The organism is Nodosilinea sp. P-1105, from assembly GCF_012911975.1.
Taxonomy (GTDB): domain Bacteria; phylum Cyanobacteriota; class Cyanobacteriia; order Phormidesmidales; family Phormidesmidaceae; genus Nodosilinea.
The window spans coordinates 1-57,671 of sequence record NZ_SMDQ01000025.1; the positions used below are offsets into that span (position 1 = coordinate 1).

At 54.1% G+C, this 57,671-nt stretch carries 48 protein-coding genes and 1 tRNA gene (1 of these 49 running past the window's edge); 38 read left to right on the plus strand and 11 right to left on the minus strand.

From position 1 onward, the window contains the following. Positions 1–224 precede the first annotated feature (224 nt). Together E1H13_RS12315 and E1H13_RS12320 are read left to right on the plus strand one after the other, a co-directional pair. Positions 225–473 carry a hypothetical protein gene (locus E1H13_RS12315; RefSeq protein WP_169613718.1) on the plus strand — a complete coding sequence of 83 codons (249 nt, stop codon included), beginning with the start codon at positions 225–227 and terminating at the stop codon, positions 471–473. Positions 474–624: 151 nt separating this feature from the next. Further along, positions 625–801, plus strand: coding sequence for a hypothetical protein (locus tag E1H13_RS12320; protein WP_169613719.1), 177 nt, complete (start codon positions 625–627; stop codon positions 799–801). A gap of 374 nt (positions 802–1,175) precedes the next feature. Here E1H13_RS12320 and E1H13_RS12325 read toward each other — a convergent pair whose 3' ends face one another. Further along, a complete protein-coding gene (locus E1H13_RS12325; protein ID WP_169613720.1) occupies positions 1,176–1,391 on the minus strand; it encodes a hypothetical protein in 216 nt (71 codons plus the stop codon). Positions 1,392–1,707: 316 nt separating this feature from the next. Then, a complete protein-coding gene (locus E1H13_RS12330; protein WP_169613721.1) occupies positions 1,708–5,580 on the minus strand; it encodes a hypothetical protein in 3,873 nt (1,290 codons plus the stop codon). Between the two features lie 258 nt (positions 5,581–5,838). Between E1H13_RS12330 and phnD the strand changes: the two genes are divergently transcribed. The 4 genes from phnD to phnE (E1H13_RS12350) all read left to right on the plus strand — a co-directional run bounded on the left by phnD (position 5,839) and on the right by phnE (E1H13_RS12350) (position 9,459). Next, positions 5,839–6,894 carry a phosphate/phosphite/phosphonate ABC transporter substrate-binding protein gene (gene phnD, locus E1H13_RS12335; RefSeq protein ID WP_240966607.1) on the plus strand — a complete coding sequence of 352 codons (1,056 nt, stop codon included), beginning with the start codon at positions 5,839–5,841 and terminating at the stop codon, positions 6,892–6,894. A gap of 137 nt (positions 6,895–7,031) precedes the next feature. Continuing rightward, positions 7,032–7,844, plus strand: coding sequence for a phosphonate ABC transporter ATP-binding protein (gene phnC / locus E1H13_RS12340; RefSeq protein WP_169613770.1), 813 nt, complete (start codon positions 7,032–7,034; stop codon positions 7,842–7,844). After that, positions 7,841–8,647: a phosphonate ABC transporter, permease protein PhnE gene (phnE, locus tag E1H13_RS12345; RefSeq protein ID WP_169613722.1), complete on the plus strand. Its 807-nt coding sequence runs from the start codon at positions 7,841–7,843 to the stop codon at positions 8,645–8,647. The genes phnC and phnE (E1H13_RS12345) overlap by 4 nt, the downstream gene beginning before the upstream one ends. Further along, positions 8,647–9,459, plus strand: coding sequence for a phosphonate ABC transporter, permease protein PhnE (gene phnE / locus E1H13_RS12350; protein WP_169613723.1), 813 nt, complete (start codon positions 8,647–8,649; stop codon positions 9,457–9,459). The genes phnE (E1H13_RS12345) and phnE (E1H13_RS12350) overlap by 1 nt, the downstream gene beginning before the upstream one ends. An 8-nt stretch (positions 9,460–9,467) precedes the next feature. Here the strand turns inward: phnE (E1H13_RS12350) and E1H13_RS12355 are convergent, their stop codons facing one another. Together E1H13_RS12355 and ychF are read right to left on the minus strand one after the other, a co-directional pair. After that, the gene (locus tag E1H13_RS12355; protein WP_169613724.1) at positions 9,468–10,334 is read right to left on the minus strand and encodes a GDSL-type esterase/lipase family protein; all 867 of its coding nucleotides are present in this window, start codon (positions 10,332–10,334) and stop codon (positions 9,468–9,470) included. A 146-nt stretch (positions 10,335–10,480) separates the two neighbouring features. Beyond that, complete coding sequence (gene ychF / locus E1H13_RS12360; protein WP_169613725.1) at positions 10,481–11,572, minus strand: redox-regulated ATPase YchF; 1,092 nt, start codon at positions 11,570–11,572, stop codon at positions 10,481–10,483. A 204-nt stretch (positions 11,573–11,776) separates the two neighbouring features. Between ychF and E1H13_RS12365 the strand changes: the two genes are divergently transcribed. Beyond that, a complete protein-coding gene (locus E1H13_RS12365) occupies positions 11,777–12,373 on the plus strand; it encodes a hypothetical protein (RefSeq protein ID WP_169613726.1) in 597 nt (198 codons plus the stop codon). 208 nt (positions 12,374–12,581) lie between these two features. Beyond that, positions 12,582–13,109, plus strand: coding sequence for a thylakoid membrane photosystem I accumulation factor (locus E1H13_RS12370; RefSeq protein WP_169613727.1), 528 nt, complete (start codon positions 12,582–12,584; stop codon positions 13,107–13,109). Positions 13,110–13,229: 120 nt separating this feature from the next. Here the strand turns inward: E1H13_RS12370 and E1H13_RS12375 are convergent, their stop codons facing one another. Next, positions 13,230–14,042: an inositol monophosphatase family protein gene (locus E1H13_RS12375; protein ID WP_169613728.1), complete on the minus strand. Its 813-nt coding sequence runs from the start codon at positions 14,040–14,042 to the stop codon at positions 13,230–13,232. Between the two features lie 113 nt (positions 14,043–14,155). Between E1H13_RS12375 and E1H13_RS12380 the strand changes: the two genes are divergently transcribed. Beyond that, positions 14,156–14,229: transfer RNA gene (locus tag E1H13_RS12380), tRNA-Arg, on the plus strand. A gap of 123 nt (positions 14,230–14,352) precedes the next feature. Continuing rightward, positions 14,353–15,441 carry a hypothetical protein gene (locus tag E1H13_RS12385; RefSeq protein WP_169613729.1) on the plus strand — a complete coding sequence of 363 codons (1,089 nt, stop codon included), beginning with the start codon at positions 14,353–14,355 and terminating at the stop codon, positions 15,439–15,441. Here the strand turns inward: E1H13_RS12385 and E1H13_RS12390 are convergent. Continuing rightward, positions 15,434–15,757, minus strand: coding sequence for a hypothetical protein (locus E1H13_RS12390; protein ID WP_169613730.1), 324 nt, complete (start codon positions 15,755–15,757; stop codon positions 15,434–15,436). The genes E1H13_RS12385 and E1H13_RS12390 overlap by 8 nt on opposite strands. 770 nt (positions 15,758–16,527) lie before the next feature. Here E1H13_RS12390 and E1H13_RS27255 point away from each other — a divergent pair. Next, a complete protein-coding gene (locus E1H13_RS27255) occupies positions 16,528–16,995 on the plus strand; it encodes a hypothetical protein (protein ID WP_240966608.1) in 468 nt (155 codons plus the stop codon). Beyond that, a complete protein-coding gene (locus E1H13_RS12400; RefSeq protein WP_169613731.1) occupies positions 16,992–17,663 on the plus strand; it encodes a hypothetical protein in 672 nt (223 codons plus the stop codon). The genes E1H13_RS27255 and E1H13_RS12400 overlap by 4 nt, the downstream gene beginning before the upstream one ends. An 86-nt stretch (positions 17,664–17,749) precedes the next feature. Here the strand turns inward: E1H13_RS12400 and E1H13_RS12405 are convergent, their stop codons facing one another. Further along, on the minus strand, positions 17,750–17,986 hold the full coding sequence (locus E1H13_RS12405; RefSeq protein ID WP_169613732.1) for a helix-turn-helix transcriptional regulator: 237 nt from the start codon (positions 17,984–17,986) through the stop codon (positions 17,750–17,752). Between the two features lie 130 nt (positions 17,987–18,116). Here E1H13_RS12405 and E1H13_RS12410 point away from each other — a divergent pair, with 130 nt between their 5' ends. The 4 genes from E1H13_RS12410 to brxC all read left to right on the plus strand — a co-directional run bounded on the left by E1H13_RS12410 (position 18,117) and on the right by brxC (position 23,833). Next, a complete protein-coding gene (locus E1H13_RS12410; RefSeq protein ID WP_169613733.1) occupies positions 18,117–18,419 on the plus strand; it encodes a hypothetical protein in 303 nt (100 codons plus the stop codon). Between the two features lie 302 nt (positions 18,420–18,721). Continuing rightward, positions 18,722–19,546 (plus strand): hypothetical protein, encoded by an 825-nt coding sequence (locus tag E1H13_RS12415; protein ID WP_169613734.1) that lies wholly within the window; start codon positions 18,722–18,724, stop codon positions 19,544–19,546. Between the two features lie 277 nt (positions 19,547–19,823). Beyond that, a complete protein-coding gene (locus tag E1H13_RS12420) occupies positions 19,824–20,363 on the plus strand; it encodes a BREX protein BrxB domain-containing protein (protein ID WP_169613735.1) in 540 nt (179 codons plus the stop codon). Between the two features lie 17 nt (positions 20,364–20,380). Further along, positions 20,381–23,833, plus strand: a complete 3,453-nt coding sequence (brxC, locus tag E1H13_RS12425) for a BREX system P-loop protein BrxC (RefSeq protein ID WP_169613736.1) — start codon at positions 20,381–20,383, stop codon at positions 23,831–23,833. A 29-nt stretch (positions 23,834–23,862) separates the two neighbouring features. On the opposite strand, the gene E1H13_RS28295 is transcribed toward brxC, so the two are convergent. Then, entirely contained in the window at positions 23,863–24,291 is a 429-nt protein-coding gene (locus E1H13_RS28295) for a hypothetical protein (RefSeq protein WP_206070414.1), read from the minus strand. A gap of 3 nt (positions 24,292–24,294) precedes the next feature. On the opposite strand from E1H13_RS28295, the gene E1H13_RS12430 reads away from it, so the two are divergent. The 10 genes from E1H13_RS12430 to E1H13_RS12475 all read left to right on the plus strand — a co-directional run bounded on the left by E1H13_RS12430 (position 24,295) and on the right by E1H13_RS12475 (position 42,016). Next, complete coding sequence (locus E1H13_RS12430; RefSeq protein ID WP_206070417.1) at positions 24,295–27,288, plus strand: DNA methyltransferase; 2,994 nt, start codon at positions 24,295–24,297, stop codon at positions 27,286–27,288. Continuing rightward, a complete protein-coding gene (locus E1H13_RS12435) occupies positions 27,285–28,610 on the plus strand; it encodes an AAA family ATPase (protein ID WP_169613738.1) in 1,326 nt (441 codons plus the stop codon). Before E1H13_RS12430 ends, E1H13_RS12435 begins: the two co-directional genes overlap by 4 nt. Next, positions 28,610–29,311, plus strand: coding sequence for a TIGR02646 family protein (locus E1H13_RS12440; protein ID WP_169613739.1), 702 nt, complete (start codon positions 28,610–28,612; stop codon positions 29,309–29,311). The genes E1H13_RS12435 and E1H13_RS12440 overlap by 1 nt, the downstream gene beginning before the upstream one ends. Before the next feature lie 204 nt (positions 29,312–29,515). Continuing rightward, positions 29,516–30,142 carry a hypothetical protein gene (locus E1H13_RS12445; protein WP_169613740.1) on the plus strand — a complete coding sequence of 209 codons (627 nt, stop codon included), beginning with the start codon at positions 29,516–29,518 and terminating at the stop codon, positions 30,140–30,142. A 30-nt stretch (positions 30,143–30,172) separates the two neighbouring features. Further along, a complete protein-coding gene (locus tag E1H13_RS12450; protein WP_169613741.1) occupies positions 30,173–30,919 on the plus strand; it encodes a DUF4058 family protein in 747 nt (248 codons plus the stop codon). Positions 30,920–30,957: 38 nt separating this feature from the next. Beyond that, a complete protein-coding gene (pglZ, locus tag E1H13_RS12455) occupies positions 30,958–33,264 on the plus strand; it encodes a BREX-1 system phosphatase PglZ type B (RefSeq protein ID WP_169613742.1) in 2,307 nt (768 codons plus the stop codon). A gap of 9 nt (positions 33,265–33,273) precedes the next feature. After that, the gene (gene brxL, locus E1H13_RS12460) at positions 33,274–35,325 is read left to right on the plus strand and encodes a protease Lon-related BREX system protein BrxL (protein WP_169613743.1); all 2,052 of its coding nucleotides are present in this window, start codon (positions 33,274–33,276) and stop codon (positions 35,323–35,325) included. Between the two features lie 89 nt (positions 35,326–35,414). Next, positions 35,415–39,248 (plus strand): topoisomerase C-terminal repeat-containing protein, encoded by a 3,834-nt coding sequence (locus E1H13_RS12465; RefSeq protein WP_169613744.1) that lies wholly within the window; start codon positions 35,415–35,417, stop codon positions 39,246–39,248. A gap of 14 nt (positions 39,249–39,262) precedes the next feature. Further along, positions 39,263–41,098 carry a hypothetical protein gene (locus E1H13_RS12470; RefSeq protein WP_169613745.1) on the plus strand — a complete coding sequence of 612 codons (1,836 nt, stop codon included), beginning with the start codon at positions 39,263–39,265 and terminating at the stop codon, positions 41,096–41,098. A 285-nt stretch (positions 41,099–41,383) separates the two neighbouring features. Further along, on the plus strand, positions 41,384–42,016 hold the full coding sequence (locus E1H13_RS12475) for a hypothetical protein (RefSeq protein ID WP_169613746.1): 633 nt from the start codon (positions 41,384–41,386) through the stop codon (positions 42,014–42,016). A gap of 10 nt (positions 42,017–42,026) precedes the next feature. Here the strand turns inward: E1H13_RS12475 and E1H13_RS12480 are convergent, their stop codons facing one another. The 3 genes from E1H13_RS12480 to E1H13_RS12490 all read right to left on the minus strand — a co-directional run bounded on the left by E1H13_RS12480 (position 42,027) and on the right by E1H13_RS12490 (position 44,209). Next, positions 42,027–42,530, minus strand: a complete 504-nt coding sequence (locus E1H13_RS12480) for a hypothetical protein (protein ID WP_169613747.1) — start codon at positions 42,528–42,530, stop codon at positions 42,027–42,029. A gap of 476 nt (positions 42,531–43,006) precedes the next feature. Continuing rightward, positions 43,007–43,492, minus strand: coding sequence for a hypothetical protein (locus E1H13_RS12485; protein WP_169613748.1), 486 nt, complete (start codon positions 43,490–43,492; stop codon positions 43,007–43,009). Positions 43,493–43,780: 288 nt separating this feature from the next. Next, positions 43,781–44,209: a hypothetical protein gene (locus E1H13_RS12490; RefSeq protein WP_169613749.1), complete on the minus strand. Its 429-nt coding sequence runs from the start codon at positions 44,207–44,209 to the stop codon at positions 43,781–43,783. Between the two features lie 525 nt (positions 44,210–44,734). On the opposite strand from E1H13_RS12490, the gene E1H13_RS12495 reads away from it, so the two are divergent. The 12 genes in view from E1H13_RS12495 to E1H13_RS12550 are tightly spaced (at most 41 nt apart) and all read left to right on the plus strand, a layout consistent with a single transcriptional unit that may run on beyond the window. Further along, positions 44,735–45,169: a hypothetical protein gene (locus E1H13_RS12495; RefSeq protein ID WP_169613750.1), complete on the plus strand. Its 435-nt coding sequence runs from the start codon at positions 44,735–44,737 to the stop codon at positions 45,167–45,169. 1 nt (position 45,170) lies between these two features. Further along, the gene (locus E1H13_RS12500) at positions 45,171–45,479 is read left to right on the plus strand and encodes a hypothetical protein (protein WP_169613751.1); all 309 of its coding nucleotides are present in this window, start codon (positions 45,171–45,173) and stop codon (positions 45,477–45,479) included. Next, entirely contained in the window at positions 45,472–48,279 is a 2,808-nt protein-coding gene (locus E1H13_RS12505; protein ID WP_169613752.1) for a hypothetical protein, read from the plus strand. The genes E1H13_RS12500 and E1H13_RS12505 overlap by 8 nt, the downstream gene beginning before the upstream one ends. Beyond that, on the plus strand, positions 48,276–49,085 hold the full coding sequence (locus E1H13_RS12510; RefSeq protein ID WP_169613753.1) for a hypothetical protein: 810 nt from the start codon (positions 48,276–48,278) through the stop codon (positions 49,083–49,085). The genes E1H13_RS12505 and E1H13_RS12510 overlap by 4 nt, the downstream gene beginning before the upstream one ends. Positions 49,086–49,087: 2 nt before the next feature. Further along, complete coding sequence (locus E1H13_RS12515; protein WP_169613754.1) at positions 49,088–50,206, plus strand: hypothetical protein; 1,119 nt, start codon at positions 49,088–49,090, stop codon at positions 50,204–50,206. A 3-nt stretch (positions 50,207–50,209) separates the two neighbouring features. Continuing rightward, positions 50,210–50,956 carry a hypothetical protein gene (locus tag E1H13_RS12520; RefSeq protein ID WP_169613755.1) on the plus strand — a complete coding sequence of 249 codons (747 nt, stop codon included), beginning with the start codon at positions 50,210–50,212 and terminating at the stop codon, positions 50,954–50,956. After that, a complete protein-coding gene (locus tag E1H13_RS12525; protein ID WP_169613756.1) occupies positions 50,953–52,539 on the plus strand; it encodes a TrbI/VirB10 family protein in 1,587 nt (528 codons plus the stop codon). Before E1H13_RS12520 ends, E1H13_RS12525 begins: the two co-directional genes overlap by 4 nt. A gap of 11 nt (positions 52,540–52,550) precedes the next feature. Beyond that, the gene (locus tag E1H13_RS12530) at positions 52,551–53,267 is read left to right on the plus strand and encodes a hypothetical protein (RefSeq protein ID WP_169613757.1); all 717 of its coding nucleotides are present in this window, start codon (positions 52,551–52,553) and stop codon (positions 53,265–53,267) included. Positions 53,268–53,271: 4 nt separating this feature from the next. Further along, on the plus strand, positions 53,272–55,122 hold the full coding sequence (locus tag E1H13_RS12535) for a hypothetical protein (RefSeq protein ID WP_169613758.1): 1,851 nt from the start codon (positions 53,272–53,274) through the stop codon (positions 55,120–55,122). A gap of 41 nt (positions 55,123–55,163) precedes the next feature. After that, positions 55,164–55,649 carry a hypothetical protein gene (locus tag E1H13_RS12540; RefSeq protein ID WP_206070419.1) on the plus strand — a complete coding sequence of 162 codons (486 nt, stop codon included), beginning with the start codon at positions 55,164–55,166 and terminating at the stop codon, positions 55,647–55,649. Beyond that, entirely contained in the window at positions 55,646–57,379 is a 1,734-nt protein-coding gene (locus E1H13_RS12545; protein WP_169613760.1) for a type IV secretory system conjugative DNA transfer family protein, read from the plus strand. The genes E1H13_RS12540 and E1H13_RS12545 overlap by 4 nt, the downstream gene beginning before the upstream one ends. Beyond that, positions 57,376–57,671, plus strand: the 5' portion of a protein-coding gene (locus E1H13_RS12550; protein ID WP_169613761.1) for a hypothetical protein. 40 nt of this gene lie beyond the right edge of the window; 296 of the gene's 336 nt are visible here — the first part of the coding sequence; it begins with the start codon at positions 57,376–57,378; its stop codon lies beyond the right edge, outside the window. Before E1H13_RS12545 ends, E1H13_RS12550 begins: the two co-directional genes overlap by 4 nt.

Below are 57,671 nucleotides of genomic sequence, written 5' to 3' on the forward strand. Positions count from 1 at the left end.
CACCCCTTCCTAGCGTTTCTTTCTCTCTCCACTTCTCGCCCTCAGAGCCTCTTTCCCATGTCTAGGTCGGAAGAGCCGCTTTTTTCACGGCGACTTGGTTTCACAGTTTCCCATTTTGCGGAGGGTTTCGCACCCTGCGTAGAGATTCTTGTGGCAAAAGATCCCAGGGTTTTTCAAAAAACCTGGGATCTGGATCCTCCCAGCCCCTTATTCATCACATCACCATGTCAAACGTCATCCCCCATAGCGAATTCTACGAGCAGCTCCCCTCTGGCGACCTGCCTGGCCCAGCGCCCGCCGACCCCCGTGAGCCCGTGCGGGTCATACTACTCGGCACCGCCAGCGGCATGGAACTCATTATCGCCCACCTGCACCACATCGGCTTTGCCGAACCCCGCGCCTGGAGCAAACTACAGCTCGCCCCCACCACCAGGCAGCCCATGCGCATTCTCACCAAGTGGATTCGTCGCTGAGCCTACACACGCCCTCTACAGGTTGATCAGTCCCACCCCTCCCTCAGTCCCCACTCAGAACCAGTGGCCGACGGCACAATCGACGCCACCTCCACATCGGGCACCGTGGCCACCAGGTTTGCAGCGGCTGGAATAGGAAGATTTCGCGGGCATGGTCTCTGGCGGCGCTCCAGGTATTCGCCAGTGCCCGAATCCCCTCGGCGCGGGTGCGACCGTCTTCGATGATGCTGGCGTCGTCGCCCTGGCCCAGGCGGGCGGACGGGATACCAGCCAGCTACCGGCAGCTCTGGAAAGTGCCAAGCAACAATTACTGGAGGCTCTGAGTTAAACAGGGAGTAATCGGTCCTTCATTCGTCGTCAAAAGCCCAAGAACCCTGGAATCTGTACTGGTGTTCCAGGCTCTAGGCACCATCCGCCCAAAATAAAAATGTCTGACCCCAAAAAGCCCCCTGGAGTCAGACATATTTACCTGTGAGGATACGTTCTTGACAGCGATGAACTATGGCCCAAATGCCCCCAAGTGAACCATAGAACCCGTGCTGCCTCTCTCCTCCAGAATTAATCCTATTGTCGCCGGGGATAGGGGCAGCGACGTCGAGGTATCTACTGAATTCAGCCAAACAGCGGACAGATTAATCAGGTGGTAATTCCGTAAAATTACCGGTGTGACATGACTAATTCTCGGTGAACTGAACCGATGCTCTAAAAGATGGTGAGATCCCACTCGGCGTCGGTGAACCCCTCGGGACCGACCAGGTCAGCCCGGATGGTTAGGTAGCGATTGCAATAGATCGAAGACTGCTTAAAGCGGGGGTTAGGCTTCCCCATCTGAGCATCTTGTTCGGCGTAGGCTTCCAGGTATTCTGGGGCGATCGCCAGAGGCTGTAGCTGGGGCGACTGGGATGGATAAAGGGACATAGGCGTTTGAGTAGAGCAGGATAATTTTCTCTCCCCAACCATAATCGGCTTTTACCCAAGGCTGGCTCAGCTTTTGAAAGGTTTAATCTCTACGACCGTCTGCCCGCTACACACCGGCAAAATCTTACGCCCTTCTGCCTTTAGGTGACTTTATGAAACTTTCTACCAAGTGGTGGGCAATTCCCACCCTACGAGAGCTGCTGCCTTCATCCTTCTGCCTGCTTCGCACGGACTGCGCCCTACATCCTTCTGCCTGCTTCGCACGGACTGCGCCCTACATCCTTCTGCCTTCATCCTTCTGCCTTCAGCTCTGCCCTTACTGCCACTGGTCTAAGTCTTGGCTCCAGGTTTGGGTCAGCTGTAACCACTGGTCGCGGCGACGCTCAAAGTCGGCGGCGATCCAAATCAGGGCGATGCCAACTAGAATACCGACTATCCACTTAATCAACGGATAGGTGGCATTCAACAGAATCAATTGATGCAGGGCGTTGAGGGTAAACACCAGGGTGCCAGTGTAGAGAAAGGCTCGGATGCGCAGCCACAGTCCTGCCCCGATAGCCCCTAACCCCATCACCCCCACAGACAGTCCTCCCCAACCGGAGGAAAACAGAGCAGTCAGTAAAATCAGGGCAGTGGCCAGCACCCTCAGCCAGTGGCGGCTGGAACGCCCCTGTGCCGTTTGCAAGGTCGGTTCTACCTGGGCAACATAGAGCAGGGCCAACCCCAGGGGCAACACTTGGGCAAGGCTGTCGTCGATCCCCCGGCTGTCAAGCCAGAGCCAAATGGCCCCCACAGCGCAAACGACCGATAGATAAGACACCCGCAGGCGATGACTATGCCAGGCCACCCAGCCATAGAACCCCACCAACACCCAGAGGGTGGGGATGTGGCCTAAGCCCCCCGTAAGCCCAGCGATCGCCAAGGGAGTACCGACCGCCATCACGCGCCAGGGTTTTTGAGGCCAACCCTGGTTGGCCCAGGGCAGCCAATAGAGGGGTACGGCTACCCCGCAAGCCACCACTCCCCACCAGGGGTCTAGCACCGCCAGGGACGGAAACATCAGACGCACTAGGGTAAACCAGCCCACCAGCTCAGCCAGTCCGGCATACACCCAGGCCTGCTGCAACCCCGCAGCAGGAGTTAGGCGTCCTTGGGCCAGGGCGTAGAGCATCAGCAGGGTGGCGATCGCCACCGCCAGCCATCCCAGGCTAACGCCGCCAAACCCAGTCAGCACCCCAGCGGCCAACAGCAGCAAGCTGCCCACCAGCCAGTGCATATGGGCCGCCCAAATCAGCTCTAGGGGGGGCAATCCCAGGAGAGCCAGCCTGCGGGCTGACACCCGATACACCGCCATAATCAATGCGGCGACCCCTGCCAGCACAATCAGTCCATCCGCTGCGGCTCCTCCAGGGGCGCGCAGCATGGGGTACAGTACCAGCTCAAACCAACCTACCGATAGCCCCCCCAGGGCTAGCCAGCGCCACAGCGGTTGGGGTCGCCGCCGGCCCAGGTCTAGCAACAGCAGGGAGGCCACCACCACCAGCCAGCCAGTCCAGGGGGTACTGGTATAGAGCCGTAGGAGTAGGGCCAGCCCCCCGTAACCCAGGGTCAACCGCTCACAGGCCAAGCCCAGGTCAGGCCGCCGCCGCTGGAGTTGGATACTCAAGAGTAAGGCGCTTGCTCCTAGCCCCAGGGTGGGTACCGCCAGCGCCACCGCTGTGGTGTGGTGCCAGGCTAACCCTTCCGCCAGCAGTAATTGGATACCCCAGCCAGCCAGGTAAACTGCCACGGGGCGAATCTGCCCCCCATAGCGCCCCCCCAGCACCAGCAACCAGGCCCCCAGAGATAGCACCACCATCGGCAGCGGCGATCGCCAGCCCCCGTAGGTGCCGCCAACCACAATTGTCATGGCCCATAGCCAGCCCAGAGTCAACCCATGGCCCCAGTGGTCACTGGCCCGGCGGTAGTCATCCGCCAAAGAGCCCGCTGGCCCAACCCTAGAGAGCATCCGCCAGGCTAACCACAGGGCCGCTATCAACCCGACCATCACCAGGCTCCAGTCGGCTCCATGGCGCGGAAAGCCCGGTAGCCAGTCGGCCACAAAGCTAATGACGGCTCCCAGAGCCATCCCCAGGGTGAGGGCTGGAATCCGTCGTTGACGGTAGTAAACACTGTTGACCCCAGTCAAGCCAGTGGCGGCGACCAGCCCCCCAAGGCGAGTCCAGGGTAGACCCAGGGTAAGGGGTAGGGCCAGGCCAGTGGCCAACAGGCTCAGGGGATAGTGGCCCAGCAGGGTGAAGACCACTGGAATCACCAATCCCAGCCAGCTGAGGTCTGACTGCCAGCCCCGCTCGATCAAGTGCGCCCCGAGCAGGGTATAGGCCAGAGCCGATAGCCCTAGACCGTACCACCAGGCCCCTTTCCCCCATAACCTGGGTAAGGCCCGGCTCAGCCCCAGGGCCAGCACCGCCAGGGCCACCATCACCATCATCCAGCGCTCTAGGGGAAGCCGGGGCCAGCGCTGGTCCAGGGCCACGATCACCGTCAGCAACCCCAGGCCATAGGTGGTGAGAATCCGCCCCAGGGCCAGGGGGGAACGGCGTAGGGTGGCCACCAGAGCGGTGATGGTAGACGCGATCAGGTTGATCACCAGCACGGGGCCATTGGCCAGGCTAATCAGCGTCAGTAGGGCGTTAGTTCCGAGAGCCATACCGTCACTGAAGCGTCCTAAGGTTGGCTGCCCCCGCCGCAGATATCGATCGGCCACCGCTACCGCAAGGATCACATAGGGAAATAGGGATAAGCCCAGTAGTACCTCGTGGCTACCGGTGATGTTGAAGAGGGTCGCCAGCGATCGCAGCCAACCCTGGCGTATGGCGTAGGGCACCAGTTGCCAGCCCACAAAGGCCAACTGCACGGCAATGCTGTAGGCCACCAGCAGGTCTCGTCGTTTGCCCCATTGCCCCAGGGCTTGCAGCCGTAGGCCTAAGCCCAGTAGGCTGATCGCAAAGGCTTGGGGATAATTGGTCGCCCCAATCGCCAAGAGCCACCCCCCCAGCAGCAGCCCCCGACCAATGGCGATCGCCCAGCGATCGCTAGTCCGGGCCATGGTTTGGAGGTTAGCCTCTGTGGCTAGATCGGTGGAAGTGCTGGAGGAATCCAGGGCCAGTTGTCGCTGACCCAGGTAAACCCAGGTGGCACCATAGAGCCCAAAGGCCAGGCTAAACTGTCCCAGTTGGTTGGCGTTGGTGATCGCCAAGGCCCTGACCAGCAACAACCCCAGGGCAAAAATCACCGTCAGCTGAGACCAACGCCCCGACTGAGAACGCTGCCTCTGACCATAGATCGTAATCGCCGCGCTACCCAGGGCACCGCCATAGACCGCCGCTATGGACATCCAGCTTAAGCCCCAGCCGCTCTGTAAGTAGGCCAGCCCCAGCAGGTTGATCTGGTCATGGCCAGGGCTTTGCCGCTGGCGGAACACTTGCAACGCCACCCAGGTGAGCAATCCAGCCGCCATAGTGCCGATCAACCAGCCACCGCCAGCAGACCATACCCCCAACCCATCCATGGCCCAAAAGTTTAAGGGCAAGAGCAGCAGGGTAATCATCTGCAAGGTTTTGGCCGTCAGTTGTAGTTGAGAGTTGCGACCGCACCAGAGCCCGGCCCCCCAAAACAAGAGGGTATAGGCCAACAGCACCAGGTACTGGCCAATGGCATTAAACCGAACCCACTGGGTCGCGGCTAGCACCGCTGAAGACAGCACCACCAAAAATACCCCCAACCCCAGTAACCACACCACACTCAGTTCGCTCATCAGGCGGCGGGTCCAGCGGTTAACTGGAGACGGGGGAGCCGGGGTTGATTCGGCGGCAGCTGGGGCCGGGGTGGGTGCAGTGAATGGGGCCGATGATGGGGCCGATGATCGAGGGGGCAGGCGAAGCTGGGGCCGGGGCGATCGCGGTCGGGACGTATCGGGAGGGAGAAAGTCGGTAATCGGCGGGGTCGACGATGCCGCCGCCGCTGGCAGTACCACGGCACAGGTGAGGTGGTCTTGGCTCAGCCTGCGCACTTGAGCATCACTGATTAACCCCAAGGCCAGCCAAGCATCGAGCCCTGCTAACAATTCGGGCTGATCAGAGGACAGATCGAGCTGTAATCGAATTAGGGACTCTCGATCGTCAGCCATAGTCTGCCTGTTAGGGAATCTTTCAAATTATGAGACCTGAAGCCGATCCTGGACCCGCCGGGCTGAAATTCTTAACTTGACTCGACGGGATAGATATACCAAGTCCAGATCTGGACTTGGATTTGGTTTAGATCGACGCATTTGGGTCCAAGACTATATTTGCCTTAAAGCAGAATTAAGGTGAAATTGACCTCAGCTTAAATCGAGGCCGGTAGGGTTGTGAAGAAATCGTAATGACTCTCTACCCAAGCTGGAACGATGTTTAAGTTCAGTTGGCGCAAGCTATCTCTCTATGTTTCTTTGCTGGCGATTACGACCTTTGCCGTAGCCTGTGCCTCAGACGGGCCAGACATGGCGGCAGGTGATGCCACGGCCAATGGCGATGCCCCCGCCGCCGAGGTGGAATGCAGCCGTCCCGACACCATGGACGAGCGCTTCTGTGATGAAGATGGCGACCTGATTGCCGACCCGCCTACGGATCCCTCAGAGTTCGTGAACCCTGACACCCTGGTGTTCGCCTACACCCCGGTGGAAGACCCGGCGGTTTACGAAGATGTGTGGGCCGAGTTCATCGAGCACATGGAAGACGTCACCGGCAAAAACGTAGAGTTCTTTGCCGTGGATTCCAACGCGGCTCAGTATGAAGCTTTGCGGGCAGGGCGACTCCATGTGGCTGGGGTGAACACGGGCGGTGTGCCCTACGCCGTCAACCTGGCAGGCTTCCGTCCCTTCGCCATCATGGCGGCAGAAGACGGCAGCTTTGGCTATGAGATGGAAATCATCACCCAGGTCGATAGCGATATCGACAGCCTAGAAGACCTCGAAGGGCGCCAACTGGCCTTCACGTCTCCCACCTCCAACTCTGGCTTCCAGGCTCCTTCAGCCCTGCTGGAAGGCGAGACCGGACTGATTGCCGATCAAGACTTTGAAACCGCCTTCTCCGGTGCCCACGACAACTCCATCCTGGGGGTGCAGAACGGGGACTATGAAGCGGCTGCGATCGCAAACTCAGTCAAAAACCGGATGTGTGCCCGGGGTGCTGCCGACTGCGATGCCCTTAAAGTGGTCTACACCTCTGAGACCTTCCCTACCACCGGCTACGGCTACGTCTACAACCTTGACCCGGAGCTAGCTGAACTGGTTAAAGAAGCCTTCTTTACCTTTGACTGGAGCGGCACCGGCCTAGAGGAAGAGTTCGGCGGTGATGAAGAGGAGCCTGGGGAAGCCCAGTTCATGGAAATCACCTACGAAGAATACTGGCAGGTGATTCGCGAAATCAACGACATCCAGGGCGTTGAATACACCCTGAACTAGCCTCCTCCAGGAGTATGGGCAGCCCTAACTTAGGGCTGCCCATTGTTTTTGTATCGGTTCTATTAGCGGGTTTTGTGCCTAACGAGTTTCGGCCCACTGCCTTTGGTTACGCCCTTGCTGTCACCCCACTGTGTCCCATGCTCCGTATTCAGTCCCTCACCAAACGTTATCCCACTGGGGATATTGCCCTGCAATCGGTCAACCTAGACGTGCCTGACGGTCAGGTTATGGCCCTGATTGGCCCGTCTGGCGCGGGTAAAAGTACCCTAATTCGCTGCATCAACCGTTTGGTTGAGCCCACCAGCGGCCAAATTTACCTGAACGAATTAGAGCTAACTCGTCTGGGGTCGGCCCAACTGCGGCGAGCCCGGCGACGAATGGCCATGATCTTTCAGGAATATGCCCTGGTTGAGCGGCTGACCGTAATGGAAAATGTGCTGTCGGGGCAGCTCGGCTACGTCAATTTTTGGCAAAGCTGGTTCCGTAAGTTTCCCCAGGGCACCGTGGACGAAGCCTTTCGGCTGCTAGAGCGGGTGGGTCTAGGTCAGTTCCCCGACAAGCGAGCCGACGCCCTCTCCGGCGGTCAGCGGCAGCGGGTGGGCATTGCCCGGGCCCTATTGCAAAATCCCAATATTCTGCTGGTGGACGAGCCCACGGCCAGCCTCGATCCCAAAACCGCTCGCCAAATCATGCGGCTAATCTGCGAGTTAGCCCAAGAGCGGGGTCTCTCCGTCATCGTCAACATTCACGATGTGCCCTTGGCCCAGCAGTTTTCCCAGCGGATTGTCGGCCTGCAGGCAGGGGAAATTGTCTATGACGGCCCCCCCAGTGGCCTGACCGAGCGGGCCCTGACCCAAATCTATGGGGAAGAAGACTGGAATCCTGAGCGCGAGTCAGAAGCGGATGAGTCCCCGGCGTTGGCGGGCACTGCCGGGGAGCGCCAGTCATGACTCAAACTACCCTGCCTGGGCGGCAGTGGTCGCCCCCGAACTTGATTGAAAACCCCTGGATCCGCTGGGGTTTGCTGATTGGCGGCATCATCTACCTGGTGCTGGCGTTACTCTCTGTGGACGTGAACCCGGGACGGATTGCCCGGGGCATGGAGCGGGGAGGGCAGATTTTGGTGGGTTTCGTGCAGCCTGATTTTTTCAGCCGCCGCGACAACATCATCAGTGGTCTGATCGAAAGTTTAGTGATGACGGTGGTGGCAACAGCCATTGGTGTGGTGATTTCGGTGCCCATTGGCATTGGCGGTGCCCGCAACTTGGTGCCCCTACCGGTTTATTTGGTCTGCCGCCTGGTGATCGCTCTGTCTCGCACCTTTCAGGAGGTGATCATCGCCATTTTGTTTGTGGTGATGCTGGGGTTTGGGCCGCTGGCCGGGGTGATGACCCTGGTGTTTGGCAGCGTCGGGTTTGTCTCGAAGCTACTGGCAGAAAATATCGAGGAAATCGACGCGGCCCAGGTGGAGGCGATTCGCGCCACCGGGGCGTCCTGGATGCAGATGTTGACCTATGGTGTGCTGCCCCAGGTGCTGCCTCGGCTGGTGGGGCTATCGCTTTACCGGTTTGACATCAACCTGCGGGAGTCGGCGGTGATTGGCATTGTCGGGGCTGGGGGGATTGGGGCCACCCTGAATACGTCGATCCAGCGATACGAGTACAACACGGCGTCAGCAATTTTGCTGCTGATTATTGCCCTGGTGATGGCGACGGAATTGGTGTCTAGTGCGGTTCGGCAGAGGTTGCAGTAATGCCTGTTTTAGAGAAAGGCAGTGAGAAAGTCTGGCAAAAGCGCGATCGCACCCAGGCACTCTTGAGCTGGCTGGGTTGGCTGGTGGGGGCGGCGGTGGTGCTGTTCTGCTGGCAGATCATTGCCGACAATACCAACTGGAGCTTTGTAGCCGATGCCCCGGAGCAGGCCAGCCATATGATCGCCCGGGGGATTCCGCCCAACTGGGGCTATCTCAACACCCTGTGGCAGCCCCTGTGGGATACCCTCAATATCGCGACATTGGGAACCTTGCTGGGGGTTGCTGTGGCCATCCCTACGGCTTTTTTGGCAGCCCGAAATACAACGCCCCACCCCATCGTCCGCTACATTGCCCTGTTGGTGATTGTCGGCTCTCGTTCCGTCAACTCCCTGATCTGGGCGCTGCTGCTGGTAGTGGTGCTGGGGCCAGGGGTGCTAGCCGGAATTCTAGCCATTGGCCTGCGCTCCATTGGCTTTACCGGCAAGCTGTTCTACGAAGCGATTGAAGAAATCGACCCTAACCCGGTGGAGGCAGTGGCCGCCACCGGAGCTAGCGCCGCCCAGGTGCTGAGCTACGGCTTTTGGCCCCAGGTGATGCCCAGCATTTTTGGCGTCAGCGTCTATCGTTGGGACATCAACATCCGCGAGTCCACCGTGGTGGGTCTGGTGGGGGCCGGGGGCATCGGCATCCAGCTCCAGGCGTCGATTAACATCCTGCGCTGGAGCCAGGTCAGCATGATTTTGCTGGTGGTGTTTTTGACGGTGTTCGTTAGCGAGTGGATTTCGGCTAGCGTTCGGCGTTTGCTGATTTGACTTGGGTTCTACGGCTGAAAATCAGTTTCATTGATCAACGCTAGGGCCGTGCGCCAGACGCGATATCCTTCCTGATTCAGGTGCAGGCCATCGGTGGATAGATCCGGGCGCAGGTAGCCGTCCCCATCGGCAAACAGGGGATAGAGGTCCAAAAATTCCACCCCCATTTCCACCGCCAACAATCTCAATTGTTGATTAATCGCCTGGATCTGCCCAGGGGGAATATCCGCTAGGCGATCGCGCCCTTCCCAGCTAGCGCGCGCTCCGCCGTGGGGCAAGACAGATTGCACTACGATCCGCAGCTCAGGATGGGCCTGCTGCAAGTCGCCAACGATACGACGAATGTTGTAAACCAGATCAGCGTCAGATCCACCCCAGATCAAGTCATTAATGCCCACCATAATAAAGGCGGCCTCTAGGGTATTGTTGTCGAGTAGGTGAATGCGGTTGCGCAGACCGCTGGAATTTTCCCCCGAAATTGCCTGGTTGAGCCAGGTTTTGCGCCCCGGCAGCATCTCTGGGGGGAACCACAGGGTTAATGAATCCCCCAGCAGCACCGTTTGGCGCGGAGCATTGATCGCCTCAGCCGCCTCGGCTTCCGCTTGCAGTAGGGCCACCCATTGCTGGTAGTCCAGGGTATGGCGCTGGCCCAGTTCAGGTGCAACGGTGGTGGTGCTCCCATCTAGATCTGAAGCAAAGGCATTGGACTGAGACAACACCGTCTGGGAGCTGAGGCTAAGCTGCCGCAGGGTGACCAACACCGTAACGAACAACAGGCCATTTAAAACCAGCGACAGCAGTGCCCAGGGGGGGACTCCCTGGAAATAGCGGATCGCTTTGCGGAGCTGTGGATGGTGCTGAAGCGGTGGTGCCACAGTGTTAAGTGCCTAGTGAAATACCTACAAACCTAAAACTAAGCGAGCCGACCCTGATTGGCTGTTTGCCCCATAAGCCCCATTGGAACAAATTGTAGATAGTTTTTTGGGGGGAGACCACCCGTCTGCAATATTACTTCTGAGCATTAGACGTTGAAGCGAAACAGCATCACGTCTCCTTCTTGCACCACATAGTCCTTGCCCTCACTGCGCACCTGGCCTTTTTCCTTAGCGGTGGTCATGGATCCTGCAGTCACTAATGCATCATAGGCCACGGTCTCTGCCCGAATAAAGCCCCGCTCAAAGTCCGTGTGAATCACCCCTGCCGCCTGGGGTGCCACCATCCCCGCTTTGATTGTCCAGGCGCGGGTTTCCTTAGGGCCGGTGGTAAAGTAGGTGCGCAGTCCCAGTAAGTCGTAGGTGGCCCGGATCAGGGTCTTGAGCCCTCCCTGATCTACACCGAGGGATTCTAGAAAATCCTGGCGTTCAGCGTCGCTAAGCTCTACCAGCTCGGCCTCCACCTGGGCCGAAATCACCACCACTTCAGCATTTTCTGCTGCGGCCAGGGCTTTGACTTGCTCAACCCAGGCGTTGCCGGTAGCGAGGTCGTCTTCTGACACATTGGTAGCGTAGATCACCGGTTTGCGGGTCAGCAATCCGAGGGATTTGATCATGGCTTCCTCTTCTGGGTCAAGCTCTACCTGACGGGCGGTTTTACCGTCATTCAGCACCGGCAGAAACTTTTCTAAAACGGCCAGTTCTGCCTGGGCCTCTTTGTCAGCCCGGGCCAATTTGCGCACCCGCTCAATACGCCGTTCCAACTGGGCTAGATCTGCCAGGGCCAACTCCAGGTTGATTACCTCAATGTCACGCGCCGGGTCGATAGAGCCAGAGACATGGATGATGTCGTCATCCTCAAAGCAGCGCACCACGTGGACGATCGCATCGACTTCACGAATATTGGCCAAAAACTGATTGCCCAGCCCTTCCCCCTGGCTGGCCCCCTGCACTAGGCCAGCAATGTCGACAAATTCCACCCGGGCTGGAGTGATGTCGGCCGAACTAGAGAGCTCCGCCAGCACCTGTAAGCGACCATCGGGTACCGCCACCACGCCGACATTGGGCTCAATGGTGCAAAACGGAAAATTGGCGGCTTGGGCCTTGGCGTTGGCCACCACGGCATTAAACAGGGTTGATTTTCCAACGTTGGGGAGGCCAACAATGCCAGCTCGTAACATGGGGGTACTTTATTCACCAAAAACACTTTTCATAGCATATGGGAGGACGGCCTGAATTGGCAGGACTGTTGCTACCCTTAGGACAATTCTTCCTACCAGGCTGCAACGCAGCCAACCACAAGGGGTGTCAGCATGACTGGGCTAGAGGGCAAAAAGCCAGCAGACAATCTAAGGTTATATGCAGCTACCAGGTATTGGCCAGGCATGGCTCGGTTTGGGATTCCCCTATGGGTGGTGGCGATCGGCCTGACGGGATGTAATACCCTAGGGCTGCCGAACCCGTTTGGTGGCAGCGCAGTGTCGATGGAGAATCAATATGTATCGCGATCGCTGCGTCATCGCGATCTGGTTAGCAAAATGCTGCCAGTACAGCTGCGCCTCAGGGATGGCTGGCAACCAGCGCCAACCGGTTCATTGCACCGACAGGCTGACTTAGAAGCTTATCACCCCGACCAGGGGATGTATTTAATCGTCTTGGGGGAAAGCCGCGAGGCTCTGGACAATGCGGCTGCTGATCTAGAAGAACAGGCCACCCTTTACCTGCAACTGCTAAAGGGAGAATTTGACAATACCCTCTCTGGTGAAACCCAAACCAACGTCAATCAGGTTAATTCCCTACCAGCGGTTCAGTATGAGCTGCGGGGGGAGGTACTAGGGCAAGCGGTGGCTTATTTGCACACGACCCTGGAGCTAGACGACCACTACTACCAGGTTGTAGTGTGGACCGCTGACAATCGCTGGGAAACCAATGAAAGCGCAATGGGTGACATTGTTCAGGGCTTCCGAGTGGATCAAAATTAATCGGGTGCTACCAGACCAATTCCTGTATCTGCCCCTAAGGGTGGGGCCATTCTGTGGCCTAATAGACTAGGGTCTGATTTTAGCGGCCCTATGGAGTAACAATCGAGAGCGTAACGTCATGCAGCGGTGGCTTAGGACATTAGTAAAAACCTGGACAATCCCAATCGCCCCATTCGCGGCCCGGTGCCGTCTGGGCTTGGGGTTAGGGATGGTAACGCTGCTGCTGTGGCTAGGGTTGGGGGGGCAACCGGCCGCCCTGGCGGGGCTGAACGACGATAATTACGATGGCAATATCTTCGCCCTGTATGCGGGCAATGGCTCTTTGGTGCCGCCTCGGGTCAACTTAGAACAGTCGCTTAAGTACGGCAAGCCTGCCCTGATGGTGATTTATGTGGACGATAGCCGCGACTGTAAGATATTCTCGTCGGTGATTTCGCAACTGCAAGCCCCCTATGGACGGGTGGCCAACTTCATTCCGGTGATGGCCGATTCAATTCCGGTCAAAGATACCTACGAGCCGACTGAACCGGGTTACTACTTTCACAATGCGGTACCCCAGACGTTGATCTTTAACGCCGATGGGGAACTGGTGTTTAACGAAGTCGGGATTGTCTCCTATGAGGCCATTGACGATGTGATGCGAGAGGTATTTGATCTGCTACCCCGCTCAGAATCGGTAGATCTGCGCCGCCGCCCCGTAAACGAAGTCAATACCGAACTGGTGCCAGAATCCTAATAGAGGTTATGCTCAATCGGGTATCCGCGATGGCTTTCAAACGGGTACGATTATTCAAGGCGCAGGTATTCAAGTGGGCGATCGCGCCGTGATTGTTCCTTAGGCCCACCAGTAGGGGCGCTAGGGTTTAGCTACTCCCTGCACTAGAGGCCGAAACGTCTCGACCCAGTGGCCCTGGGCGGTGACCAGGGTGGGGTAGGGGCGATCACCATAGTTTTGCCCCACCACCAGAGGGAAAATAACCTGATCGTCGAGGGCCACCCAGGTGGCCCCAGCAGCCTGAACAATCGCCCAAACAGCGGCAATGTCCCAAATTTTGGGGGTGGCTTCCACGGCCCCGATCGCCCAGCCAGCCCCCACAATCAGCAAATTGTAGGCCGCCGACCCCAACATCCGAATCTTGCAGGGAAAGGGGTTGGCAAGCAGGTGGGTACTGCGGGCACAGAGGCTAAAGAACTGGTTTTGGCCGGGGGCGGCATCGCTAGGGTGCATCGGTCGTCCATTGCAGTAGGCCCCGGTGGGCATTTCTAGTCCGCTCTCCCCTGGCCAATAGCCATAAAAGTCCTGCCCCAGAGGGGGCATGGCCACATAGCCAAATACTGGCACCCCCCGGTACAGCAGCCCCAGGGAAATGCCCCAGACGGGAATGCCCCGGGTAAAGTTGGTGGTACCGTCGATGGGGTCAATAATCCAGCACCAGTCGGTGGCGGGGAAAATATGTTCGACTTCTTCGCTGAGCACCCCATGGTCCGGAAACTGCTGCTGGATAGCCAACCGTAGGGTTTCGTCAGCCCAGCGATCGCAGCGGGTGACCAGGCTACCGTCCGCTTTCACATCCCCCTGCACCTGGCCAAAGTCAACCAGCAGCTTGTCGCCTACATCCCCAGTGATATCTTTAGCAAAGGCCAGTACCGTATCCCAAACGTTATCCATGGTTCATCCCTAGGGCTATTTAGACGGGGATTGCCCCATCGCGCCTATGACTATAGCCCATCGCCGCTGCTCTACCAGTGGCTTGCCTGGCAGTGTAAAATAGCCACTAGTTTGGGGTTGTAGCTCAGCAGGATAGAGCAACCGCCTCCTAAGCGGTAGGTCGTGGGTTCGAATCCCGCCAACCCTGTTCCTCAAAATCCGTTATTTCAAAGCTTTTCGGGAATCGCTTGACAGAAGCGGTGAATCCCTTTTTATCCGGATTTCCCTAATTTTGGCCAGAAAAGTAGGGAACATTTAGGGAACAAAACCGATGGCCAAAGATTTTGACACGGCCCTGAAGGCAGCCAATACCCGGCTCAAGACAGCCAAGGTCAGAGTGACCTTGAGAACCAGGCGAGACTCTATCTTTATGCGAGCGACCCTGCCACCAAAGCCAGGAAGCAACCATGTGGATCCTCAGCAGTATGATCTCCGTACTGGCTTACCCGCTAGCCTGGATGGACTCAAGCGAGCCGAAAACGAAGCAAAGCTATTAGGCTCCCAGTTGGCGCTGAAAACCTTTCGATGGGAAGACTGGATAGACATTACGCCGCCCAATGAGCGAAAAGGGGCAGAAGCCATTGAGGCATTCAAAAAGCACTGGTTTTCGACCCACCAAATTACCGAAGCCACCTGGGAGCGCCACTGGCTACAGGTGTTCAAGCAACTGCCTCAGGATAAGGCCCTCACCCCAGAAATGCTGCTGACCGTTGCCTTGGACTCCCAACCGGACTCCCGTAAGCGGAAACGGTCTAGTCGAATGCTGCAGCGGTTGGCGGAGTTCTTAAATCTGGAGATTAATTTGAAGGCCTACCAGGGGCACTACAACCAACCCGATAAGGCCCGTGACTTACCCAGCGACGAGTTGATTAGCACCTGGAGAGATAAGATTCCGAATCAAAATTGGCAATGGATCTTTGGGATGCTGGCGACCTTCGGCTTGAGGCCCCATGAAGCCTGGTTCTGTGAGTTCGAAGATCCGTTGACCCTGAAGGTGCTGGACGGAAAAACCGATGAGCGCATTGCTTCAGCCCTTTATCCAGACTGGGTAAAAAAGTGGAATCTTGAGGAGATGAAACCTCCGAAGCTTTCCTGTCAGACGTTTCAGCAGTACGGTGATCGGTGTTGTAAACAATTCAGACGATACAATGTGCCCTTCGTTCCCTATGACCTGCGCCATGCCTGGGCATTGCGAGCAGCGGTCAAATTTCGGTTACCGGAAACGGTGGCAGCAAAACTAATGGGGCATTCTGTGGCGGTTCACCATAAGACTTACCACCGCTGGCTATCGGCTATTGAGCAGCGACAGGCGTATATGGATGCGATCGCAAAAGGACCTTCTTCCCCAGAGGCTAAATGAGTCGTCGTCGGCTGGGGTCTTCGGCTAGCCGCTTTTTGGCCAGGGGAATGTTGATGTAGTAGCGAGCCTTTTGCCGACCAGGCCGACGACGATCTTCTACTTCTTTGCTCTTGCCGACTCTCAACAGCCCCGAGTCCATATCTTTGTAGATTTGGCTGGGGCTGTCGTAGCCCAGAGCCTTAACGGCTTTGGCAATGGGCAGATACTCTGGCTCTTGCTTGGCCTCATTCAAACCAAGCATTTCGGAGAGGACCTGCCTGACTTTGATTTCAACTAGACGCTCTAGCTCATGGTGGGGAATCAGAGGCTCTTGCATGGTCAACCCTCCGCTTGGGTTTATTTGACATCAAACAGAGCACTACTAATTGGCCGAGGTGAGACCAAGTCTACCAAGAGCAGTCAGAAGTCATACTTTATGGGTAAAAGTAATACTCTGCTTTACTTGAAAGATAGACCGTCAAGTTAGACAACGACAGAGGGACGAAATGTTCATTTATCAAAATAAATGTAGTTGTTGCACAATCCTTTCAAATTCATTGAACTGACTCTGAAAAAGTCAAAGAAAGCCCCAAAATATCCAACAATACATAACTTAATGACAATGAAAACCTATATGAGCCAAGGCATAGGAGACTCAAAGAGAGGTATTTTTCAAGCGGTATGGGTAAAGATTTGACTCGAAATGTTTCGTTGTCTTGCGATGAGGTTGCGAGCTCTCTTCTTCAACCCAGTGAACATTCTCTTGAATGGTCTGAAGATAGAGGACTAGATGTATAGTCCAGATGAATAGAGAGTTCGGAAGCTTTGCAGACCTCTGTAAACCACGGATTTGCAGTACTTTTAGCCGAGTGCCTCTATACCTTACCCCAAATTTACCCCAATAGCAGGCGCGTCCACAGAACCTGGTGTTTTCTGCGATCGCATCAATTCAGCGTTACTCTGCTGCTTGATAACACTACTCGATAAAACTCAGCACTTTTTCAGCGCAAATCAACCGACTTGAGCTAGGATAACGGCATATCATTGGTGCTTTCCCTGATAAGTCCTGCGTTTTCCATCTTTCTCGACCGGTCTTTTAGGATAGCTATGGCTAGATCACGCCAACCCCAAAGTTCATCTCCAGGTAAGCAGACTTCAAAAAGTAAGCCCCGAGTGCGATTCATCTTTGAGCCCGATCGCACTTCCCCCAACGGCATCACCTATTCCTGGCTGATCCACGATACCTACAACGGCAAAGAGAAGGCGGCCACTGCCACTCGGGCTTTTTGGTTACCCTTCGCCTATGAAGCGGCAGGGGAGTACTCGGAAGATGAACTCAAGGAGTTGGCGCAGCAGTCGATCTGGCAAATGGAGGCTCAAATTCAACATTTGAGGGAGAAGTTTGGTCTAGGGGTAGGCCCGACCAGTTCGGCGAATGAGGCGCTGGTGTCCTCTGCCTCTGTCGCTGCAGCGGAGGAATCCTCCAGTGTTACTCCTTCATTTGCTCCCCCTCAGGCCGGGACTGTCGCTCCTGTGGATATTGACCTACTGGATGAGTTTACTGATGTCCTATGAGTGACGCCCATTTGCCAAAAACTCCCGGTTCTGAGAAGGGAAAGCAGGTTCGCGAGCAGTATTTTACTCTGGCCAAAAGTTCGGCCAGAGGGGTTAAGTCCTACGAAGACCTGTATCAGCGGTATGTGAGGAGTCCTAATGCAGCTCAGGCGTTGGATCAAGAGGTGGCCAGAACGGCGCTCCAGCATGGTAGTTCGCCTCGGCAGGTAATTCAATTGCTGGCACAGGGACCGTTTACGCAACAGCAAACGGTTGGCTTAGAGGCTGAGGAGAAGAAAGCCGCGATTCCTGGACTGCTGCAGTACGCCCAAACAGTGGTCAACTCGGTTCAGCAGCAGCGCTATCTGGAATATGCCTGTGCCGTCACCGGGACTATTCAAAGCTACCCGGATCTGTATCGAGACTATGTTGGTAGTGATCTCTCTGCCATTCAATTGGATCAGAAGGTGACCGCAGCGGCTTTGGGTGCCGGAGAGAATGTGAATGCAGTGTCTCAGCTCCTGCAGCAGGGGCCATATGCTCGATTTCAACTGGATGTAAAGCATGTGCCGCTTCAAACCATTGAGCAGTATGCCAGTGGTACAGTGGCGCAGGTGCAGGCGATTCAGTCGCTTCAGCTGGGGCAATCTCAGCGATCGCCTAATCTTGCCAAGGGGTTAGAGCGCTAAATCCCAGCCTTCATCAAAGATTGGGACGTTCTAAATGTCACTTTTGGCACTGATCCGATTAAGCAATGTAGCCAAGCTGGCACAATTTAGATGTCCTTCACTTCATTGCCTAAATACCGCTCTACAAAGGCTTTCGCAGCTTCTGGGTTTAGCTCTTTCAGGGCTCTGACAATGTCCAACACTGTCTCAGCCGACGGGTCACGTTTCTCATTCGCCCATCGGTAAACGCTGTTGCGCTCAATATTGAGAGCCATAGCAAGGCTGTATTGACTCACCTCATACTCCTCAAGCACCTGCCTGAGTACCTGTCCTGCTTTTCCCATGACCTCATGGTGTCAGAGGACAATAACCGAGTAAATGACCATTCGGTAGACGAGAGCCTAACTGTTGACGGCACCCGATTGGCCGACTATTATAACGACATCCAGACTGTCGACATTTACAAATTGTCCTATGCAGACCCAAGCCTATCTTTCGAGCGATCCTGATTTAGCTGATGTAGAGACTGGGCAAGTCCGCCTGGAGCTAACGCTCAAGCTCCATAGCTACCCCAAGCCTGACCGAGAACCCGTCAAAATCCTGGTCATCGGCTCCAAGCAAGCTGTCAGCGCTATCGTTGCGGCCCTGCACCAACTCGGCTTTGCCGAAATTTTCGAATGGACTGATTTTCTTACCGCCCCTTGTGCTGAACGTTCTCTCCAGTTTCAACCTGGTGAAGTGATGAAAGCGCTCGTAAAGTACCTTCCCAAGGAATAGCGGCAGGGAATCTCGATTTGGTATCACTCTGCGACTTCTATGAGCTTTTTTGACTAGTCCTATCTCTGCGGCATCTGGGTGGACGATTTCAGTACACTCAGTCATCGCGATAACGGTGTCTCTAATGAGGGCACTGTTGCCGTTGATAGGGCTGCTTCGAAGTAAGGGCAAACAGAGGCACTCACCGTCATGTGATGGCTTCCCAAAGGCCAGACCACGCGATAGATTGAATAGTCCTTTCATATTCGAAGCATCGCCTCCCAGCCCAATCTGATAATAGCTCTACTCCCAACCCGCTCACTATGGTTTCCCTTGTGACAGTCCCTCAAAAAGATGCCTCATCCACCAAGTCTGAAGAGCCACGAGATCGCATCGGGTTTCGTGACGGCTTCCGGGGCACCCACAGCAGCCGTACCATGATGTTTGCGGAGCTTCAGGCCCTCCTCAACAGCACTCCGGCTGATGCGGCTAAACAGGCCTACCAGGACGCCATCATTGAAGACAATCTTCTGGGCAAGCCCACCCTATCGTCTCGCAAGCTAACGGCTCAGAAGCTAACAGAGCTGTATGGCCTGGAGCCCAAGATTCCTCTTTTTCGTTTGATGCGCCACTACTGGGCCTTAGCAGACCAGGCCCAGCCCCAAATTGCTCTATTGGCAGCCCTGGCCAGAGACCCACTGCTGCGCACCAGTATGGACGTAGTACTAGAGACCGTCCCTGGGGAAGCCTTGAGTGCCCAGGCGGTAGAGCAGGCGATCGCAGATCAAAATCCCCACCGCTTCAGCGAGAAAACCCTCAGTTCCATCGCCCGCAACATTCGGTCTACCTGGACCCAATCTGGGCACCTGTCGGGCTATCGCCAGCCCCAGAAGATTCGCACTGCCATCCAAGCGACTCCGGCGAGTGTCGCCTATGCTGTTGCCATCGGCTACCTGGAGGGCCATCGCGGGCAACTTTTGTTGGAAACGAAATGGATTAAGGTGCTCGACTTAAACCCATCGGTTGCCAAGCAGCTGGTGCAGGAAGCTTCACGCCGGGGCTGGCTGGTGTATCGCGGCATTGGCGACATGATAGATATTAGTCTGCCTAACCTATTCACAGTCGAAGAGGAAAAGTGGCTTCAGTAAGTAAATCTACTTAACGTCTTTTGTCGTTAGACGAAGTAATTTTGCAGGTTCTCTGCTTAGTATCAAGCAATGGCTAAGATCCACCCAGGTTCCTGATGTATTGTTTCATTGATTTTAGGATGCATCGTAACTTCCATAACTGGGCAAACTATTGTTTGGCACGGCTACTCTAATGATGTGATGTCCATCCTAAAGCCAGCTCGATAGCTGTAGTTTTCCTTCACAGAAGACTTCAACTCTGGGCTTGGATACGGTTTACCTTCAATATAAAGTCTTTATGAGTCGAGTTGATAAACTCATCCAGTCCTATAAGAGCTATATCTCACTGAAGTGGGAAGAGAACCTGTCGGGAACCCAACGGGTGATCTTTGTGGTGTACGACAAGGCCGATGAGCGCACCCTGCGTAACAAAATTCCTGAATTTGAGCTGTGTACCAAACAGGCGGAGCATGGATGGGCTCACCGGGACCTGACCAACGCCTTTCCGGAATGGATGGCCCAGGAAGACTATAAAGAGAGCTACTTCCAGACACCAGAAGACCTAGAGATGCTCATGCCTGAGTTTCAGGAGCATCTGATTCAGCAGCTTGTCCAGATGTTGACGGCAGATACCGTAGATAGTAGTACGGTGGTTGCTCTATCGGGCCTGGGCGGGTTGTTTGGCTTTTTGCAAATCTCTGAGCTAGTTAGCAAACTGCAGTCCAACGTGCGGGGAAGGTTGCTGCTGTTTTTCCCTGGAGATTACGAGGACAAAAATTATCGCTTCTTAGATGCCCGTGACGGCTGGAACTACCTGGCCGTGCCAATTACGTCTTGAAATAGAGAAAAGTCGCAATGGTCGCTACGCTAAACAAAGAAGTCTACGTCACAGACCCTTATAACCAGGAGCTGCTCAATAACGGGGTGGCCGAAGTCCAGGACTCTGTTACTGAGGAAGAACGCCGGACCCTGCGCTATGAGCTGAATACCTTTGTCTGTGACGGGCAGTACGCCACAGGTCTGCGGCGCATTCTAGAAAGCTATCTGGATAATTTGGGCAAGCCAGAGCAACCGGCGGTTTGGGTCAGCGGCTTCTTTGGCAGTGGTAAGTCTCACCTGGTCAAAATGTTGCGGGCACTGTGGGTGAACTTCACCTTTCCGGAAGATCAGGCGACGGCCCGCGACCTGGCCGATCTGGATACGGAAGTCTCCGACCTGTTAACGGCTCTCTCCACTGCGGGGCGGCGGGGCGGCGGGCTCCATGCGGCCGCAGGGACGCTAGGGTCCAGCGCTAAGGGTAGCGTTCGGCTGGCGTTGTTGAGCATTGTCTTTAAGTCCGTGGGGCTACCAGAACAATATCCCCGCGCCAGGTTTGTTATGTGGCTGCGGGATAACGACTGTCTGGAAGCGGTCAAAGCCTACATCGAACAGGCCGGTAAGGTCTGGGAGAAAGAGCTGGCCAATATGTATGTCTCTCCCCTGGTAGGACAGGCACTGGTGAACTGTTTCCCTGGCTTTACTACCCCGGCTGAACAGGTTTCGTCATTACTGAAAGAGCAGTTTCCCAACGTCAGCGATATTTCCGACGATGAGATGAACACCGCCATTCAAAGTGCCCTCTCTCGCGATGGTCAGTTTCCCTGTACGCTCATTGCCCTGGACGAAGTTCAGCAGTACATCGGCGACGATACCGATATCTCCTACGCCATTCAGGAGATTACAGAGGAATGCAGTAAGCACTTCAAAGGCCAACTGCTGTTCGTGGCCACCGGTCAAACGGCGCTGTCGGGTACCCCTGCCCTCCAGCGTCTCCAGGCCCGCTTTAAGATCAGCATCGAACTCTCCGACCAGGATGTGGATACGGTAATTCGGCAAATCATCCTCCGCAAAAAGCCAGACCACATTCCCCAACTGGAGACCTACCTGACCACCCACCTGGGAGAAATCTCCCGCCACCTGTCTGACACGCGCATCGCCAGCGGTTCCCACGACGAGAAAGATCTGGTTCCCGACTATCCTCTGCTGCCCTCCCGCCGCCGCTTTTGGGAGCGTATTTTGCGGGCCGTAGACTCTGCCGGTACCCAGGGGCAGCTGCGTAACCAGCTTAAGATTGTTTATGAAGCCACCCGCAGTACGGCAGATAAACCCCTGGGGTGGGTGGTCGGTGGCGACTTTATCTACTTCCAACTGGCAACGGATTTGCTGAAGACGGCGGTGCTACCCCGCGAGATTCACGACATGATTGCGGAACTCCACCAGGGCAGTCCCCGCGACCAGTTGAAAGCCCGCCTCTGTGCCCTGGCCTTCTTAATCGGGAAGTTACCCCAGGAGAGTAGCACCAGTTCGGGAGTGAAGGCAACCGCCGAAATTTTGGCGGATTTGCTGGTGCAAGACTTAAACGAAGGCAGTTCTGGCCTGCGCAACCAGGTGCCCACCCTGCTGCAAGAGTTAGTGGATGGCGGTCAGCTTTTGCAGCACGAAGCAGAGTTCCGGGTCCAGACCCGCGAGAGCAGCGCCTGGGATACCAAATATCGCGAGTTTGAGGGAGCAGCCAACAACAATCCCCAACTTATTGCCGATAACCGTACAGAGCGCATCGAAGCGGCGTGCAAAGCCCGCCTCAACAAAATTAAACTGACCCAGGGGTTATGTAAGGAACCCCGTAAGCTGCTGCTGCACTTTGGTCAGGAGGCTCCCCCTTCTAGCGATCAGGAGATTCCGGTATGGATACGGGATGGCTGGCAAGAAAACAGCCAGGCCTTCGAGACATCTGCCCGCACTGCCGGGTCTGAGTCTCCCACCATTTTTGTGTTTATCCCCAATCGCCGGGGAGATGAGCTACAGCGGCAGATTATCACTGCCAAGGCTGCTCGGGAAACCATTAACGCCAAAGGCACCCCCAACACCAATGAAGGCGAAGAAGCCAGGGTAGGCATGGAAACTCGCCTGAAGAACGCTGAAGAGGCGATCGCAACCATCCTCGACGACCTCTTCACCAACGCCGTTAAGGTCTACCAGGCGGGTGGTCAGGAAGTTCTTGGCCTGACGCTAGAAACCACCCTGGAACAGGCTGCCCAAACCTCGATGGTGCGGCTGTTTAGGGAGTTTGATAAGGCCGATAGCCCCAAGTGGGATACCGTTCTCCGCAGAGCCCGAGATGGCAATGGCGATGCCCTGCGAGAAGTGAGCTACGCCGGAGAAAGTGACCAGCACCCCGTCTGTAAGGAAATTATTGACTTTGTGATGGCGGGTAAGCGGGGCAACGACATCCTGCGGCACTTTGGCATTAGCCCCTACGGCTGGCCCAAAGATGCCATAGATGCCTGTTTGTATGTGCTGCTGGTGAGTGAGCATATGCGGGCTACCCAGAACGGCCAGGCGGTGACCTACAAACAGCTCGACCGTCGCCAGGTAGGCCAGACCGAATTTCGGGTTGAGGCAATTACCATCAGCGTTCCTCAAAAAATTGCCCTGCGAAAGCTGTTTCAGAGTATCGGCGTTGCCTGCCAGCCCAACGAAGAGTCTGAAAAAGCAAGAATTTTCCTGCAGCAGGTGGCAAACCTGGCCCACAATGCCGGGGGCGACCCACCCTGCCCCATGCGTCCTAACCCGGCCTACGTGCAAGACTTACTGCAGCGGTCGGGCAACGAACAGCTCCAGGCGGTCTACAATGCCCGCGACCAACTGGCCGCCGATATCGCCGCCTGGCAGGAAAAAGCCCAGCAAATTCAAGACCGCCTACCCCAGTGGCAGGTCTTAGAAGACCTGGCGGCCCTGGCCCAATCGGTGCCCGAAGCGCAGCCCATGGTGGCCGAGGCCGAGGCCATTCGAGATGGACGGCTACTGCTGCAAACCCCCGACCCGGTAAAGCCCCTCTGCGACCAACTCACCCAAATTCTGCGGCAGAAGCTGCTGGCGGCCCAGACCACTTTTCGGGAGCAGTACGAAAGCCTCCAGGCGGAACTGGAAGCCCAGGCCAGCTGGCAGCAACTGTCGGTGGATGACCGAGATCGCATCCTTCAGGCAGCTGGGCTCTCGGGTACGCCAGAGGTGCAGGTGGGTACCGTGCAGCAGGTACAGACCAGCCTGCAGCGCACGCCCCTCACCAGTTGGGCTAACCTCACCGCCGCCCTGTCGGAAAAGTTTGCCCAGGCCCGACTCAAGGCCGAGCAACAACTCAGGCCCAAGGCCCAGCCGCTTAAACTGCCCAGTCAAACCCTGAGCACCCCCGAAGAAGCCGAACAATGGCTCAACCAGGCTCGCCAGCTAATTCTGGAGAAACTCCAGAACGGCCCGGTTATTCTATGAAAACCCCTATCCTGATCCCTATGGTTCAACTACCCTATGCCTAGCTCTGCCCTCACCCCCTCAATCCCCCTCTCCCAGGGGGCGAGGAGGAAGTAGAAAACCCCTTCCACCTCCCCTCTACCTCCAAGAGAGAATCCGGGGGTAACAGCCCCCCCCTTCTCCCTTGTGCCTTCTACCTTCTGCCTTGCCCCATGCCCACTCTCCACCCTGACCTGCGCGGAACCCTTGAAAACACCGTCTGCGATGCCCGCGACATTGCCGAAACCGGAGCCAGAGCCGCCCTGGAAGCTCTGGCTGTAGGGGAAGCTGAGCCCTATAAGCACCTGACGGCAGACCAGCGCGACTTTCGCAATCGCCTGCGGGCACGGGGGCGGCAACTGGGGGATGTGCGGGATGAGCGCAAGGGCACCCAGGAGATTACCCGCCTGGTGCGGCAGTGTGCCTATGAGTACTGGCACCGCATGTTGTTTGCCAAGTTTTTGGCGGAGAACCACCTGCTGATGCACCCGGAAGGGGTGGCCGTATCTCTACAGGAATGTGAGGAACTGGCGGCAGAGGAAGGCATCGATGCCTGGACCCTGGCTTCTCGCTATGCGGCCAGCATGTTGCCCCAAATTTTTCGCCCCGATGACCCCCTGCTACAGCTCACCTTTGCCCTGGAGCATAAACAGGCCCTGGAAAAGCTGCTGGCAGAGTTATCCTCGGAAGTGTTTACCGCCAGCGATAGCTTGGGCTGGGTTTACCAGTTCTGGCAGGCGAAACGCAAGGAGGAAGTCAACAAGTCTGGCAATAAAATCGGCGCAGACGAACTCCCCGCCGTCACCCAGCTCTTCACCGAAGACTACATGGTGGATTTTCTCCTGCAAAACACCCTCGGAGCCTGGTGGGTCGGCCACCACCCCACCGAACCCCTCCCCTTAGAAATGCCCTACCTCCGCTTCGTCGAAACCACACCCACCCCATCTAACACCTCACCCACCTCACCTACCCATCCACCCATCCACCCATCCACCCATCCACCCTCCCACCCCACCCCCGCCTCCGGCACCTTCCCCGGCTGGCCCAAAACCGCAAAGGAACTCCGCATCCTCGACCCCTGCTGCGGTTCAGGGCATTTTCTGGTGGCAGAGTTCAATCTGCTGGTGCCTATGCGGATGCAGGAAGAGGGGCTTTCGGCCCAGGCCGCCTGTGATGCGGTGCTGCGGGAAAATCTTTATGGGTTGGAGATTGATGAGCGCTGTACCCAAATTGCGGCCTTTGCCCTGGCGATGGCAGCGTGGACGTATCCAGAGGCGGGGGGCTATCGGCAGTTGCCGAAGTTGAATATTGCCTGTTCTGGAATTGCTATTAGCGCCAAGCGGGAGGATTGGCTGGCTCTGGCTGGGGATGATTCGAGGTTACGTCGAGGAATGAGCCGCCTATACTTCCTTTTTGAGGGCGCTTCTACTTATGGGAGTTTAATCAATCCAGCCGATCAGTCTGATCAACCCTTACTTGAAGCCACTTATACTGAACTCCTACCAATATTAGAACAAGCACTAGTAGCTGAGAGAAATAAAAAGAATTATTGGAATGAAGAGCTGGGAGTCGCAGCGCAAGGCATAGCTACAGCCGCTAAATTCCTATCCACCAAATATCATTTAGTCGCGACAAATGTTCCTTTCTTGTATCGGGGAAAACAATCTGAGAAGCTGAAAAATTTTTGTGACGCCAAGCATTCTGAAGCAAAGTCTGACTTATCGACTGTATTCGTTGATAGATGTTTAGACTTCCTTTATCCGGATGGCAGCATAGCTCTTGTAACACCTCAGGATTGGGTTTTTAAGCCAACTTACAAAGATTTTAGAAAGTTTTTGTTAAAGGAAAAGGAATGGAAGCTTGTATCCTTTTTAGGCCCGGCAGCTTTTCAAGACATGAACTGGTGGGCTGCCAAAACTCAACTTTTCGTGATTACGAATAGACAAGTCTCTAAGGAAGCAGTCATACATGGTATTGATATCACAGAGAATCGAGTGACGGCTGAGAAGCCTTGTTTGTTGAAAAGAGAATCCTTAGCAAAAGTCTCCCAGCATGGCCAGCTTAAAAATCCTGACTTCCGAATCATCCTTGAGGCCCATGAAAGAGGAATTCCGTTAAAAAGATATGCGAAGACCTACCAAGGCATCAAAACTGGCGATGACCCAAGATTTCGGAGATTTTTTTGGGAACTTCCCTTTCTTGACGAACGTTGGCGATATTTGCAAAGTACAGTAGAGGAATCCGTTTTTTACGGAGGCTTAGAAAGCATTGTTGATTGGGTTGATGATGGAGAAAGTATAGCAAGACTTCAAGGATTATCAGCCTGGGAAAAGCCCGGAGTTGCAATAAGTCAGATGAGACACTTGCCTTGTGCCATCTACTTTGGAGAAATATTTGACAGTAATACTTCGCCAATTATTCCGGATAATCCGGACCACTTACCTGCTCTTTGGGCTTTTTGTCGTTCTGAGGACTTTTATGATTTGATTCGCCAAATTGATCCTGCTCTAAAGGTTGCCAATTCTTCCTTCACTAAGATTTCCTTTGATCTTGAGCATTGGCAAAAAGTTGCACAGGAAGAATTTCCTAATGGATTACCTGAGCCATATTCAAAGGACCCAACTCAATGGATATTTAAAGGATCTGTTTCCTCGTCTACAGATCCTTTACAAGTCGCTATTGCACGGCTTCTAAATTTTTCTTGGCACAAACAGGCAGATGACGATTTAGACCAACTGATTGATGACGATGGTATCGTCTGTATCCCCTCCATCCGAGGCGAGCAACCCGCATCAGAACGACTCCGTAACCTGCTGGTCAAAGCCTACGGCAAAGGCTGGACATCTACCAAACTCCGCGAACTGCTAGACCCCGACGGCTACGGCGACAAAGGCTTAGACGACTGGCTAAGGAACTACTTCTTCGAGAAGCACTGCAAAGTCTTCCAGAGCCGTCCCTTCATCTGGCACATCTGGGATGGCCTCAAAGACGGCTTTGCCGCCCTGGTCAACTACCACAAGCTCGACTACAAATGCCTCGAAACCCTCGCCTACACCTACCTCGGCGACTGGATTCGGGAGCAGCAGGCCGCCGTCAAAGCAGGCACCAGCGGGGCCGATAACAAACTTCTCAAAGCCAAACAGCTGCAAGACAAACTTGCCCTCATCCTCGCAAGCGAAAAGCCCTACGATATCTTCGTCCGCTGGAAACCCCTCGAACAACAACCCATCGGCTGGCACCCCGACCTCAACGACGGCGTCCGCCTCAACATCCGCCCCTTCATGAAAGCTGGGGTACTCCGCAAAAACCCCAACATCAAATGGAACAAAGACCGGGGCAAAAATCCCCCCGACTCCCCCTGGGGCGAAGAGCGCCTTAACGACATTCACCTTACCCTAGAAGAAAAGCGCCAAGCCCAGGAGGCCACCCAGCCATGAGAATTCAGAGCCTTCGCCTGCAGAATTTCCGGGGTTTTAAGGATTTGGAAATTGAGTTTCCAAAAGACAGCAATGTAGCTGTCTTCATCGGTATCAACGGCGCAGGGAAGTCTTCAGTGCTAGATGCGATTGGCCTACTGCTAGCGCAGTTTGTCATCAATCTATTGGGTGACACTGCTCGCAAAACCGAAAGACTCAGAAGAGCAGGCTTTTTGCTGACCGATAACGACATAAACGTCAAAGCTGACAAGTTGAGAATTCTCCAGGAATGGTCTTTTTTGCACAAAATCTGGGAATGGGAAGTCAGCAAAGAGCACAATAAAGGTGCTAAAGAGAAAAAAAGTTTTTCAATCTATTCCCAAGAAGTCATCAGTGCTCTGAATCAAGATGATAACTTCAACCTGCCAATCTTAGTTTACTATCATACCCATCGGCTATCGCCCACCATGGGGGCAACCACCAGTAAGGCAAAAAGCTATCGCTTTAGCCAGTTGTCTGCCTTTCAAAATTCTTTTGAGCGAAGCTTGGCCGGATTTGACGATTTTCTAAATTGGTTTCGAGCAGAAGAAGACTTAGAAAACCAAATCATCGTTAGAGAAGATAAAAGCTACCAAGATCCTAAATTAGAAGTCATTCGACATGCCATTAAGCATTTTTTCAACAGGCTTAACGCATCAAACTTGTTTGACGATCTGCGTATTGTCAGAGCTAGTAAAGGGGATGACTTTATATTTAAACCATCGGTTGTCAGTACGCTAGAAATTAAAAAAGGTCATGAAAGGCTCAGTATTGAGCAACTTTCTGATGGGGAAAGAAGTCTACTCTTGATTGTGGCTGACATCGCTAGAAGGCTGGCTATAGCCAACCCATCACTCCAAAACCACGACCAGATTCTTCGAGAGGGCAAGGGCATTGTCTTAATCGATGAAGTCGATGCTCATTTGCATCCTCAATGGCAAAGGAATGTTATCCCTGCTTTGCGCGAGACTTTCAAAAGCTGTCAGTTTATTGTCACTACCCACTCCCCTCAAGTGCTGAGTAATATTGAAAGAGAGAGCATCTTCATCTTGGAAGATGGGAAGATTGTTGAAAACAATCCTCATTCCTATGGTCGGGATACAAATTCTATTCTCTATGAATTCATGGGAGTTGAAGAACGTCCCCAATGGATGAGAGCAAGGTTAGATCACTGTTTCCATTTAATTGACCAGGGGGAACTAGATAATGCTAAGGCAGCGATAGAAGATCTCAAGAAAACCATTGGAGAAAATGACACCGAAATTGTAAGAGCTAATACAATGCTTGCTTTTCTGTACGACTGATGAAATATATTCAAAAAGGTAACGAGCCATCATCACTCGAAAAATATCGTAAGAGTCTTTCTCCCGGTACTCAAAAAGCTTATGATAATTTTCCTAATAAAGATGTCCTACGAGAAATTCTCTTAGAAGAACAGGGATACATTTGCTGCTACTGCATGAAAAGAATTTCCAACGAACTCGTCGAAGTAAAAGGGAAGTATCAATATAAAACTCGAATAGAGCATTGGGCACCACGCGAAATTTACAACGGGCAAAACGGAAAGCCAGATTTGAGACTGAATTATAGGAATTTAATGGCAGCTTGCGATGGTAACCAGGGCCAACCAAAGCATTTATACTGCTGCGACAAAAGCAAGGGTAGCCAGGAAATTAAAATCAACCCAACTCAATCTATCTGTGAAGACCAGTTTTACTTTAGCCCAACGGGGGAAATTACTTCCGAGGAAAAAAATATCAAACAAGAGCTTAATGATATTCTGAGACTCAACATTCAGATTCATAGAAATAATCGAAAGGCAGCACTAAATAAAGCGCTTCAGCAACTACAGCCGTTCTCACCAAGTAGCCAACTTGCTCCAAGAATTCAGAAAGTAATTGACCAACTCAGCCGTCGTGACGAAATGGGTCAGCATGAGCCTTACTTTGCCTACGCCATCTATTTCCTACGCAAACGACTGGAAACGTTGAGAGAAAATTCATAATCGAACAGCACGATGCCCAACGAGCAGAGGCACTTCTTCAGTTAGCTCAACTACGCCAGGTTCCCCTGGAGCAAGTTCTAGCTGAGTTTTTGCCTGCCCATGCCGCCTAGCTCAGGATCGGTAGTCCCCAGCAAGCCCTTCGTGCCCGAATAATCAAAAGCTATCCCCTTAAAATAGAAACATCTTTCTACCGAAGTCTTTACTATGGCCTACAGCAACTTTAGCCTCAGCAAAGTCAAAGCAGACTTCAACCTCACCATCAACGAAAGAACTGACTTGTTCTCTCAAGTCCCACCCATCGCCCCTAGTGACTACCTCAAGCTCACCCTCAAAGAGCATCTGCCCCTGGTCAATGCCATCAATACCGAAAAAGCCAGGTCAGAGCTGGTGATCATGCCCGTGCTGATAGAAGTCCGGCGACACCTCAACTACCAGGTCAGTCTATTCTCAGGATCCGAGTTCAACGTAGACGCTGCCAAGGGGCTAGAAGGTCGGTGCGACTTTATTCTCACCCGCTCCCCCGAGCAGTACTACATCAGTCGCCCGGTCATGACCATCGTGGAAGCCAAAAACGAAAACATTAAAGCTGGTCTGGGCCAGTGCATCGCTACCATGCTGGCAGCCTACCTGTTCAATCAGCAAGAAGGCACCTCCGAAGACATCATTTATGGGGCGGTTACCACCGGTACCGACTGGAAATTTCTAAAGCTGGTCGAACAAATGGTCTACATCGACCGTGATGACTACTACATTAAAGAAATCGACCAGATTCTCGGCATTCTAGCCTCTACCCTGCAGCCCGAACCTGCCCTGGCTGGGGGTAACCTTTAGCCTTGGTCTAATCTATCCCTTGTGATAACCATGACTCCCGTCTTCCCCGGCATGAACCCCTATCTAGAAAACCCCGACATCTGGACGGAAGTTCACGCCTGGTTAATCGTGCAGCTTGCCCGCAACCTCAATCCCTTACTAAAGCCCAAGTACCGGGCCGCCGTTGAACAGCGAGTCTACACCGACTCTCTACTGGTCGGCATCCCCGATGTGTCCGTCTTCCAAAGCCAGCAAAGTAAGGGCCAGGCCGTTGCCACCAGCACCCTGAGCAAGCCGATCAAAGTCAACGTCCCCATGCCCGAGGAAGTCAAAGAAAGCTACCTGGAGATCCGGCAGATCGGCACTGGCAAAGTCGTTACCATGATCGAAGTCCTCTCGCCCAAAAACAAACGCCCCGGCGAAGGCCGAAACCAATACACCGCCAAGCGCTACAAAGTTTTAGAAAGTCTCAGCCATCTGGTAGAAATTGATCTCCTTCGTTCCGGCGAACCCCTGCCTATGTCCGGCGGTGTCCCATCTGACTACCGCATCCTTATCAGCCGGGCCAATAGCCGCCCCGAAGCCGAACTCTACCCCTTTAGCCTGCGAGAACCCATTCCCGTTTTTCCCCTCCCCCTCCAGTCTGGCGATGAAGAACCCACAATTGATCTAAATCAGGTGTTGCAGGATATCTATGAACAAGCATCATTAGATCTGGTGATCGACTACGGCCAACAGCCCATCCCCCCGCTCACCGACCCTGATTTTCAGTGGATTCAGTCTCTTCCGACCGCATGAGTACAGCCAGTTCCCCTGCCAAACCGTTTTCCCCCACCATGACTGTCCTTGAGGCGCTCATCCAGGCCCTCAATGGTATGTCTACTCATAATCCCAACGCCGAAGCCTCCCCGGCAGTTGTTTTATGGACCGACGAAAAAAAACAGTGGGAAAAACTCATGCCGCGACTGCGATCGCAACTTCCCCACCTGCTGACGTTTGGGCCGTACAACTCTGAAACCAAAACCGGGCCTGCCATTTGGCTTAAGTGCATGATTGCTGGCACCCTGCCAGAAGCGGATTGGGCTGCCGCCGTACCCATTCTTTACCTGCCAGGGATCAGCCGTCAGCAGCTACGGGCGGTAGAAAACTGCCCCTGGGAACTTCAACCCCTGGCTGAGCTTCAATACCGGGGTGTGTTCTGGAGCCAACCCAACAGCCGCGACTGGACGATTCTCGCTTTCCTCAAGTCTAAAGAAGGTTTGGGGCTTGATGTTGCCCAAGACCAGGCCACCCTTAAAGCCATGCAGGGAGCCCTCAACCTCCTAGCCGAAGCTCCCATTAGCGCACTCCAGCGCAAAAAGTTAGAAGCTGAAGACTTTAATCAGCTACTCACTCCTGACCCGGTGCGAGATGTATTGCTCTGGCTGAATGACCCTGACAGTATCAAATCCAGTTGGGCCGGAGAGCGTTGGAACGCTTTCTGTTCCGTCTGCCAGGCCAAATACACATTCAACCCCGACCAGGAAGGAGCCATCACCGGAGCCGAAAAACTGGGCAACAGAGAAGAGAACTGGAATGCCGTCTGGGATCGCTTTGCCGAAGCTCCCGGTGCTTATCGCAGCATTCCTAACCTGCTCAAGCAGGCGGCACCCGCAACCCCCAACATGTTTACTGACCGCTCGACCTGGCCCAATGTGAATGAAGGAGCAGAAGCAGACCTCCGTCAAAGACTCCTCAATCTGAAGCAGTCAACCGCTCCCGAAGCCATTGAGCAACTGCGCCATTTAGAAGCGGAGCATGGTCCACGACGAGCATGGGTCTGGGCTGAACTGGGGGAAGCTCCCCTCGCCAAGGCTCTGGAGCATCTGATCACCCTGGCGAACGGGGTTGAAACCTCTTTGGGTGGCCATACACCCCAGGCCATGGTGGAGCAATACATCGGCAGCGGCTGGCAGGCTGATGCTGCCGTCCTAAAAGCGATTGCCTGTGTAGAGCGGGATAGCGATTGTCGAGCTGTCTTCAGCGCTATCCGAACCATCTATCAGCCCTGGCTAGAGCAAACCGCCGAACACCTGCAAAACCTGATTCGGGAGCAGAGCTATCCCCTGGGCTCTGCTGCCGCCCTCCAGGCTCCTAATCCCAGCAAGGGCGAATGCCTGCTCTTTGCTGATGGGCTCCGCTTCGACATTGCTCAAATGCTGAAGCAGGAACTTGAAGAGCAAGGGCTGACAGTTGCAGAAGATTGGCAGTGGGTACCCCTACCGACAGTAACGGCAACCTCTAAACCGGCAGTCTCTCCCGTTGCCCATCTTATCCACGGGTCTGCTGATGGGTCTAACTTCCGGCCCACCCTTAAAGAAGACAGTAAGGACCTCACCACCGACCGCTTCGCCAAATTGCTAGAAAGCCAGGAAATCCAGCAGCTTAAGAGCAACGATACCGGCGATCCTAAGGGCATCGCCTGGACCGAATCTGGAGAACTCGACAAGTATGGCCATAGTAATGGCTTCAAGCTAGCCTACGAAGTTCAACGACAAATCCGCAGCCTCTCAATACAGATACAGGATTTGCTCGATGCCGGATGGCAAAAAGTTCAGGTCATCACCGATCACGGCTGGCTGCTTATGCCAGAAGGGCTGCCCAAGCAAGACTTTCCCGGCCATCTGGCAGAAACCCGTTGGGGACGCTGTGCCGCCCTTAAAGAGACCTCTGCCACCGATATTGACACTCAGCCCTGGTTCTGGTCAGGGGATGTTCGCATTGCCCTGCCCACAGGCATTCGGTGTTTCAGAGCCGGTCTTGAGTACGCCCATGGCGGCATTAGCCTGCAGGAATGTGTGACGCCTGTCTTGACGGTCACGGGGCAGACAGTAGTACAAATGTCTAATATTAGTGAATTTAAGTGGCTGGGGCTGCGCTGCCGTGTCACTGTAGAAAATGGTTCACCCGATATGACCGTAGACATGCGCACAAAGCCTGCCGATGCTTCGACTTCCCTGGCCGCAGGTGGGAAACCTATTTCTGGAGGAAAAGCATCCCTTGCGATCGCAGATGACAGTACTGAGGGGGACCCGGCTGTTATCGTCTTACTGGATGCTCAGGGTAACGTGGTAGCCAAACAAGTCACCATGATTGGGGGTTAAACATAAGGCATGGGGATTACACTAGACACCCTCGATGAACTAGCGGCGAAAACCTTTGAAGGCTACATCGTCCGCAAAGACCTGGTGCGTACCTTTAGCCGACAGTACCCCGTACCGACCTACGTGGTGGAGTTTTTGCTGGGCCGCTACTGTGCCAGCACAGACCCAGAAGAAATTGAAGAGGGACTCCAAATCGTTAGCCGCCAACTGGCTAACCGTACTGTCAAAGCTGGAGAAGAAGAGTTGTTCAAATCCCGTGCTCGCGAACAGGGTTCCGTCAAAATCATCGATGTCATCTCCGCTCGTCTGGATGCCAAGACCGATTCCTACCTGGTGGAACTTCCCAGCTTGCGCCTGAGAGATGTGCGCATCGATAGCGAACTGGTTCACCAACACGAGCGCATGCTCACCGGGGGCTTCTACGCCGAAGTCGAATTAGGTTACGACGCCGTTATCGCCCAGGAGAACAACGGTCGCCCCTTTGGGATCGAGAGCTTGAGGGAAATTCAGCTTTCCAATCGGGATGTTTTAGGTGCCCTGGCCCGAGGTCGTGAACTCTTTACCACCGAAGAATGGAAAGATTTTCTGATCCGCAGTGTGGGGCTGGAACCGACCCACCTGGCAGAGCGGGCCAAGGATGTCATCCTCATGCGCATGGTGCCCTTTGTCGAACGGAACTTCAATGCGGTAGAAATTGGCCCTAGAGGAACAGGTAAGAGCCATCTTTTTCAGCAGGTGTCGCCCTACTCCCATCTGGTATCTGGTGGTAAAGCCACCGTTGCCCGCATGTTCGTCAACAACGCCACCGGTCAGCGAGGGCTGGTCTGTCAGTACGACGTCGTCTGTTTTGATGAGGTCTCTGGTATCTCCTTTGACCAGAAAGACGGGGTCAACATCATGAAGGGCTACATGGAATCAGGAGAGTTCAGTCGGGGGAAAGAAAGCATTCGAGCTGACGGCAGCATCGTCATGGTAGGTAACTTTGATGTCGATGTAGAGCACCAGCAGCGGGTGGGGCACATGTTCTCCCCCATGCCCCCCGAAATGCGAGACGATACCGCCTTCATGGATCGCATCCACGCCTACTTTCCAGGATGGGATGTTCCTAAAATGTCGAAGGAGTTGCTGACCGAGCACTTCGGGCTAGTGAGTGATTTCCTCTCCGAGTGCTTTAGCCAACTGCGCCAGCAGAGCCGCCTGGCCCTACTTCAGGGGCGTGTCTTTTTCGGCGGTGCCCTCAGCGGCAGGGACACCAATGCCGTCAACAAGTTAATCAGCGGCCTCTTAAAGCTGCTTTACCCCTCCTCAGAGGCAACGATTCCTGACGAAGATGTGGAGTGGGCGACCCGGTTGGCGCTGGAATCTCGCCGTCGAGTCAAAGAACAGCAAAAGCGGGTGGGGGCTGCCGAGTTTCGCAATACCCACTTCAGCTACCAGATGGGGGAAGAAGGGGTAGAGAAGTTTGTCGTTACTCCTGAACTCCAGAGCGAGAACAGCATTGGCAGTGACCCCCTAGATCCCGGCCAGGTATGGAGCATCAGCCCAGGCAGCATGGACGAGAATCCGGGGCTTTATCGCATTGAAGTAACCGAAGGTCCTGGATCTGGCGTCAAAATTCTGAACCGCCCCACGCCTCAAGCCTTCTCAGAGAGCGTCCGCTACGCCGAGCAAAACTTATACACCAGAGCCAAAGAACTGGTGGGGGATCGCGAACCCCGCTCCCACGAATTTTCTGTCCAATTGCGTGCCTTTGATACCTCCCGCAGCGGTAGCCAGCTTGGCCTGGCAGTACTCATTGCCCTATGTAGCGGTCTGCTCAAGAGGAATATCCGAGGTGGCCTCATTATTGTCGGTGGCTTAAACCTGGGGGGCTCTATTGAGCCGGTCTACAATGCCGTCAGCATCGCCGAGCTTGCTGTGGAAAAAGGCGCAACAGCCCTGCTCATGCCGGTTTCAGCTCGCAAGCAGCTCTATGACCTTTCAGATGATATGGCCACGAAGGTCGATATCCAATTTTATTCCGACGGAAAAGATGCTTTCTTTAAAGCTATTGCTGAATAATTGGGAAAACTTTGTAAAGGGGAGTAGCACATTTACCGAGATCCGATGATCTTGGGCAACCTGAAAGAAGCCCCGGCAAGAGGTCAACGATGGAATATCAGATAGGGCTGCTACGACTTGGGCCAGATACCGAGGAAGGCAAATCCTACATCATCCCTACCCAACTCCGCAGAACGAGAGTAGGGCAGACTGCAAATTTTGAGTTAGCCCATCTGTCTGAGAGCAGTCTCTCAACAACTGGCAATCGCAGTAGCCACCTGTACTGGAATTTTAAAGCGGACTTGCTGTCTAAACAGAAGGAGCTTAAGAATGATCCTTCATCGTGGTCAATGCTGGCCGTAAAGGAAGGCGCTGAGCCCACTGTTACTCAAGATACCTGGATTTCTCCTTTTGAGGCTGGTGAGCACTACATTGCCGATCTTTGTGCCAATGTAGAACAAAAGCTGATGGAGGTATTAGGACCTGATGTCAAGCTCAGCTTTTATTTCACGGCTCCCGGTTACGAGCAAACAGAATCACAGACATATAAAAATAATATAAAAAGCATTCTGAGAAAAACTCTCAAGCACGAAATCCTCAAGCGATCAAACTTCCCTCAGCTAACGCAGGGAGATAGTTTCCTCTATGAACAGTATGGAGTCTACTATTACTTCACTCAGTGTGAAAGAAAAATAGATCTCGGTGTCCCGAAGGCCAACTATCTAATCATAGATATTGGCGGTAGTACTACAGATATTGCGGTTGTTCACCTGACTAAAACGGGTGAAGTCGCTCGTGTTTTTCCTATTTATGAAAGCTTTCAATATGGAGGCACGGATTATGATCGGTCGATCATTAGTGAGGTTATGCCTAATGACGCTCCCTACTTCTCTTACGATGAAGAAAGAAAGAGTAAGATTTTAAGGCTTGTCGAAAAAGCAAAAGTTTCAATTTTAAGCAGTGATGATACTCAGATATCTAAATCCTTGAAAACTAGCGGAGAGACTTATCGCTTCTCCAGAGATGTTTTAGACAAGGCTTTTGATAAGGACTGGAACTGGAAAATCAAGAAAAATATACTCAAGGTTCTTGCGATCGCAGAAAACGATCAAAGAATCAACTATACTGGTGAGAAATTTGCAATAGACGGAATTCTTCTAGCAGGTGGTACCAGCAAGCTCCAACGCTTCAGAGACAATCTGAGCAACGATCCCGAGTTACAAAGATATTTTTCAAAAAACCATACCGTCAGCTATGCGACTAAGGCAGATCCCAGTAGTCTAGCTTCCTTAGGATTAGGTATATCAATATTAGAAAGGACGTTGCGGGATAAGGAAGAAACCAAGAATGACCTTCCAATGGCTGAAACAGTTTGCCTAAATATCAGAGATGACAAGAATAACGTTCTTAACATTCGAAGACTTACAAGCCGGAATGGAACTCCTAAAAATCTACTTTTTACAGTTGAGCAGGTTCTGAAGAGCGCACCAGAAAATAATAATGGTCGTGTTCATTTTCCTCGAGATTTGTTCAGCTCAGCAGAAATAGATCAATTACCTGAACAGTTAAGACTAGAGTTTACGACAGACTGTAATCCTCGTCCTCAAACATTAAGTTTAAATCTTTCAGAACCCACTGGCTTAGGCCGAAATATCCCTGAGGGATTATATTTTAGTACAGCAGTTGACAAACCAAACGTTAGGTCGTCAGATTTAAGTCCTTCCAAGTTGAGAGTGGATCCCTATTTCTATAGGTTTCTACCTTTATCGAAAGATTATCGTCGATGCGATAATAAAGGACGTCCATCAAAAATTGATATTTCCCTTGCACCGGTCAACATTAATCTTGAAAAAGATCGGGCCTATGTGTGTATAGACTTTGGAATGAACAATACCTCGGTAGCTGTGTTTGCTCCCAGCTATTCTCTAAGTGAGGAACATTTCCAAGTGCTGAAAGTCGTACCAAGTACAGGATTAGCTGAAGAACCTCATGAGCTAAATATCGTTATCGAGAATCGAACTTATCAGGTGATTAAAGAAGTAGCGTATAATCCATCAACTAAACTCCCGATTCATTTAGTTGAACGCGAAAAGGAATATTTCCTCGCTACGGAAAATGACAATGAAAAGTCTCGCTACAAAATAATTCCCATTAGCGATCCTCTAAGTCCAGACAAGATAAACCCACAACAAGCCATAGCCCTGGTCACTCTACCCCGCTTCCTAGGAGTCCATCCCCATACAGGAGCTGCAGTAGGTATTAACTACAATGTCGATGGACCTGTCCTAATTCATGGGGACCTCGATACAATCCTGCTACCAGATTTAGAAACAGACTTTGGTTCACAGGTTGAAGATGTAATCCCGTGGATTCACCTCGATACAATCCTGCTACCAAGTTTAGAAACCGCCTTAGAAATGACCCTTGAAGATGCCCTCGAGCAGCTACCGCCCTACCCCTCGGCATCTATTCTACCCCGGTTCCTCGGTGTTCATCCCCAAACGGGGGCACCTGTAGAGATCATTGAGCGCCCTAACGGTCCCACCTTAGCTCATGGTAGTTTTGATCGTGACTATGTAAGACTACCGGACTGGAATCAAGTTTGTGAAATAACACTCGAAGAGGCTTTAGAGTTGTTGCCCTTGTACGAACCCATAGATTCACCAGAAGATCTAGACGTCTCGGTTTCTCCTAAAACCGAGACAACACTTCATCTGTCTGAAGATCTGAAGGAAAGCCTGGAATCACTCACAAACGCACTTAAATCACAGGCTAACCAGAACTCTGAAATTCTCGAAGCACTACTCCAGGTTGCTAAACAAGCTCCTAAAAAAAATCTTCAGAAAGCCGAAGCTGAGGAATCACAGCAAATTCAGCCTGCCCAACAACAGGAAATTCATGTAGAGCTAAGGCCCTACGAAACTGGTACTGAAATCAGCTTTAGAGGCTTTGAAGAATTTGTCTCTGATCAGGGCTTTAGCTATGAACCCTCTGTACTTAGACAGGTTTGGACCCACACTCAAAACAAACATTCTCGCCTTGCTATCCTGGCAGGTCCACCTGGGTCTGGAAAGACCCAACTAGTCTCGCTTCTCGCAGAATATTTCAACCGAGATTTGACCTATAAGAGCTATCGCGAAGAGTTTCACTTGCTGGAACCAGTTTTACCTTCTTGGTTCTCCTCTGAGAACCTGTTGGGTTTCTACAGCCAGATCACTGAGCAATTTCACCCAACTAATTTCTTCAAGTTTCTAAAAAGAGCTGAGCATCACCACATTGCAGACATAAATCGATTGTTCTTCGTCTGTCTAGATGAATTCAATCTGGCGCAGCCTGAGCAGTATCTCGCTAAGGTGCTCTCTGTTATGGAATCCGAAAGCGCTGAGATGACAGTTTGCCAGGAAACAGGCCAGAGCGTCTTAATCCCATCTAACCTTAAGCTCTTCGCAACTATCAATACTGACTCAGCTTCTAAAGCATTGAGCCCCAAGGTCCTTGACCGTTCAGTTTTGATTAGGATAACTCCTTCTAAGGAAAGAGTTGTAGACTTTTCTAAAAATAAAAGCTCTCCCGTGCCGTTTGCCAACCAGGTGCTGGCCCAATTTCATGCCTATTTGGATGTTCTTTATGACCTTGGCTCAGCATCAGGAGCAGCATTTGGATTTAGAACAATTGATACAGCAATTGCTCACCTCGAAGCCCATCCCTATGTAGAGCTAGAAGGTTCTAATACAACAGAATCAGTCATAGAAGAAGTGATTGATGAGATCATATCTTCTATCTTCCTGTCAAAACTACCAGGCTACAACCGTTTTGAAGGTGAGGAGAGCTACAGAAAAACCCTTGTCAAAACCATGGAAAAGTTTCAGCAAGGTCACTTGAAGCAATCGACAAAAATAATTGAGAAAATCAAAGCTGGTTATCCTGGCCAATCCGCCTTTTAATTTTCTTCATTCCTATGTCTGTCTTGACTTTGAAGTACGGAAAAATTGAAATATATCTTAGAGATGGCAATGGGCGATTTGTGCCTATTGACCTGCAAGTTTCAAACGAAATAAAAACCAAAAATATCTTTGCTGGAAATAAGAAGAGCATGGATTTCTCGGTTAGGTTACCTGGCTACTCAGGTGATTTACCACAATATCTTTACCTATACTTAGGAACTGATCCTATCCGGCGATGGCGGAACGACTATTCTATCTCATTAAAACTGGGATATGATTTCTCCAATCATCCTTATTGGGCCGCAGAGACAGAGGATATTACTAGAATCAGTCGAGAGTTTTGGTGTGCTGCAAAAGCTGAAATTACTCTCTGCGACGATGATCAAACTCCTCTGCTAACCGAAACTGAGGAATTAGCTTCAACCGTTATCGAACTTGGCTATGATGCTTGGTACGAGAACGTCTATGAGGGAGTGAAGCAAGGTTTAGAGTCGATTAATCAAGAAGCTGATATTACTTCTCCCTTTGAGCAGGAAGTTGAAGTAGGCGCTTCTAGCGATGAAGAGTCACCCAGTTCTGAAATCCTTGCTGTATATTGGCGAATAAAGCCTTACTTGGACGATCTAGGCAGGGCAATAGCCAAAATCGTTGCTAATCCAGCTCAACGAAACTATGCACGACATAGTTTTTACAGTTTGCAAGGAGCACAGTCTAATTCGCTATCGAGTGGGCACATAAGTTGTGGTTTTGTTACAGTACAAAGTTATCAAACTATAGGTGGGCGAGCGGTTCCAGATAACTACATCTCAACGCAAATAGATGCAACTCACAATATTGAAGAAAATTATATTTCCCTTCAATGCATAAAAAGAGTTTTGGGTTATTTAGAAGATATCTCAGATGAGATTAAACAATATATTGAAGATTTAAAAAAAATTAAATCTGGTATATATAGTGGAGCCCACAAAAATAAGCTAGAGGCTGATATCAGGCAGCATCACAACGAGTTGAAAGACATAAAAGAGCAAGTTGATAAGTTTGGCTACTATATCAAGTGTTTTTCTTTCCTAGACCGAGATTATCGCCCTCCCAGTCTAAATTTCAGTTCAGAATTACTATACTATGACGATCGCTACTCCACAGTCTGGAAGATATTAGCAAGGATAGATGGGATATTAAACTATATAAACATTTCAGACGAAGTGATTAAGTTTCAGGTTGCGCCTTTTCAAGAGGTATATGAAAGGTGGTGCCTACTAAAAATTGTTTCTGCCCTAGAAGAAATGGGCTTTAGGAAGACATCATCTGCTTCTAAATCTCCGCTGTATGGGAATCCAAGGTTTAACTCCCAATATTGTGAACTAGAACACCCCCAAGATCCGGGTTTGAATTTAAAGGTTTACTTTGAGAAGAAGCATCAATTCATTGACGGTGCTTGGCCTGAAAATTCTTATGGGTTCTGGCAACCTGCCTATGAAGGAGAACCAAAGAGTGAGTGGAAGCATACCCCAGATATTTCACTGGAATTTTTTAGAGATCTGGGCCACCCAAACATAGTTACTTTTGACCCCACCTTGGGAGGTAAATCAATTTGGCCAGATAAGTATAAATATAAGAAGACAATTCGTGCAAACACGTCTCAGGGATATGATTATATTGTCAAAGCTGCTTGGGCCATTGCTCCTGGCCAGGCAAAGCATAGCATTTCCCCATTCTACAGTGATGAAGATGCTGGCTTTTCTGAAGGAACCATTTTCTTAAATCACACTCGAGAAAGTCAGGAAGCGCTTTACGTTACGCTCAGCAAGATCCTGATGAGTAATGGTTTATTGTCTGCTTCTGTTGAATAACTGAACTAGAACTTTGGCTTTAGATGCCCAAATCATCTTTCAAGACGATTAAAGCCACTTCACCTTCCGTTGTAGTTTGTGTGTACTATTAGTCGACTTGTTTCAGCCATTCCAGGCTATCTTAATCCAAGCTCTTGAAGAAACATCGTTTCAAAAGGTTGCATCTTCGTCAGCGAGGGCTATCAAGAATTATAACTTTGGTATACTTAGGCTGAAATTTAGCTTGTTATCCACTGGTCAATCTTAAATTTATCAGTAGCGCGATAGCTAACAGGGAGTCTCTACATGACAGAAGCTGTGAATGGCCTATTCAATTGGCTAGGCCAACTCGTCAACCCGATTGCCAGTCTGCCTAAAGGACAAAGATTTCTGGCTATATTGGCACTTCTTCAGGTTGCCGTCGTCCCTTTTGTTATAGAGCATCTACCAGAAGATAAGCGAATCTTCACCATTTATAGTGTTACGGGTTTGTTTGTTCTGCTTCTAGCTATCATATTCTTTACAGATACGAGAACCAGAAAACTTATAAGTAAAAGTCGAAGGCTGATTAAAGAAAACCGAGTTCTTAAATTAGAAAAAACGAATATTGAGGCAAGAGTAGAAGAAATTCACGTCGCTAGAGAAAGAGAAAAGACTCAGTTTGAGAAGGTTATATCTGCTAAGGAAACGACTGTCGAAGACCATTTATTTAATCGAATTATCCTACTGCTAGATATTAAAATAAAGTTATCGAAGGTAAGTCAATTTGCAGAGCAAAAACTGAAAGCGGAAGCTATATCAATTTCTGACATGGAGGAAATTCAGCAATCAATAGGGAATTTGGCTGAGGAAGTAGAAACCCAGCTAAAAGACTTTAGCGAAAGGCAGAGAAGAATTGCCGAAGCCCGAAAGTTAGAGCAAGAAATTGGAATGTCTTAAGTTACGGTACTCAAAAGTTTTCTGCTAGGTATTGATAAAACTGTCCCGTAAAGGAGTTATCGTACAGGGACGCCATTCGGCTGAACTCCGTCAGATAGTCTTCTCTGTTATTGGCTAAAACACGATAGCTCGTTGAACGTACATCATCAATAGCCCGTTGTTGTAAAAATTGAAGTGCCACTTCGTCACCGCCTTGTCCCATTGCCGATATACGTAAAGCCTTAGCCACGAGAAACTTAAAACTGTCGAGGTCTTTGCTAAATTCTTTAGGCTTTGATGGGAAAAGAGGAAATTTTGTGAGATATAAATTGAGAACCTCAAGATAGTCTTTTGAACCTAGTTTGCTGACCTCCGCTGAAGCTGCCTCAATGTCATCGGCAATTTCCTCCAAATCACTGAGAAGCTTCTCTTTATCGCCTCCTCTTTGCTGGAGCCTATCAGAAATAGACGTCATAGAGCTTTCAACCTCTTCTTTCCACGCGAAAAATTTTTCCACTGGGAATTCTCCTTGCATAAAGGGCCTACCCTTTATTTTTCGCAAGGCACCTCTAGCAACCCGGAAACTTTTACCAGGCAGTAACCTAGCAGGAAGGTAAATTACGATAACACCCAACTCAACCAAGTATAGTACATAAAAACTATATAGTGTATATGTACTATACACTATATCAGGAATTGGTTTACCCTACTGTCTTCGTGGCGTCCGATCGCTTCTGAGGTAGCGGGGACTTCTAATTGCAGAAGCGTATGGAGGCTGCAACGCAAGAACGGCGGCTTATTTCTTAGGGAAATCCTTCATCAGGATCACCATCAACTCCAGCTTTTCATCGTAATGGTCGCTCAGGTATGGGGACTGGCATAAGGCAGGTCCGTTGGACTATTTCAGCAAAGCTACAGAAATTAGCTCTAAGGCGGCTGAGAGGTTTAGGATGCTCTATATGAAAGAGGGGATAGCATCTCTTGTACCTGTGTGAACAACCTACACCTGTCCTAGTCCAGGAAAGCGGTTAACTCCTGGCTGATCTCGCACAAGTAGCTATCCTGCAGAAATTGGAAGTAGCAGTACAACACGTCCCAATCTCCACCCCGAAACCGAACCGTCAACTTCTCCAAAGACTCACTTTGTAGAGGACTCATGATTAGCCGCTCAATCGTGAGCCGTTCTCGCTTCACGATTGCCTCAACATTTGCTAAAACACTCCAACCGCATTGAGGTGGTGGAGAGGCACTTTCCCATACTTCTGAAATCAGTTCCACCGCATCAGGCGACAAACCCTCCGGACACAGGGAATCTGGCAGGGATACTGCATTGGTCAGACATTTATCCGACCACCAGGCCCACCACTCCGTGCGATGTACTAGGTACACATCTGGAGTATGCCGGATCTGGTGGATCGGTGTACCATCCAACCGTGCTAGCCGTTGAGCTTCATATGAGGTCACCGCCACATAGCGGCGCGTCAAAAATCGAGCCATGGTGCCCCTACCTCACTGCTGACCCTAAACCAGCACTGACGAGAACAGCCGCGACGGGAGCCAGCATGCACGCTATTGCTCTGCCCCCAAAACATTGCTGCCAACGATTCGCCATCTCAGTTCCACAACCCTGTACATGCCATAGGGCTGATACGAGCAACCATGACCCCGGGGCAAACAGGTCATCACTCCACTACGCAACTAAATGAGTAGCAAATATCACCAATGAATTACTTGTACTGAGTTGCCAGACCAAATCCGGACAAAATACTAAAAAAGTGGCCAATGCTACGACACCACTTCCGACCCGCCGTCAATCTCCGCTTCCATCCGCGAGATTGCCTTTTCATAAACCCGTAAACCCAGCAGCACCAAACGCACCAGCATCTGGTCTGGATTACGCTGACTGGCCTCAGCCAACTCCACAATGCGCTCCGTCGGGATGTGCTGATTGAATAAGAGTAGATTCGCCTCCAGCTCATGGACCAGAGGCCGATGGTGCTTTTGGGCACCCTCTCGTAGTTGCTGCCCCACCTCACTGGTAAGCAGCAGTTCCATGATTTCGGCCAGGAAGGGGGATCGCTTGCGATTCCCTTCCGCCGCGCACTGGGCCTCAATCGCCTCCAGCAGTTCAGCGGTCATATAAAACGTGGGACGACAACCTACATCGGAGGATTCTGAGGATGATTTATCAGGGGGCACAGAGGATTTGACCATAGGAGTGACAGGAACGAGACCAACTGAGGTTATCCTAGCCTCCTACCTGGGTGAACCATGCACAGAGGGACTGTAGCTTTACAGAAACCTGAGGTGACTTGATAGAACACTTCCTCCGCTTCATGCCACCTTAATCCGACAAACCTCATACCCTGATGGACTAACGTCCTCAACCATAGGATAGACCTGTTGCCCCAGCATTAAGAAAGGTAAAGGATTTGCCCCCAGGAGGTCTAGGGCACTTTGGCCATTTTTGGCTTCCTTTGGCCATGGGGATTTTCATTTGTAAACAAAATCTAAAACCTGCTTTACTTTTCCAGTCAGTTCATCCAGTATTACCAGGTAATACTTTTAGTGTGAAAGTACGATAAAGATTGAGTCACCAATCTTGAGTTCCTGATAAAGTTCCGTGCTTGACCCGAGGGTGGCGAGACCAACAACCGGTCACCCGTGGCTACAAATCGTCCTACTCAATCTGTTCAGGGAGCTATCTACCTACGTCCTCACTTGCTTGGAGTAGGAGATATGAATTTTGGATCTAACCGCCTGAGGCGCCTGGTGTCTCGGGGTGTTAAACGTCGTCTGTCTGGGGTTGGAAATCGTCTGGCCCATGTCAAATTCCGTGGTCTCAGCGGCTGGAGGTGGCTGGGTCTGATCACCGGCATCCTGCTATTCATCAGCATCACCAGCCACGCCAATCCCGCCATGGCCCAGTTGTTCGATACTGTCGAAGGCCAGGCCCAGGCCATTTTCGGCCAATACCTGGATGGCAGCATCATCGGCTTTATGTTCGGGCTGCTGCGCCTGGTGGTGTGGGTGTCAGCGGTGGGCTTTGTGTTCTTCGCGGTCTATCAGGCCCAACGGGGTGAACAGTGGCAACCCTTGTTGCAAAACGCCTTCATCATCGTGGCGGCGGTGGTGATTGTGGAAGGTTTGAGCCGCTTATTCTTTGGTGCCTGAGATGAGCGACGACTCGCGCCTGTACTGCCCGGTCAACCCCAGTCTGGGCCGTCAGCCCTCCCTTGGCCCGATTCCGGCTAACCTGCTGGCCCCCTCGGGCGGCATCTTCGTCGGCTTCTACCTCTTGATTGAAGTCGTACTTGGTTTGGGATTCGTCCTATTTCTACTGCTCAGCACCTGGGGTATTTCCACCTGGTGGGTGGTGGTTGGCGAGAAGACCTGGCTGTTTACCCACAAGTTTGTGCCCGTACCCGATTGGAAACGGGGCCATGTGCCCTATCAGCGTCATTTACCCAACCACCATGAGTAAACCAAGGCTTGGTACCCAACGCTATCGCTTTCGCCCCTTTGAAGATGAATCGCACCTGGAATGTCTCTGTCGCCTGAACCTACGGGGGCGCAATGTGGGCGCTTACCTGCTGAAGCACCAGCGGCAGTACAGTCTGGTGTTTGGCTTTCGCAGCCGGGGGATTCACACCCAGTTGCAACCGGGGCAGGCGGAACCCACGTTGAAACGACTGGAAGATGGGCTCAAGGGGTTTCGACCGGGAGACCGATTGCGGATTCACTGGCGCTCCTTTGCCGATGATACGGAGCGCCAACAATCCCTGGAAACCTTGATTCAAACCACCACTACCCTGGAAAGCCAGTTCCTGTTGCTGGCCCAGCAACGGGCCACCCGGGATCTCACGACCGAAAAACAACGACAACCCAAACAGCTGTATCTGTTTGCCACCTACCCCCTCGGGTCAGGGCCAGAGCAGAGCGCGGACCAGGTTGAAAAGCTGCTGGCCTGGGTGGTGACTCAGTACGACACCTTCAAGGGGTTGAAGGAGCAGAACCAGCAACAGTCCTACGTGCAGCTCCTGACCCAGGGCTTCACCGATGGTTACCTGCACTGGGAGCAGCAGCTCAATACTCGCATGGGGCTTCAGGTTACCCCAATGGGAACCGAAGACTTATGGCAGTACCTCTGGACTCAATTCAACTCAACGACAGTCCCCCCTGTTCCACAATGCCTGGAGCTGAGTGATGCTGACGGCGACACCAAACTCAGCGAACTAATCCACGATCCGCTGCACGCTACCTCTCGCCTGATTCGCGGGGAGAAGGGGCAACCCAGCCATCCCAAAGCAGATCGCCAGTGGGTCCAGGTGAAAGGCAAATTCGTGGGGGCGATGGTACTGGAATCCAAACCCGCCGGGTTCACCACCCCCGAGCATCAGCTCTACTACCTGTGGCAAGCCCTGGCCCAATTTCCTGACTGCGAATGCGTCTGTGAGTTGGCGGCAGCAGACCGGATGATGACCCGCGTCACCCTGCAACGGCTGACCAAGCAAAGTGTCACCGCCACCTTTCGGGCTAACCTGCTGCGGGATGTGGATGTGGCCTCTCAGATGCGGATGAAGCAGGGGGTGGAGGCCCAGGAGCGGATTTATGAGGGTGCCCTGCCGATCTGGATCAGCAGCCTGGTGCTGTTGCATCGGGAGAGTCCCGAGTCTCTGGCCGAGGCCTGCCAGAAGCTCACCAATGCCTTCCACCAGGGTGACTTTATTCGCGAGACTGAGATTGCCTGGCAGCTCTGGCTCAGGTCCCTGCCGATTGTCGGTGACAGGCTGATTGACGATGGCCGCAGGCAGATGTACCTGACCAATGAAGCGCCAGGGCTGATGCCCGTGGCCTGTCCCCGCACCATCGATAACCAGGGCATTGAGCTGATCACCCGTGACGGTCAGATGCCGGTCTATTTAGACTTCGTGAATCAACACCGGGGGATGTTGATCTTTGGCGAGACCCGCAGTGGCAAGTCGGTGCTGGCCTCAGAGATCTTTGTGTGGGCCATGGCCAACGGCATGAATGTGATCTCCCTCGACTATCCCAAACCCGATGGCACCACCACCTACACCGACCTGGTCAAGTTCTTCGGCGACCAGGGCGCTTACTTTGACATCGGCTCTGAAAGCAACAACCTGTTTCAAATTCCTGACCTGCGCGACTTGCCCGATAACCAACGGCAGGAGCGCCTGGACGACTACAAAGAGTTTCTGGTCAAAGCCCTCGACACCATGGTGATGGGCACCGAGACCGATAACCAATTGGGCAAGCGGGTCCACACTGTGCTCTGGCAAGCGCTGGCCACCTTCTTCGAGACTCCCCAAATTCTGACCCGCTATGAGGCCGCCTTTGCCTCGGGATTTGGCAGTGCCGAGTGGCAGCAAATGCCGACTCTGGCGGACTTTGTAGAAACCGTGACCAATCTGGATCTGGAAGTAGAATCCGCTCTACTTAACGAAGCCGTGGCCACCATTCTGCTGGAGCTGCGAGGCTGGCTCTCCAGCCGGGTGGGCAAGGCCATTTCCCAACCCTCGACCATCCGCACCGATGCCCGGCTCACCGTCTTTGCCCTGCGCAACGTCGGCGACAACATCGAAGCGGCGGTGCTGGCCCTCTCGGCTCAATCGATGGCCTTCCGTCGCGCCCTGGAAGTCTCCGATTCCCTACTGGCCATCGATGAGAGCCCCATCCTGTTCAAATACAACGGCATTGCTCAAATCATTGGCCAGGTCTGCGCCAACGGAGCCAAATCCGGCATCCGCCCCCTGATCATCGGCCAGGATCCCGACACCATCGCCCAATCAGTAGCCGGGTCGCAGATCCTGCAAAACCTCAACACTCGGTTGGTAGGAGCGATCCAGCCCAATGCCCTGCCCTCCTACCAACACCTGTTCGGCTACGACCCCAGCCTACTGCGGCCCAACACCGAAGAATCCTTCCGCATTAGCCCTGGACGGCTCTGCTCCCACTGGCTGCTGGATGCCGATGCCCGCCTCACCCCCTGTGCCCACTACCCCTCTGCTGAACTGCTGGGGGCAGTGGCCAACAACCCCAAGGAGCAACGGGCTCGTCAGCGGGTGTTGGCCCAACATGCCAACAAATTTGCCGGGTATGCCGCCTTTGCCAATGCCTATGTGCAGGCGCTGCGCTGTGGTCAATCCCTCGACACCATTGCGCCCACCCAGCCTGAATTTGAACTCATTCGCCCTGTCTCTGAACTTACCGTGACCAACGGTCATCAACCCCAATCTGCAACCCCTCGGAGGACATCATGACGACTCAAGCAAAACGCCACCGCACTCGCTATCGCCTGATCCTTGGCACCAGCCTCAGTCTGGGCCTGCTTAGTCTGGGCGCTGCCCGTGCTTCCCTCCAGCCCGGTGGATGGGGCCAACAGTGGCAAGACTGGGCCATGAACCACCTACCCAACCCGATTACCACCATCCTGGAGCAGATTCAAACCACGACGGCCCTGGCCGAAGAAACCCTACAGGCGGTGCTGGGTGATCAATGGGAAGCCCTCAAAGCCGCCCTTGGCGGTAACTTGCCTGATCTGCACCGGGTGCGGATGGATGAGCTGGTACCAATTCAAAGCATCCTCGGTACGGATCGGGCCACCCAGCAGCGGGATCTGGCCAACCGCTATGACCAGGAAGTGGCCCGCTCCATGGCCTCGCCCTGGCTGGGGGATCAGGGGCAAACTCGCCTGTCCACTCAGGCTGAGCAGACTTCCAACCTGCTGCAAGAGAGTCAGGCCCGCACCCAGCAGGTGCAATCCATGGCAGAAGCCGCCCAGGGGATGAACGTCACCCAGGATGTGATGAAGCAAAACGCCCAGATCCAGGCCTCGGTGGCGGCCCTACTGCATGAGCAAACCCAGCTGACGGCTGAAAACAACACCACCCTGACCCAGCTCCACCAACTTCAGGGGATGCTGACCCAACTGGCCGCTAATACCAGCGAAGGGATTGATGAAGCCAACCGCCGCGAGCGGGTGGAGCGACAGATTTCGATTTCCGGTTCCGCCCAGGCGCCGATCTACATCCCCGGAGCCCTGGGTACCAGCCCCTCTGGCAACTAACCATGTTCAGCGTTCTCTTACCATTTAGCCCCCGCCCCCTGGCCCAGGTTACAGGCGGCCTCAGCATCATCGACGACAGTGTGCAGCAACTGGAAGCAGTGCAGCAGGCTTGGGATGCCCGCTGGCAAGACATCTTTGCCAGCAGCAGCGGCCTGTATCTGGGCATCAACCAGTTTGCTTCCATCATTCTGGTGGGGGCCTTCATCTTTTTTGCCGTGGGCTGGGTAAAAGAAGCGATTGAGCGGGGTATCTTCCCCGCCCTGCCCAATGTGCTCTGGGTGCTGACCATTGCCGTGCTGCTCTTCAATAACGGAGCCCTGCTAGGCTCCGCTACCCTCGGTATCCGCAACCTGATCAACGCCCAGACCCAAACGGTGCTTCAGGTGCAGGTGGGTGAAGTGTCGATGCTGGAAGCCCTCAACGATGTGATTCTGTCCCAGCAAGCCAAGGCCGTGATCCAGCAGGAGTATGCCGCCTGCGATGCTCAGACCGGCCAGGCCCAGGTGGACTGCTTCATTCGGGCCGGGGAACGCGCCCAACAACGGCTGGAGCAGGAGTACCGCGCCCGAGGCTTCTGGAGTGCGGGCCTGCAACGGCTCTGGGGACGGGTGCAGCAGATCAGCCAACGGGTGGAGCAGGTCTACCAGTCCGGCGAGGCTCCTATTGGGGGCAATCCCCTGGCCGATATTCTGGTCGATACCGTGCTGCAAACCAGCAGCCAGGCCCTGGCGGAGCAGTTTCTCAAGGGCTGGCAGTGGGCCTTTGCCAACCTGTTGGAAATGGCGATGCTATTGACCGGGCTGATTGGCCCCATCGCCGTGGCCGGTTCCGTTGTTCCCCTCCAGGGTCGGCCCCTGTGGTCCTGGCTGGTGGGCTTTTTCAGCCTGGGCATGGCCAAGTTTTCCTACAACGTCATCGTTGGTCTGGCGGCCACCGTTGTCGTGGCTGCCAATGCCCAGACTTCCAGCGACTTTGGCTTTTTGCTGCTGATTAGCATCCTGGCCCCCGTCCTGGCTCTGGCCATTGCTGGGGGGGCTGGGATGGCGGTCTTTCGCGGTGTCTCTGGTGGGGTAACCCGACTGATTGCAGTCGGCACCTCTGCTGTTCCGATTCCGAGGTAAGTGATGGAACTACTTGAACTCAGCCGTAAGGTGAAACGACCCCGAATCCATTCCAGCGACATTCTGCCCCTGGCCTTTGCCGGGCTGTCGGTGGGAGTGGTTATCTTTGCCCTATCTCTACTCTGGCTGGCGGTCTCAGTATCACGGCTGGCCAATCAGAAGCCGCCCACCCTGGTACAGCAGGTGGATGGTCGAGCCTTCTCGGTGCGTCCTGCCGACTACCGCCACCGGGAACCGGAAGTGATCCGCCAGGTGGTCTCGACCTGGGCGGTGATGACCTTCACCTGGGGCCAACTGCCGGGGGAAGGCGAGGGCGCTGTTGATGACGGGGTTCAGGTTGCTGGGCGCGACCGGGTGTCGACCGCAGCCTGGGAAGCCTCATTCCTGCTGGCCCCTGACTTCCGTGATGCCTTTCTGCACACCCTGGCCACCGAGGTGATTCCCGAGGGCGTCTTTGACGGGCAGGTGTCAGCGGTCTTGATTCCCCAACACATTTCCCCGCCCCGGGCCATTGGCGAGGGCCGCTGGCAGGTGGATCTGGTGGCCACCCGTGTGGTGTTTGAAGCCAGCAACCCAGCCGGGACCACCCTGACCTTTAACCGTCGCCTGACGGTCAGAGCCGTCGAGCCCGCAGGCCAGCCCCTAATTCCCGATGCCTCGGAGTACCAGGCTATCGCCTACCGCCTGCTGGAAAGCGGGGTGCAGATTGAAGCGATTCGACCCATTCAACCGGAGGATGTCAGCCGATGAGTTCCCTCCCAGATCCCAACCTGGAGATGCTGCGGGAGATGACCGGTGCGCCGGACCTCTCAGAACCGCTGGTCACCGCAGCGGCCTTTAATCCTGAGCCAGTCAAGTCTGAGCGTCCCTTCTGGAAACTGCCGGTACCAAAGCTGGTGTTGATTGGTGCGGCCCTGGTGCCGGTCTTTGCCCTGGCGGGGGTATTCATTATCGGTAGTCGTCAGAGGGATATACCCGAGACAACGACACCACCCCCCGAGGCCGACCCAACGGCAGCTCAGCCGCAGACCGTAGACGCAGAGCTGGAGGAAGCCAGAGCTGAGATTGCTGCCCTCAAAGCTCAGATGGCCCTGGATGATCAAGGCCTGGTGCCAACCACCACCGCTGGGACACCGCCTCGGCCAACCATGACGCCAACCACTTCACCTGCGGCAGCCGTGACCCCGTCACCCCGGCCTACCCCATCAGCGCCGCCGCCCACCGTCTCGGCCAGACCGGCCTCCCCAACAGTCAGCTACCCAGCCCCAACCCCGCGCCTACAGCCAACGGTAACACCGCCCCCTGTGGCGTCTCGCCCGTCAGCGGTTTCTGCGGCCCCCACATCAGCGGCAACTCCTGCGGCTGATCCGGTAGAACGCTGGCAACAGCTGGCCCAGGTGGGGAGTTATGGCCGTATGCCGCTGCCCGAAGCGGCGACTGAATCGGTCACATCCCCTGAACCTGTTGCCCAAGCCCAATTCGCTAGGGTCTCCAGTCATCCTGCGCCTGCACCTGTTAGCTCGCCAGAATCAATGGCAACCAATGGCGCACCAGACATTTCAGAGGCGGAACCTCCTGATCTACCGGAAATAGACGCCGTGGATCAGGGGCCAGTGGCAGCCGCTGACAGTGAAACAGTCACTTACCCGGACATCCTCACGGCTGATGAAGCCCGCATCCTTCAACCCTCAACCCCTCCCGCCTCCCTGGTGGCGGGCACCCAATCCAGTGGCTCACTGACTACACCCGTGATCCTCGATAACACGGCTGAGGGCAACAAGCTGCTGGTCGTGCTTTCAGAACCGCTGGTGGATAGCCAGGGTCAGGTGGCGATTCCAGCGGGGGGAGAACTGGTTGTGCGGGTAGAAACGGTTTCAGATAACGGGCTGGTGCAACTCTCGGCGACCCAGGCGATCTGGACCGACCAGGGCCAGGCCCGAGAACTAATGCTGCCCCAGGGGGTGATCCAGATTCGCGGCCAAGGGGGTATGCCGCTGCAGGCGGAAGCTTACGACGACATTGGCCCTGAGATTGCGGCGATGGATGCGGGCCAATTTGCCCTGGGGTCTATTCGTCGGGCCAGTGAACTCTACACCCGGCCCAATACCCGGGTTGAAACGGGTAGCAGCACTACCGTCGTCACCACTGAGAACCCGGCTCCCAATGTATGGGCCGGGATCTTGGAGGGGGGCACTGACGCCATTCTGGACACCATTGCCGAGCGCAATCAGCGGGCGATTGAAGCACTGGAGCAGCGTCCCCGCCTGGCCTACATCGAGGCCGGTCGGCCTGTGCAGGTGTTCGTGAATCAGTCGATGCAAATGCCGATTTAAGGGGCAGATCAATGATTCGATACTGGAAAACGTTAGCCCTGTCGCTGGTTTTAGCAGGCCTCTCTACTCCAGCCTGGGCCCAGGCCACCCGCACCCTGTCTAATCGGGCGGCGCGGGGCGACCATGCCCCGGTCACGGTTGAGCTGCATCCGGGCCATGGGGTGACGCTCAACTTTCGGCCCGTGGGGGCCATTATCCATCGGGTCTGGCTGGATGATCCGTCCCAGGTGACGCTGGATTTTGACGACACCCGCTGCGCCACTGGGAGCGAACCGGGTGACTGCGCAGCCACGGTGATTCACCTCAGGCGAATTCAGCCCTTGTCGTTCCCAGGACTACCTGCTACCGCAACGACGACACTGACGATTGTCACAGACCGTGAGCTTTACACCTTTCGCCTGGCCTTTCCGACATCAGGCACACCCGCCTACAGCATTTTGGCGATTCAACTGGATATGCCATCCCCCCAGACCAGCGCTATTTTGGCGACCCAGATCGCTAGCCCGGCTGGGGTGAGGTGGGTGGAGCAGGGGTTACTCGCCGCCCAGCAACGCAACCTGGTGGCCACTGGCGATCCCCTCTGGGAGCGACTTCAAGCGCTACTCGAACAGTTGAAACAAGGCCGCCCCCTGGCTGACGCGGCCCAGACTGCAGGTGTATCCCAGGCCCTGGTGGTGCGCCTGGCGCAGATGGGCCGCCCTGATTCTGGACTCACCCAAGGGAGATGAACCCATGACGTATCGATTTCGACGACGCCTTCAACGCCTGGGCCTGGTGGCTATAGGCCTGCTAACAGCAGGTCTGGTCTGGTTGAAGCCAGCCCCCCAAGCCGCCACACAACCCTGGATTCCCACCCTACCCGTGCAGTGGGAGCAGCAGTACGCCCGGGTGCCCGATTGGTCACAGCTGACCCTGGCCAACTTGCCGCCGTTACTCGCTGGTGGAGCCATTGAGATTCCTGGCGATCTGGTGGCCAGCCTGGGCTACGATCCCTCTCGCCTTTGGCAAGCCGGGCAGTCGGTAGTCGAGGTGCTGAAGCTGGGGGATTTTCAGACCAGTCTTTATCCTCAGTTGTTTAATCTCCAGACCCTGGCTCAGTTTGCTCAGCTTGACCTGAGCCAGGTGGCCCTGAGCGCTCTGGAACTGGTGGGCTGGCAGCGGGTGGAGGATCTGGTCACGGCTATTCCAGGGTTAGGCACCCTGCGCCTAGAACAGGTGCCGCCGCTGGAAGCGCTGATGTCCCAAGCGCTGCCGGTGTCGAGGCTGCGGGGATTTAGCGGGAATGACCTGACCCTCTCCAACCTGCTGGCGGAGTTTCCCGATCTAGGTCAACTGAGTCTGGGACAACTGGGTAGTCAGCTCAATTCGTTTGCCCTGAGCGATATTCCGGGACTAACCGGCATTTCCTTACAGAACTTTCGCGACTGGGGCAACAGCACTATCGGCGGGGTGCCGGGACTGGCGTCGGTGCCTCTGGATCAGATGCCCAATCCGCTCTCCGGGGCCGGGGCCATTGGCCAGATCGATATGGTCTACGGTCAGGCCGAAACCCAGCGGCAGGCAACGATCTCAGGCAGTAAGCAGGCCGGATTTCAGGTGCCCTGTGAGGAGTCCTGCGCCCATGTGGAGTTTGCCGGAACGCCAGGCCTGCACGGCAAGCAGTGGATTTCAGGGCAGGTGCAGCAAGTGCCAGGGGGCGAAGGGTTTCTGTCATTTGTCAATGGCGGCCAGGAGCCGACTGGACGGCATCCCTTTGGCGAGGCCTTCAAAGTGGCCCTGTGGGATGTGGATGAATCCTCAGGTACGGTCAGCACGGCCCTGTTTTTTCGCATGTGTCAGCGGGGGGGCTTTTTCACCCCAGATCTGGGTTGTACGCCTTACTTCATTGGCCCGGTGCCGTTTATGACCTACCAGGAAACAGATTTTATGCTGGTGGGGGCTGTGGATGGCGGGAGTGGAGGCCAGGCAGCATCGAGCCTACCGGTGGTATCGGCATCTGCTGGAGCATTACCCCAGTCAACCTCACAGAAACATCAGCGGCTGCCAGGGGATCTGAGCAATCTCAAACCCTGCGGGCCTGGTCATGGCGAGCTTGATCTGGGGGCACTTTCAACCGCCATTGCTACCCTCAGTCGCTATCCCACCGCCATTGGTCCCTATGGCTGTGATCCCCAGGGCCACTGCGGTCGCCGCTTGGGCCAATACCCTCTGATGAGCTATCAGCCGGAGGTGCAGGCGATGATTGTGGCTCAGCCTGGGGGGCAGGAGTTTCTCAAGCGAGTTGAGGCTGGGGCTGCGATTAACGCCGATGAAGTCGAACGGTTCTTGCCCAAAGCTACCCAAACCCATCTGGTGAAGGCATCCCTGCAAGCCATTGCTAAACAGGTCCAGGGCGAAGGGTTATCGGAGGCTGCTCTGATTGAGCGCATTGGCCAGCACTACTTTGGTGGTCCAGGGGTGCCGGTGGACGGCACGGTGGCTGACATTCAGGGCCAGATCTTTCTCAATCCACAAACCGCTTGGTTGAGCCAGGCCTATGCCCAGGCCAAAGGCTGTCTAGCTCAAGGAGGTGGCCGAGGATGAGGTGGATCTTGCGGGTTAACCCCCTTCTGGTCTGTCTGGGGATGCTGTTGGCGCTTGCGGCCTGGTTCTGGCCTCGGCCATCGCCATCCGGCTGGCGCTTAGCCCAGGCGGTGGCTCCCCTGCCTTTGTTGAGTCAAATCATGCAGGACAACCTCAGCCCCAACTTCCCCGTTGATCCGGGGCAGATGCAGGTATGGCGGGTGCAGATCGCAGGTCAACGCCAGCCCCTGTATCTGGTGGATACCCGGGTAGAGGAAATCAAGACGCAGCCACTCTGTGGGGCAATGGGCTGTGCGTTCTTTGGCTATATCCCTCAAGACACCGGCTTTCAACGAGTGCTGGCCACCTACCTCATGCCCCACCTGCCACCAGGCCGGACTCTGATTGAGCCAACGACAACTCTGGATCAGGGGTTACCTCGATTGGTGGTGACTCAGCAGGGGACTGACGGCGTGCAGCAATACACCCTGGGATTCAACGGTGAAGTCTACGAAATTCAGCACATTGAGACTTGGGCACGACAATGACAACCTCCTCTCAACCCCAACGTCCCCTGGATCTCAGCATCTTACGGGATACGGCCCAACCGTTTATAGACTCCGGCATGGGGACCCTACTGCTCGGCCTGGTGGTGCTGTGGGTGGGGATGGGCCTGTTTGGCAACAGCACCAAGAACAAGCTGGCGACGGGCCGCTTTGCGGGAAAGGCAGAACGGCGGCGGGCCAGGGCGCTGGGGCGGAAGCAGCAGCAGCAGCGGCATCCAGCCAGGGTACCCCTCAAAGCCGGAAACCTGGATATTCCCCAGGCTCAGCAGAGCATTGTGGTGGCAGGCGCTCCGGATTCAGGGAAAACCTACAGCATCATTGACCCGGCGATTCGTTCGGCCATAGCCCAGGGGTTTCCTATCGTGGTCTACGACTTCAAGGGCAGTCAGTTAGCGGCCCATGCCGCCTGGGCCGCCAGCCAGGGCTATCAGGTGGATGTGTTTGCACCGGGGCAACCCTACACTGGCGTTTGCAACCCGCTGGACTTTCTGGAAGACGAAACCGATGCTCTGATGGCGTCTCAGCTTGCCGCTGTGCTGCAAAAGAACACCCAACGGGACGGCGGCTACCGGGATAATGACTTCTTCAACAGTGCCGGTACCAATCTGGTGGAAGCGGTGATGCTGCTGGCCAAGCGTACCCCCTATCCCGACCTGCTGATGGCCAGCAAAATCTTGAACCTCTCCCACCTGCCGGGGCGCATCCGGCAGGCGGGAGAATCGGGGTGGATTCCGCCCTGGACGATGGAAAGCTTCAGTCAGCTGATTGCCTCCGAGGATGCCGATAAGCAGATCGCCGGGATTGTGGCCACCGCCCAGCGCACCTTCAAAACCTTTACCGGCAAGCAGTTGGTCTCCAGCTTCTGCAGCCAGACCACGATTCCCTTGGATATGACGGGCAAGCGGATTCTGTTTTTGCAGGTGGATATCCAGAAGCGCGATGCTGTCAGCCCCCTCTTGGCCGCCATCCTGCACCTGATTGTCACCCGCAACTTTGCTCGCCCCCGCTCTGAACCCCTGGTGATCGCCCTGGATGAGTTGCCAACCCTTTACCTGCCGGACCTACCCAAGTGGATCAACGAGTTTCGCTCCTACGGGTTTGTGGCCCTACTGGGTTACCAGAACTTTGCCCAGCTCCAGCACATCTATGGGCGAGATCTGTCCAGAGCCCTGTTTGCCGCCTGTGGCACCAAGGTGTTTTTCAATCCCAAAGACCGGGAAACAGCCCAGGAGTTCTCGGGCTACCTGGGGGAAAAAGATGTGCGGATCTACACCCGCTCCCGCAGCCAGGGCCGCTATGGCAGCAATAGCCGTTCCGAGCAGTGCCAGCGGGTGCCGCTGATGACAGCGGATCAGATTCTGAAGCTGGACCAGGGGGAGTGCGTATTCATTAACCCAGCCTACCGGGGCGGGGGGGAGGCCTCGGTGCCGTTGCGGGTGCGGGTGAAGGTGTCTAAGCAGGAGCAAAAGACCCAGGCCCGCAGTGAAGCCCTCTGGCACAGCACGGTGCAGAAAAAGCTGATTGCCCGTTGTCAACAGCAGCGACAGCAGCGGCAGCAGCGGCTGACGGACTTGGACGCTGAGAACCAATTGCGCAAGGAAATGGCAGAGCGGTTATTTCCAGCGCCTGTGGGTGAGCAGAACGGATTATCAGGGGCATTTACTGCCGATTCCGACATTACTGAAGACGAATTTGATGAGGCCTTCCGATGAACTATGACATCACAGCATGGGGACTCTCCCCAGGGGCTACCGCGTATTTAAACCAGCACCCGGAACGGATTCCGGCTTTGGCGGTAGCTAAAGCCTTACCGCCGCTACCGCCAGGCTATGGGCCTGAGGTGGTAGAGGTGCTATTTGACGATGTGCCTTACCTCCGGTCAGTGGGCGGAGTGTTGGTCTTTTCCCGAGACTGCTTACCAGACTACCAACCGGGCTGTGTGGAATATCGCCTGGATGATCAGCTGGCCTTTTTCCAGGTCGGTCGTGAGGTGGTGATTGACCG

Bases quoted from the DNA above. Each gene is read 5' to 3' on its own strand.
- E1H13_RS12390 (WP_169613730.1), bottom strand. From the start codon at position 15,757: ATGCAAGAGCCTCTGATTCCCCACCATGAGCTAGAGCGTCTAGTTGAA.
- E1H13_RS12475 (WP_169613746.1), top strand. From the start codon at position 41,384: ATGACAGAAGCTGTGAATGGCCTATTCAATTGGCTAGGCCAACTCGTC.
- E1H13_RS12465 (WP_169613744.1), top strand. From the start codon at position 35,415: ATGGAATATCAGATAGGGCTGCTACGACTTGGGCCAGATACCGAGGAA.
- E1H13_RS12365 (WP_169613726.1), top strand. From the start codon at position 11,777: ATGGCTCGGTTTGGGATTCCCCTATGGGTGGTGGCGATCGGCCTGACG.
- E1H13_RS12420 (WP_169613735.1), top strand. From the start codon at position 19,824: ATGAGTCGAGTTGATAAACTCATCCAGTCCTATAAGAGCTATATCTCA.
- E1H13_RS12490 (WP_169613749.1), bottom strand. From the start codon at position 44,209: ATGGTCAAATCCTCTGTGCCCCCTGATAAATCATCCTCAGAATCCTCC.
- pglZ (WP_169613742.1), top strand. From the start codon at position 30,958: ATGACTGTCCTTGAGGCGCTCATCCAGGCCCTCAATGGTATGTCTACT.
- E1H13_RS12480 (WP_169613747.1), bottom strand. From the start codon at position 42,530: ATGCAAGGAGAATTCCCAGTGGAAAAATTTTTCGCGTGGAAAGAAGAG.
- E1H13_RS12450 (WP_169613741.1), top strand. From the start codon at position 30,173: ATGACTCCCGTCTTCCCCGGCATGAACCCCTATCTAGAAAACCCCGAC.
- E1H13_RS12385 (WP_169613729.1), top strand. From the start codon at position 14,353: ATGGCCAAAGATTTTGACACGGCCCTGAAGGCAGCCAATACCCGGCTC.
- E1H13_RS12495 (WP_169613750.1), top strand. From the start codon at position 44,735: ATGAATTTTGGATCTAACCGCCTGAGGCGCCTGGTGTCTCGGGGTGTT.
- E1H13_RS12530 (WP_169613757.1), top strand. From the start codon at position 52,551: ATGATTCGATACTGGAAAACGTTAGCCCTGTCGCTGGTTTTAGCAGGC.
- phnC (WP_169613770.1), top strand. From the start codon at position 7,032: ATGCTCCGTATTCAGTCCCTCACCAAACGTTATCCCACTGGGGATATT.
- E1H13_RS12505 (WP_169613752.1), top strand. From the start codon at position 45,472: ATGAGTAAACCAAGGCTTGGTACCCAACGCTATCGCTTTCGCCCCTTT.
- phnE (WP_169613722.1), top strand. From the start codon at position 7,841: ATGACTCAAACTACCCTGCCTGGGCGGCAGTGGTCGCCCCCGAACTTG.
- E1H13_RS12375 (WP_169613728.1), bottom strand. From the start codon at position 14,042: ATGGATAACGTTTGGGATACGGTACTGGCCTTTGCTAAAGATATCACT.
- E1H13_RS12535 (WP_169613758.1), top strand. From the start codon at position 53,272: ATGACGTATCGATTTCGACGACGCCTTCAACGCCTGGGCCTGGTGGCT.
- E1H13_RS12325 (WP_169613720.1), bottom strand. From the start codon at position 1,391: ATGTCCCTTTATCCATCCCAGTCGCCCCAGCTACAGCCTCTGGCGATC.
- E1H13_RS27255 (WP_240966608.1), top strand. From the start codon at position 16,528: ATGGCTAGATCACGCCAACCCCAAAGTTCATCTCCAGGTAAGCAGACT.
- E1H13_RS12520 (WP_169613755.1), top strand. From the start codon at position 50,210: ATGGAACTACTTGAACTCAGCCGTAAGGTGAAACGACCCCGAATCCAT.
- brxL (WP_169613743.1), top strand. From the start codon at position 33,274: ATGGGGATTACACTAGACACCCTCGATGAACTAGCGGCGAAAACCTTT.
- E1H13_RS12545 (WP_169613760.1), top strand. From the start codon at position 55,646: ATGACAACCTCCTCTCAACCCCAACGTCCCCTGGATCTCAGCATCTTA.
- E1H13_RS12500 (WP_169613751.1), top strand. From the start codon at position 45,171: ATGAGCGACGACTCGCGCCTGTACTGCCCGGTCAACCCCAGTCTGGGC.
- E1H13_RS12510 (WP_169613753.1), top strand. From the start codon at position 48,276: ATGACGACTCAAGCAAAACGCCACCGCACTCGCTATCGCCTGATCCTT.
- E1H13_RS12410 (WP_169613733.1), top strand. From the start codon at position 18,117: ATGCAGACCCAAGCCTATCTTTCGAGCGATCCTGATTTAGCTGATGTA.
- E1H13_RS12435 (WP_169613738.1), top strand. From the start codon at position 27,285: ATGAGAATTCAGAGCCTTCGCCTGCAGAATTTCCGGGGTTTTAAGGAT.
- E1H13_RS12445 (WP_169613740.1), top strand. From the start codon at position 29,516: ATGGCCTACAGCAACTTTAGCCTCAGCAAAGTCAAAGCAGACTTCAAC.
- ychF (WP_169613725.1), bottom strand. From the start codon at position 11,572: ATGTTACGAGCTGGCATTGTTGGCCTCCCCAACGTTGGAAAATCAACC.
- E1H13_RS12370 (WP_169613727.1), top strand. From the start codon at position 12,582: ATGGTAACGCTGCTGCTGTGGCTAGGGTTGGGGGGGCAACCGGCCGCC.
- E1H13_RS12430 (WP_206070417.1), top strand. From the start codon at position 24,295: ATGTTGTTTGCCAAGTTTTTGGCGGAGAACCACCTGCTGATGCACCCG.
- E1H13_RS12320 (WP_169613719.1), top strand. From the start codon at position 625: ATGGTCTCTGGCGGCGCTCCAGGTATTCGCCAGTGCCCGAATCCCCTC.
- E1H13_RS12485 (WP_169613748.1), bottom strand. From the start codon at position 43,492: ATGGCTCGATTTTTGACGCGCCGCTATGTGGCGGTGACCTCATATGAA.
- E1H13_RS12525 (WP_169613756.1), top strand. From the start codon at position 50,953: ATGAGTTCCCTCCCAGATCCCAACCTGGAGATGCTGCGGGAGATGACC.
- brxC (WP_169613736.1), top strand. From the start codon at position 20,381: ATGGTCGCTACGCTAAACAAAGAAGTCTACGTCACAGACCCTTATAAC.
- E1H13_RS12330 (WP_169613721.1), bottom strand. From the start codon at position 5,580: ATGGCTGACGATCGAGAGTCCCTAATTCGATTACAGCTCGATCTGTCC.
- E1H13_RS12515 (WP_169613754.1), top strand. From the start codon at position 49,088: ATGTTCAGCGTTCTCTTACCATTTAGCCCCCGCCCCCTGGCCCAGGTT.
- E1H13_RS12400 (WP_169613731.1), top strand. From the start codon at position 16,992: ATGAGTGACGCCCATTTGCCAAAAACTCCCGGTTCTGAGAAGGGAAAG.
- E1H13_RS12470 (WP_169613745.1), top strand. From the start codon at position 39,263: ATGTCTGTCTTGACTTTGAAGTACGGAAAAATTGAAATATATCTTAGA.
- E1H13_RS12415 (WP_169613734.1), top strand. From the start codon at position 18,722: ATGGTTTCCCTTGTGACAGTCCCTCAAAAAGATGCCTCATCCACCAAG.
- E1H13_RS12440 (WP_169613739.1), top strand. From the start codon at position 28,610: ATGAAATATATTCAAAAAGGTAACGAGCCATCATCACTCGAAAAATAT.
- E1H13_RS12540 (WP_206070419.1), top strand. From the start codon at position 55,164: ATGCTGTTGGCGCTTGCGGCCTGGTTCTGGCCTCGGCCATCGCCATCC.
- phnD (WP_240966607.1), top strand. From the start codon at position 5,839: ATGTTTAAGTTCAGTTGGCGCAAGCTATCTCTCTATGTTTCTTTGCTG.
- phnE (WP_169613723.1), top strand. From the start codon at position 8,647: ATGCCTGTTTTAGAGAAAGGCAGTGAGAAAGTCTGGCAAAAGCGCGAT.
- E1H13_RS12315 (WP_169613718.1), top strand. From the start codon at position 225: ATGTCAAACGTCATCCCCCATAGCGAATTCTACGAGCAGCTCCCCTCT.
- E1H13_RS12405 (WP_169613732.1), bottom strand. From the start codon at position 17,986: ATGGGAAAAGCAGGACAGGTACTCAGGCAGGTGCTTGAGGAGTATGAG.